54 protein-coding genes (1 of these 54 only partly in view) are annotated in these 51,939 nt (G+C 55.9%); 14 read left to right on the forward strand and 40 right to left on the reverse strand.

Annotated elements, in window-relative coordinates; all coding sequences use genetic code 11:
• From IEX40_RS09535 to pqqA, 7 genes are all read right to left on the reverse strand, one after another.
• Window positions 1–124: the start of a GFA family protein gene (locus IEX40_RS09535; RefSeq protein ID WP_188747599.1), read on the reverse strand. Its footprint begins 272 nt before the window's first position; 124 of the gene's 396 nt are visible here — the first part of the coding sequence; its start codon is at window positions 122–124; the stop codon falls past the left edge of the window.
• A gap of 120 nt (window positions 125–244) precedes the next feature.
• A complete protein-coding gene (locus tag IEX40_RS09540; protein WP_188747601.1) occupies window positions 245–2,119 on the reverse strand; it encodes a S9 family peptidase in 1,875 nt (624 codons plus the stop codon).
• Window positions 2,097–3,365, reverse strand: coding sequence for a pyrroloquinoline quinone biosynthesis protein PqqE (pqqE, locus tag IEX40_RS09545; RefSeq protein WP_188747603.1), 1,269 nt, complete (start codon window positions 3,363–3,365; stop codon window positions 2,097–2,099). The genes IEX40_RS09540 and pqqE overlap by 23 nt, the downstream gene beginning before the upstream one ends.
• Complete coding sequence (gene pqqD / locus IEX40_RS09550; RefSeq protein WP_188747605.1) at window positions 3,337–3,621, reverse strand: pyrroloquinoline quinone biosynthesis peptide chaperone PqqD; 285 nt, start codon at window positions 3,619–3,621, stop codon at window positions 3,337–3,339. Before pqqD ends, pqqE begins: the two co-directional genes overlap by 29 nt.
• Window positions 3,618–4,373, reverse strand: coding sequence for a pyrroloquinoline-quinone synthase PqqC (pqqC, locus tag IEX40_RS09555; protein WP_188747607.1), 756 nt, complete (start codon window positions 4,371–4,373; stop codon window positions 3,618–3,620). The genes pqqD and pqqC overlap by 4 nt, the downstream gene beginning before the upstream one ends.
• Window positions 4,374–4,382: 9 nt before the next feature.
• The gene (gene pqqB, locus IEX40_RS09560; RefSeq protein WP_188747608.1) at window positions 4,383–5,303 is read right to left on the reverse strand and encodes a pyrroloquinoline quinone biosynthesis protein PqqB; all 921 of its coding nucleotides are present in this window, start codon (window positions 5,301–5,303) and stop codon (window positions 4,383–4,385) included.
• Between the two features lie 123 nt (window positions 5,304–5,426).
• The gene (gene pqqA, locus IEX40_RS09565; RefSeq protein WP_003253598.1) at window positions 5,427–5,498 is read right to left on the reverse strand and encodes a pyrroloquinoline quinone precursor peptide PqqA; all 72 of its coding nucleotides are present in this window, start codon (window positions 5,496–5,498) and stop codon (window positions 5,427–5,429) included.
• A 206-nt stretch (window positions 5,499–5,704) separates the two neighbouring features.
• On the opposite strand from pqqA, the gene IEX40_RS09570 reads away from it, so the two are divergent.
• Window positions 5,705–5,950: a DUF6455 family protein gene (locus tag IEX40_RS09570; RefSeq protein WP_188747610.1), complete on the forward strand. Its 246-nt coding sequence runs from the start codon at window positions 5,705–5,707 to the stop codon at window positions 5,948–5,950.
• 235 nt (window positions 5,951–6,185) lie between these two features.
• Here the strand turns inward: IEX40_RS09570 and exaC are convergent, their stop codons facing one another.
• Window positions 6,186–7,703: an acetaldehyde dehydrogenase ExaC gene (gene exaC, locus IEX40_RS09575; protein ID WP_188747612.1), complete on the reverse strand. Its 1,518-nt coding sequence runs from the start codon at window positions 7,701–7,703 to the stop codon at window positions 6,186–6,188.
• Between the two features lie 241 nt (window positions 7,704–7,944).
• On the opposite strand from exaC, the gene luxS reads away from it, so the two are divergent.
• Entirely contained in the window at window positions 7,945–8,457 is a 513-nt protein-coding gene (luxS, locus tag IEX40_RS09580) for an S-ribosylhomocysteine lyase (protein ID WP_188747614.1), read from the forward strand.
• A 77-nt stretch (window positions 8,458–8,534) separates the two neighbouring features.
• Here luxS and IEX40_RS09585 read toward each other — a convergent pair whose 3' ends face one another.
• The 5 genes from IEX40_RS09585 to IEX40_RS09605 all read right to left on the reverse strand — a co-directional run bounded on the left by IEX40_RS09585 (window position 8,535) and on the right by IEX40_RS09605 (window position 10,910).
• Window positions 8,535–8,858, reverse strand: a complete 324-nt coding sequence (locus tag IEX40_RS09585; RefSeq protein WP_188747616.1) for a 4a-hydroxytetrahydrobiopterin dehydratase — start codon at window positions 8,856–8,858, stop codon at window positions 8,535–8,537.
• 102 nt (window positions 8,859–8,960) lie between these two features.
• On the reverse strand, window positions 8,961–9,683 hold the full coding sequence (locus IEX40_RS09590) for a dinitrogenase iron-molybdenum cofactor biosynthesis protein (protein WP_188747618.1): 723 nt from the start codon (window positions 9,681–9,683) through the stop codon (window positions 8,961–8,963).
• Window positions 9,684–9,697: 14 nt separating this feature from the next.
• Window positions 9,698–10,132 carry an ankyrin repeat domain-containing protein gene (locus IEX40_RS09595; protein ID WP_188747620.1) on the reverse strand — a complete coding sequence of 145 codons (435 nt, stop codon included), beginning with the start codon at window positions 10,130–10,132 and terminating at the stop codon, window positions 9,698–9,700.
• A 14-nt stretch (window positions 10,133–10,146) separates the two neighbouring features.
• Complete coding sequence (locus tag IEX40_RS09600) at window positions 10,147–10,440, reverse strand: rhodanese-like domain-containing protein (RefSeq protein ID WP_188747621.1); 294 nt, start codon at window positions 10,438–10,440, stop codon at window positions 10,147–10,149.
• 47 nt (window positions 10,441–10,487) lie between these two features.
• Complete coding sequence (locus IEX40_RS09605; protein ID WP_188747623.1) at window positions 10,488–10,910, reverse strand: hypothetical protein; 423 nt, start codon at window positions 10,908–10,910, stop codon at window positions 10,488–10,490.
• A gap of 280 nt (window positions 10,911–11,190) precedes the next feature.
• Here IEX40_RS09605 and IEX40_RS09610 point away from each other — a divergent pair, with 280 nt between their 5' ends.
• The 3 genes from IEX40_RS09610 to IEX40_RS09620 all read left to right on the forward strand — a co-directional run bounded on the left by IEX40_RS09610 (window position 11,191) and on the right by IEX40_RS09620 (window position 13,302).
• Entirely contained in the window at window positions 11,191–11,508 is a 318-nt protein-coding gene (locus IEX40_RS09610) for a DUF3301 domain-containing protein (protein ID WP_188747625.1), read from the forward strand.
• A 68-nt stretch (window positions 11,509–11,576) separates the two neighbouring features.
• Window positions 11,577–12,314 (forward strand): lytic transglycosylase domain-containing protein, encoded by a 738-nt coding sequence (locus IEX40_RS09615; protein WP_188747627.1) that lies wholly within the window; start codon window positions 11,577–11,579, stop codon window positions 12,312–12,314.
• A 46-nt stretch (window positions 12,315–12,360) separates the two neighbouring features.
• Entirely contained in the window at window positions 12,361–13,302 is a 942-nt protein-coding gene (locus tag IEX40_RS09620; RefSeq protein ID WP_188747629.1) for an exo-alpha-sialidase, read from the forward strand.
• Between the two features lie 129 nt (window positions 13,303–13,431).
• Here the strand turns inward: IEX40_RS09620 and IEX40_RS09625 are convergent, their stop codons facing one another.
• The 8 genes from IEX40_RS09625 to IEX40_RS09660 all read right to left on the reverse strand — a co-directional run bounded on the left by IEX40_RS09625 (window position 13,432) and on the right by IEX40_RS09660 (window position 20,775).
• A complete protein-coding gene (locus tag IEX40_RS09625) occupies window positions 13,432–14,211 on the reverse strand; it encodes a hypothetical protein (RefSeq protein ID WP_188747631.1) in 780 nt (259 codons plus the stop codon).
• 225 nt (window positions 14,212–14,436) lie between these two features.
• On the reverse strand, window positions 14,437–16,215 hold the full coding sequence (locus IEX40_RS09630) for a PQQ-dependent methanol/ethanol family dehydrogenase (protein WP_188747635.1): 1,779 nt from the start codon (window positions 16,213–16,215) through the stop codon (window positions 14,437–14,439).
• Between the two features lie 109 nt (window positions 16,216–16,324).
• Window positions 16,325–16,951: an ATP-binding cassette domain-containing protein gene (locus IEX40_RS09635; protein WP_188747636.1), complete on the reverse strand. Its 627-nt coding sequence runs from the start codon at window positions 16,949–16,951 to the stop codon at window positions 16,325–16,327.
• Window positions 16,944–17,708, reverse strand: coding sequence for an ABC transporter permease (locus IEX40_RS09640; RefSeq protein WP_229680672.1), 765 nt, complete (start codon window positions 17,706–17,708; stop codon window positions 16,944–16,946). The genes IEX40_RS09635 and IEX40_RS09640 overlap by 8 nt, the downstream gene beginning before the upstream one ends.
• A complete protein-coding gene (locus IEX40_RS09645; RefSeq protein WP_188747638.1) occupies window positions 17,705–18,673 on the reverse strand; it encodes an ABC transporter substrate-binding protein in 969 nt (322 codons plus the stop codon). Before IEX40_RS09645 ends, IEX40_RS09640 begins: the two co-directional genes overlap by 4 nt.
• Window positions 18,674–18,836: 163 nt before the next feature.
• A complete protein-coding gene (locus IEX40_RS09650; RefSeq protein WP_188747640.1) occupies window positions 18,837–19,751 on the reverse strand; it encodes a substrate-binding periplasmic protein in 915 nt (304 codons plus the stop codon).
• Entirely contained in the window at window positions 19,735–20,181 is a 447-nt protein-coding gene (pedF, locus tag IEX40_RS09655; RefSeq protein ID WP_188747641.1) for a cytochrome c-550 PedF, read from the reverse strand. Before pedF ends, IEX40_RS09650 begins: the two co-directional genes overlap by 17 nt.
• Before the next feature lie 165 nt (window positions 20,182–20,346).
• Window positions 20,347–20,775, reverse strand: a complete 429-nt coding sequence (locus IEX40_RS09660) for a cupredoxin domain-containing protein (protein ID WP_229680673.1) — start codon at window positions 20,773–20,775, stop codon at window positions 20,347–20,349.
• Window positions 20,776–20,947: 172 nt separating this feature from the next.
• Here IEX40_RS09660 and pedA1 point away from each other — a divergent pair, with 172 nt between their 5' ends.
• From pedA1 to pedC, 4 genes are all read left to right on the forward strand, one after another.
• The gene (gene pedA1 / locus IEX40_RS09665; RefSeq protein WP_188747642.1) at window positions 20,948–22,135 is read left to right on the forward strand and encodes a lanthanide ABC transporter ABC transporter substrate-binding protein PedA1; all 1,188 of its coding nucleotides are present in this window, start codon (window positions 20,948–20,950) and stop codon (window positions 22,133–22,135) included.
• A gap of 26 nt (window positions 22,136–22,161) precedes the next feature.
• Window positions 22,162–23,133, forward strand: coding sequence for a YVTN family beta-propeller repeat protein (locus IEX40_RS09670; RefSeq protein ID WP_188747643.1), 972 nt, complete (start codon window positions 22,162–22,164; stop codon window positions 23,131–23,133).
• 83 nt (window positions 23,134–23,216) lie between these two features.
• The gene (gene pedB / locus IEX40_RS09675) at window positions 23,217–23,960 is read left to right on the forward strand and encodes a lanthanide ABC transporter ATP-binding protein PedB/LutE (protein WP_229680674.1); all 744 of its coding nucleotides are present in this window, start codon (window positions 23,217–23,219) and stop codon (window positions 23,958–23,960) included.
• Complete coding sequence (gene pedC / locus IEX40_RS09680; RefSeq protein ID WP_188747645.1) at window positions 23,957–24,760, forward strand: lanthanide ABC transporter permease protein PedC; 804 nt, start codon at window positions 23,957–23,959, stop codon at window positions 24,758–24,760. The genes pedB and pedC overlap by 4 nt, the downstream gene beginning before the upstream one ends.
• Here the strand turns inward: pedC and IEX40_RS09685 are convergent, their stop codons facing one another.
• Window positions 24,761–26,158, reverse strand: coding sequence for an MFS transporter (locus IEX40_RS09685; protein WP_188747647.1), 1,398 nt, complete (start codon window positions 26,156–26,158; stop codon window positions 24,761–24,763).
• Between the two features lie 343 nt (window positions 26,159–26,501).
• Between IEX40_RS09685 and IEX40_RS09690 the strand changes: the two genes are divergently transcribed.
• Complete coding sequence (locus IEX40_RS09690; protein ID WP_188747648.1) at window positions 26,502–27,833, forward strand: sigma-54-dependent Fis family transcriptional regulator; 1,332 nt, start codon at window positions 26,502–26,504, stop codon at window positions 27,831–27,833.
• A gap of 19 nt (window positions 27,834–27,852) precedes the next feature.
• On the opposite strand, the gene IEX40_RS09695 is transcribed toward IEX40_RS09690, so the two are convergent.
• From IEX40_RS09695 to IEX40_RS09705, 3 genes are all read right to left on the reverse strand, one after another.
• On the reverse strand, window positions 27,853–28,434 hold the full coding sequence (locus IEX40_RS09695; RefSeq protein WP_188747650.1) for a GNAT family N-acetyltransferase: 582 nt from the start codon (window positions 28,432–28,434) through the stop codon (window positions 27,853–27,855).
• A gap of 81 nt (window positions 28,435–28,515) precedes the next feature.
• Window positions 28,516–29,040, reverse strand: coding sequence for a disulfide bond formation protein B (locus tag IEX40_RS09700; RefSeq protein ID WP_188747652.1), 525 nt, complete (start codon window positions 29,038–29,040; stop codon window positions 28,516–28,518).
• 149 nt (window positions 29,041–29,189) lie between these two features.
• Window positions 29,190–29,654, reverse strand: coding sequence for an aminoacyl-tRNA deacylase (locus IEX40_RS09705; RefSeq protein ID WP_188747654.1), 465 nt, complete (start codon window positions 29,652–29,654; stop codon window positions 29,190–29,192).
• 220 nt (window positions 29,655–29,874) lie between these two features.
• On the opposite strand from IEX40_RS09705, the gene IEX40_RS09710 reads away from it, so the two are divergent.
• Both IEX40_RS09710 and IEX40_RS09715 read left to right on the forward strand, forming a co-directional pair.
• Window positions 29,875–31,623 carry an ABC transporter ATP-binding protein gene (locus IEX40_RS09710; protein ID WP_188747655.1) on the forward strand — a complete coding sequence of 583 codons (1,749 nt, stop codon included), beginning with the start codon at window positions 29,875–29,877 and terminating at the stop codon, window positions 31,621–31,623.
• Window positions 31,610–33,388, forward strand: coding sequence for an ABC transporter ATP-binding protein (locus IEX40_RS09715; protein ID WP_188747657.1), 1,779 nt, complete (start codon window positions 31,610–31,612; stop codon window positions 33,386–33,388). The genes IEX40_RS09710 and IEX40_RS09715 overlap by 14 nt, the downstream gene beginning before the upstream one ends.
• Here IEX40_RS09715 and IEX40_RS09720 read toward each other — a convergent pair.
• Window positions 33,382–33,732 (reverse strand): PilZ domain-containing protein, encoded by a 351-nt coding sequence (locus IEX40_RS09720; protein ID WP_188747659.1) that lies wholly within the window; start codon window positions 33,730–33,732, stop codon window positions 33,382–33,384. The two genes, IEX40_RS09715 and IEX40_RS09720, sit on opposite strands and share 7 nt — an antisense overlap.
• Before the next feature lie 221 nt (window positions 33,733–33,953).
• Here IEX40_RS09720 and IEX40_RS09725 point away from each other — a divergent pair, with 221 nt between their 5' ends.
• Entirely contained in the window at window positions 33,954–34,622 is a 669-nt protein-coding gene (locus IEX40_RS09725) for a response regulator (RefSeq protein ID WP_188747661.1), read from the forward strand.
• A 145-nt stretch (window positions 34,623–34,767) separates the two neighbouring features.
• Here IEX40_RS09725 and IEX40_RS09730 read toward each other — a convergent pair whose 3' ends face one another.
• The 5 genes from IEX40_RS09730 to ydiJ form a co-directional block, all read right to left on the reverse strand.
• Entirely contained in the window at window positions 34,768–37,368 is a 2,601-nt protein-coding gene (locus tag IEX40_RS09730) for a hybrid sensor histidine kinase/response regulator (protein ID WP_308421599.1), read from the reverse strand.
• Window positions 37,343–38,503 (reverse strand): nitric oxide-sensing protein NosP, encoded by a 1,161-nt coding sequence (gene nosP / locus IEX40_RS09735; protein WP_188747665.1) that lies wholly within the window; start codon window positions 38,501–38,503, stop codon window positions 37,343–37,345. The genes IEX40_RS09730 and nosP overlap by 26 nt, the downstream gene beginning before the upstream one ends.
• A 197-nt stretch (window positions 38,504–38,700) precedes the next feature.
• The gene (locus IEX40_RS09740) at window positions 38,701–39,780 is read right to left on the reverse strand and encodes a porin (protein WP_188747667.1); all 1,080 of its coding nucleotides are present in this window, start codon (window positions 39,778–39,780) and stop codon (window positions 38,701–38,703) included.
• Between the two features lie 369 nt (window positions 39,781–40,149).
• Window positions 40,150–40,635, reverse strand: a complete 486-nt coding sequence (gene rraA / locus IEX40_RS09745; RefSeq protein WP_188747669.1) for a ribonuclease E activity regulator RraA — start codon at window positions 40,633–40,635, stop codon at window positions 40,150–40,152.
• Window positions 40,636–40,779: 144 nt separating this feature from the next.
• Complete coding sequence (gene ydiJ, locus IEX40_RS09750; RefSeq protein ID WP_188747671.1) at window positions 40,780–43,836, reverse strand: D-2-hydroxyglutarate dehydrogenase YdiJ; 3,057 nt, start codon at window positions 43,834–43,836, stop codon at window positions 40,780–40,782.
• 102 nt (window positions 43,837–43,938) lie between these two features.
• On the opposite strand from ydiJ, the gene IEX40_RS09755 reads away from it, so the two are divergent.
• Window positions 43,939–44,877 carry a LysR family transcriptional regulator gene (locus IEX40_RS09755; RefSeq protein WP_229680675.1) on the forward strand — a complete coding sequence of 313 codons (939 nt, stop codon included), beginning with the start codon at window positions 43,939–43,941 and terminating at the stop codon, window positions 44,875–44,877.
• 33 nt (window positions 44,878–44,910) lie between these two features.
• On the opposite strand, the gene IEX40_RS09760 is transcribed toward IEX40_RS09755, so the two are convergent.
• The 9 genes from IEX40_RS09760 to IEX40_RS09800 form a co-directional block, all read right to left on the reverse strand.
• Window positions 44,911–45,525, reverse strand: a complete 615-nt coding sequence (locus IEX40_RS09760) for a class I SAM-dependent methyltransferase (RefSeq protein ID WP_188747673.1) — start codon at window positions 45,523–45,525, stop codon at window positions 44,911–44,913.
• A 270-nt stretch (window positions 45,526–45,795) separates the two neighbouring features.
• Window positions 45,796–46,209, reverse strand: a complete 414-nt coding sequence (locus IEX40_RS09765; protein WP_188747675.1) for a hypothetical protein — start codon at window positions 46,207–46,209, stop codon at window positions 45,796–45,798.
• Window positions 46,210–46,262: 53 nt separating this feature from the next.
• The gene (locus tag IEX40_RS09770; protein ID WP_188747677.1) at window positions 46,263–46,760 is read right to left on the reverse strand and encodes a DoxX family protein; all 498 of its coding nucleotides are present in this window, start codon (window positions 46,758–46,760) and stop codon (window positions 46,263–46,265) included.
• 102 nt (window positions 46,761–46,862) lie between these two features.
• Entirely contained in the window at window positions 46,863–47,261 is a 399-nt protein-coding gene (locus IEX40_RS09775) for a GFA family protein (protein ID WP_188747679.1), read from the reverse strand.
• Window positions 47,262–47,597: 336 nt separating this feature from the next.
• Window positions 47,598–48,125, reverse strand: coding sequence for a GNAT family N-acetyltransferase (locus IEX40_RS09780; protein WP_188747681.1), 528 nt, complete (start codon window positions 48,123–48,125; stop codon window positions 47,598–47,600).
• A 117-nt stretch (window positions 48,126–48,242) separates the two neighbouring features.
• Window positions 48,243–48,731: a GNAT family N-acetyltransferase gene (locus tag IEX40_RS09785; RefSeq protein WP_229680676.1), complete on the reverse strand. Its 489-nt coding sequence runs from the start codon at window positions 48,729–48,731 to the stop codon at window positions 48,243–48,245.
• Window positions 48,732–49,721: 990 nt separating this feature from the next.
• A complete protein-coding gene (locus IEX40_RS09790; RefSeq protein WP_188747683.1) occupies window positions 49,722–50,579 on the reverse strand; it encodes a toll/interleukin-1 receptor domain-containing protein in 858 nt (285 codons plus the stop codon).
• 66 nt (window positions 50,580–50,645) lie between these two features.
• Window positions 50,646–51,368 carry a hypothetical protein gene (locus IEX40_RS09795; protein ID WP_188747685.1) on the reverse strand — a complete coding sequence of 241 codons (723 nt, stop codon included), beginning with the start codon at window positions 51,366–51,368 and terminating at the stop codon, window positions 50,646–50,648.
• A gap of 118 nt (window positions 51,369–51,486) precedes the next feature.
• Window positions 51,487–51,801 carry a hypothetical protein gene (locus IEX40_RS09800; protein ID WP_188747686.1) on the reverse strand — a complete coding sequence of 105 codons (315 nt, stop codon included), beginning with the start codon at window positions 51,799–51,801 and terminating at the stop codon, window positions 51,487–51,489.
• Window positions 51,802–51,939: the final 138 nt, after the last annotated feature.

Raw genomic sequence — 51,939 nt, forward strand, 5'->3', positions numbered from 1 at the left:
CTGCGGTGGTGGCAAACGCAGCCGCATGCGCCTTACGACAGGTCCTGCAATGACAATGGCCTATCGGCATATCGATACTGTCTATCTCGTAGACCACCGCGCCACATAAACAGCTCCCTTTCATTCCACCTCTCCTTTAGCAACATTTCAGCATAGAACGAAGCAGGTTATCACTGTCCGGGGAGTAGATCTCGATCGGCCGAACGGCCGCGCGCACATGATTAAGCCACGGGCTTCACGTTAGTCACTTATTTCTCACGGATTGGCGCAATAGCTGTAGATAGAATGCCAACTCCTGCTCCAGCACCTGGGCCTGATTTTCAGCCTTTCTGAAACCGTGAGCCTCATCGTCGAAGAAGTGGCTTTCCACCGACAGCCCTTTGGCTGATAGCCGTTCGGCCATCAGGCGTGTCTGTTCAGGTAGCACGACCCTGTCCCGCTCACCCTGAAAAAAGATCACGGGGGCGCTAATACGCTCGGCATTGTTCAGTGGGGAGCGCTGGTCGTAGCGCATAGCGTGCACGATAGGATCCCCTATCAGCCAGTGCAGGTAGTGCGATTCGAACTTATGTGTAACTTCGTTGAGGCGCGCGGGGTCGGATACGCCGTATAGACTCGCCCCGCCGGTGAACAGCTTACTTTTCGTCAGCGCACTGAGTGTCGTAAAGCCACCGGCACTGTTGCCGCGGATGAAGATCGCCGCGGGGTCGGCCAACTGTCGCTCTATCAGGTCAAGTGCTACCGCTATAACATCCTCAACGTCGGCAACCCCCCACTGCCCTTCCAGTTGCATACGGTAGTCCCGGCCATAGCCGGTGCTGCCGCGATAGTTGATGTCAGCAATCATGAACCCCCGCTGGGTCCAGAACTGTATCCCGGGCTTGAATGTGGGCGCGGTGGCAGCGGTCGGCCCGCCGTGGGTATAGATCACCAGGGGCAAAGGGGTAACACCAGATGCATCTGGGCGGTACAGAAAGTACGGCACCGCACCGCTCGGTTGTAGCGGCGTCGCCCCTGGTTCTGGATTGGTTACCGGATAGTCCGGCACAGCGCCACCATACAATGCATCGCTGAATAAGGTCGCAGAACCGACCTCTCCATACAGGCACAGAACTGCCGGACAGCGGCTGCTGTATTCGGCGATGCAGCAGATCTTGTCATCCGCCAGTGTCAGCGAGTGTAGCCTCGTGGCCGGAACATCCAGGTGCAGTCTCTGCCACCTGTCGCCGGCATGCCGGAAGAGTCCCGAGTAACCTTGATGCTGCCCGATAGCATAGAGCTGGCCGGCGTCGTCCCAACCGTAGGTGGCGATACCAAACTGCCAGGGCGCAGTCGTAAACTCCGTGTCAGCGGGCTCATCGCCCGGCAAAGGGGTAAAACTGACGCCGTTGAAACGCTCTATCCGCCACCAATTCTGACGGTCTATCACCACATGAAGCTCACCCTCAGGGGAAAACCTGGGCTGCGCCCAGGCGCCCACGCAATCGGAAACCTCTCGACAGTCCATTGAGTGGCCGTTTTCAGTGAGTGCCGCTAGATATAGCCGGGTATAGGTCCAGGGCTGATTTGGATGGTTCCACTCCACCCAGGCAAGTTGCGAGCCATCGGGACTTAAGGTCGGAGAGGCGTAAAAATCAGCACCCTCGGCCAGTACACGCAGCCTGCCGTCACCGCCGATACTGACCAAACGATTCACCGGCTTTTCAGCGTCGGATTGATGAGTTTCGCAGATCGCAATCAGTCGCTGGCGGCAGGCATCGAATACCAGGTCGGCAAACCGACTGTCCGGCAGGTCGGTTAGCCTGCGAACAACACCTTCCTCCAGGCTCAAACACCAGACCTGTTGGTCGCTGTCGTTGACGAAGAAGGCGTTAGAGTTCGAAAGGCACCAACCGCCGCCGCCATACTCGTGCACGCGGCTGCGCACACTGAACGCCGATGGCAGCAGGGATATCGCCTCACCCTGTCTGAATAGGCAGAGCCGATTCTGCCCGCTGCGGCTATCGAAACTGATACCGTATACCCGACCGCCCTGAGTGCGCAGTGCGGCATACTCCTGTATCGCTTTGACTGCATCCGTTGCTGAAATCGGTTGTTCAACCTGAGCGGGCGAAAACACGGGAGCCGTCAGCTAAATTTTGAGAGCCGTCAGCTAAGGAATGAGAGCCGTCAGCTGATTTTTGAGAGCCATCAGCGCGTGGACGAGAACCAGCCGCGTACTGTCGAGAGTTACGCTCGTTTCTGAAGCTGATCGGCCTGCCGGAACTGTCTAACTCAGCCGCCTCGCGCGCGGCCAGTATCTTGCCGTGATCAGGTGACTTGCCGCACACAGGATCCGCCGCATGCATATCGCCGGTCATCATGTAGGCCTGACAGCGGCAGCCGCCATGGTCCTGCTCTTTCTCGTCACAGGATCTGCACGGCTCCTGCATCCATTCGTCGCCACGGAAGTAGTTGAATCCGTTTGATTCATTCCAGATATCGTGGATCGTTTGATCCTTCACGTTGGGAAACTCGATCGGCAGCATCCGCGCGCTGTGGCAGGGCAAGGCGGTGCCGTCCGGTGTCACGGTCAGAAAGATCTCGCCCCAGCCGTTCATGCACTTCTTCGGTCGCTCCTCGTAATAGTCGGGGGTCACAAAAATCAGCCTGATCGGGTTGCCTTCCGCCTTCAGCTTCTCACGGTACTCGTTGGTGATTCGCTCGGCACGCTCCAGCTGCGCCTTGGTCGGCAGCAGCTGCTCCCGGTTCTCGTAGGCCCAGCCGTAGTATTGGCAGGTGGCGAGCTCCACGTAATCGGCTTCCAGCTCGACGCAGAGTTCGATAATGCGGCCGATCTGGTCGATGTTGTGCTTGTGGGTGACGAAGTTGAGCACCATCGGGTAGCCCTGCGCCTTCACTTCGCGGGCGATCTTCAGCTTCTGCTGGAATGCCTTTTTCGAGCCGGCCAGCATGTTGTTGACCTCCTCGTCGGAGGCCTGGAAGCTGACCTGGATATGGTCCAGCCCCGCGTCGCGAAATGCGGCGATACGCTCGCCGCTAAGGCCGATACCGGAGGTGATCAGATTGGTGTAGTAACCGAGCTTGCGCGCCTCGGCGATCAGCTGTTCCAGGTCCTGGCGCACCAGCGGTTCGCCGCCGGAAAAGCCGAGCTGCGCCGCGCCCATCTCGCGTGCCTGGCGGAATACACTGATCCACTCTTCGGTACTCAGCTCGCCGCCAGCACCGGCGAAGTCGAGTGGGTTACTGCAGTAGGGACACTGCAGCGGGCACTTGTAGGTCAGTTCGGCGAGCAGCCAGAGCGGCTGCCCGTGGGTCTTGGTGCGAGCAAGCGCGTTAGCGGTAGTCGATCCAGCGTTGTTCACGGGCCACCTCCAGAAACTCCAGGATATCGCCGCTCAGGTCTCCGGCTTCGGGAAACTTCTCCATCAGCGCCGCACTGATCGCGGTGACGTTGCGCTGGCCATCCACCAGCGCCAAAATTTCGCCGGCGCTCTGATTGAGCTTGACCATCCCCTCCGGGTACAGCAGCACATACGCCTGCTGGGCCGGTTCCCACTGAAAACGAAACAGGGTGCCCAATACCGGCACGCGGAAATCGGTTTTGACGGCAGCGTTCATCGGAACAGTCCTCGGTGGTAGACCTTCTCCCTGGTAACGGTGTGATACGGCGGGCGTTCCAGCTCGTACGCCATGCTCATGGCATCGAGCATGCTCCAGAGCACATCCAGTTTGAACTGCAGAATCTCCAGCATCCGCTCCTGCTGTTCGCGGGTGTCGTAGAAATCCAGCGTGATCTCCAGCCCGTGCTTCACGTCGCGCCGCGCTTCTGTCAGGCGGTTACGGAAGTACTGATAACCCTCGGCCTTGATCCAGGGATAATGGCTGGGCCAGGTATCCAACCGCGACTGATGGATGGTGGGCGCAAACAGCTCGGTGAGCGATGAGCTGGCAGCCTCCTCCCAACCGGCACGGCGGGCGAAGTTGACGTAGGCATCGACGGCAAAACGCACGCCCGGCAGTACATGCTCCTGGGACAGGATCTCTTCCCGGGTCAGGCCTACCGCCTCGCCGAGACGCAGCCAGGCTTCGATACCACCCTCGGCATCGCCGTAGCCGTCGTGGTCAAGAATGCGCTGTACCCACTTGCGGCGCACATCGCGGTCCGGGCAGTTGGCCAGAATTGCGGCATCCTTGAGCGGGATATTGATCTGGTAGTAGAAACGGTTCGCCACCCAACCACGGATCTGCTCCGGCGTGGAGCGCCCCTCGTACATATCGACGTGGTACGGGTGGAAAATGTGGTACAGCTCGCCCTTGGCGCGCAGCGCCTGTTCGAACTCGTCGCGGCTCATCGGTGCTTGTGTGCTCATGCGAATCTCCTACAGTTCTATGCTCATACCGTCATACGAGACCTCGATGCCGTGGCGTGTCAGCTCGGCACGCTCCGGGGAGTCCTCGATCAGGATCGGATTGGTGTTGTTGATATGAATCAGCACCTTGCGCGGCTTGGTCAGGGTATCGAGGAAAGCGATCATGCCCTCCTCTCCTGACTGAGCCAGGTGACCCATATGGACGCCAAGCTTGTCGCCGACGCCGTTATGAGCCATCTCGTCATCACGCCACAGGGTGCCGTCCACCAGCAGGCAATCGGCCTCGGCCATCATCGCCGGCAGGTGGGGTTCGATCCGGCCAAGGCCGGGAGCATAGAACAGGGATTTGCCGCTCTGGGTATCGCGGATCAGTACGCCAATGTTGTCGCCCGGATGCGGGTCATTGCGGTGCGGCGAGTATGGCGGTGCGCTGGAGATCAGCGGCACGGCGATAAACTCCAGCCCCGGCGCACAATCGATGGTGAAACGGTTCACCGCCTCATCGACCGGGATCCGCTTGCGATTCAGACCGCCATTCCAGTGCTCAAGCATGTTGAACACCGGGAAACCAGTGGTCAGATCCTGGTGGACCATGTCGGTGCACCAGACATCGAGTGGGCAGCCTTCGCGCAGCAACAGCAAACCGGTGGTGTGATCGATCTGGCTGTCCATCAGTACGATGGCACCGATACCGGTGTCGCGCTTGGCGCGAGCCGGTTGCATCGGCGCAAAATCGGCCAGTTGAGCACGGATATCCGGGGATGCATTGAACAGCACCCAGTCGACACCGTTGCTGGAGACCGCGATGGAGGATTGCGTACGGGGCTTGGCGTTGAGGGTGCCGTTTCTGACGCCTGCGCAGTTGGCACAGTTGCAGTTCCATTGCGGAAAACCACCGCCGGCGGCTGAACCCAGAATCTGTATTTTCATTGTTATTCTTCTTTGCCCAGAGTGGATTGAGGGGATACAGCCAATCGGCTGCGAATCCGGGCTGGGAGGAAGGCTACCGACGAAAAGTCGGCAGCTTCACTCGGAGCGCATAACTTACATAAGTTAACGGTTAGCGAAGTACATGGTGACTTCGAAGCCGATACGCAGATCAGTGAAAGCGGGTTTGGTCCACATAGCTGTTTCCTCGATTGTTATTGTTGAACACACCTTGATCTTAGGAGTCGCACAGCCTGCGCCATATCGTACTTTGGAACTAAATCGGACCGGAAATAGTACTCCCTCCGAGGTGGCTCATGATCTCTAGCACTTGACCTTGGTCATGTGCCCCCAACCGTTGTTGGCGCATGATGCGGTTAAATATGAGCGATGAGGTGCACATTATGGGTTTGATGCAATTTCTCGAAAACCGTATGGATATGATGAGCGGCATGCTGGCGGCGTCAGGCGCGGACCTGTCTCGCCTCCCCCACAGCTCGTTTGAACAACAGTTTCGTACCGCCACCTTCCGCTGCCTCAACTGTAAAAATTGTCAGGACTGCGAACGCTGGCTCAGCGAGGGCCACTTGCAGCAGAAAGTACCGGGATTCTGTCCCAACGCCGAACTGATGAATAGCGTGCGCGATTGAGCCAAATCACCGCACTCGACTACGACACACCCCGATCCACACGCTTGCGCCGCACCTGCGCACCCCCTGCGCCCGCGGCATACCGTACATCCTGTACATAAAAAATCGGCTCCCGAAGGAGCCGAAGAATGCGCTTAGTGACGGCGGCCTCGTGGGGGACGAGGCCTTAGAAACCGGGAGCCTCTGCTCAGCCCCCGGCCACTTCCCTGTGCAAGCACAACGGACAGAGAAGGGTTTAGAAGAAGCCCAGCGGATCGGTGCTGTAGCTGACCAGCAGGTTCTTGGTCTGCTGATAGTGATCCAGCATCATCTTGTGGGTTTCGCGGCCCACACCGGACTTCTTGTAGCCACCGAAAGCGGCGTGAGCCGGGTAAGCGTGGTAGCAGTTGGTCCAGACACGACCCGCTTCGATGCCGCGACCCATGCGATATGCACGGTTCATGTCGCGCGACCATACACCGGCACCCAGACCGAATTCGGTATCGTTGGCGATTGCCAGCGCTTCCGCTTCGTCTTTAAAGGTAGTGACGGCAACGACCGGCCCGAAGATCTCTTCCTGGAACACACGCATGGTGTTGTTGCCCTTGAGCAGGGTCGGCTGGATGTAGAAGCCGTTGTCGAAGCCAGAGAGCTGCTCTGCAGCACCGCCGATCAGGCACTCGGCGCCTTCGTTACGGCCGATCTCCAGGTAACCCAGGATCTTGTCGTACTGCTCCTGGGACGCCTGGGCGCCAACCATGGTTTCGGTATCCAGCGGGTTACCGCGCTTGATCAGCTTGGTACGCTCGACCACCATGCTGATGAACTTGTCATAGATGGTTTCCTGCACCAGCAGACGGGACGGACAGGTGCACACCTCACCCTGGTTGAAGAACGCCAGCACGGTACCTTCAACGCACTTGCTCAGGTAGCTGTCTTCATGATCCATCACATCTTCGAAGTAGATGTTCGGAGACTTGCCGCCCAGTTCAACGGTAGACGGAATGATGTTCTCGGCCGCGCACTTGAGGATGTGCGAACCAACCGGGGTAGAACCGGTGAAGGCGATCTTGGCGATACGCTTGCTGGTAGCCAGCGCCTGACCCGCTTCGGCACCGAAGCCGTTAACCACGTTCAGCACGCCCGGTGGCAGCAGGTCGCCGATCACTTCCATCAACACCAGGATAGAGGCCGGAGTCTGCTCGGCAGGCTTGAGCACGATGCAGTTACCTGCGGCCAGTGCCGGCGCCAGTTTCCAGGCTGCCATCAGCAGCGGGAAGTTCCAAGGAATGATCTGACCAACGACACCCAGCGGCTCGTGGAAGTGGTAGGCAACAGTGTTCTCGTCGATCTCGCCGATAGAGCCTTCCTGCGCACGCACGCAGCCGGCGAAGTAACGGAAGTGATCGGATGAAAGCGGCACGTCGGCAGCCAGGGTTTCGCGGACAGCTTTACCGTTATCCCAGGTTTCTGCAACAGCCAGCTTTTCCAGGTTGGCGTCGATGCGATCGGCGATTTTCAGCAGGAGATTGGAGCGTTCGGTAACGGAGGTTTTACCCCAGGCGGCTTTTGCCTTGTGCGCCGCATCCAGCGCCAGCTCGATATCTTCTGCGGTAGAACGGGGAATTTCGCAGATAGCGCCACCAGTACACGGAGAGATGTTGGTGAAGTACTGCCCTTTGACCGGCGCCACCCATTCACCACCGATGTAGTTACCGTAGCGCTGCTGGAAAGTTACTACTGAACCTTCTGTACCTGGCTGTGCGTAGATCATTGTCGTAAGCCTCTTTGTTTTTATGTCCAGAGACTGCGCCCAGCGGGCGAAGCCATGTGTTATTCGACACTCGCATCTTAGTAAGACCACCGCCCTTCCCGGTATCGTCCCTTGGCAGCGAAAAACCGGTACTTTGGTATTGCGCAACTTGCATGCTTGTCATGTCATGACCGAGCAAAACGGTCGGATAGGCGATATACTCAGGTTTTATGTTTTTCACCCGCGTCTGAAAGGAAGATCTATGCCACTCCTGGACAGTTTTAGAGTCGACCACACCCGCATGCATGCCCCCGCCGTGCGCATCGCCAAAACGATGAACACACCGAAAGGCGACCCTATCACCGTGTTCGATCTGCGCTTCTGCCTCCCCAATCAGGAGATCCTGTCCGAGAAAGGGATCCATACTCTCGAGCACCTGTTCGCCGGATTCATGCGTGATCACCTCAACGGTGACAGCGTCGAGATCATCGACATTTCACCCATGGGTTGCCGTACCGGCTTCTACATGAGCCTGATCGGCACACCGAGCGAGCAGGACGTGGTCAACGCCTGGCGCGCGTCGATGAAGGATGTGTTGAATGTGGCGAGCGAGGGCGATATCCCGGAGCTGAACCAGTATCAGTGCGGAACCTACAGCATGCACTCCCTGAATGAGGCCAAGCAGATCGCCCAGAACATTCTTGATCGCGGCATCGACGTCAACAGCAACACCGAGCTCTACCTGAGCGAAGAGTACTTGCGCGAGCACAGCTGAGCGGACCCTGCTCAATAGCAGAACGCCCGCACATGCGGGCGTTCTGGTCGCTACTGGCCACTGGAAAGGCCGTTGAGCTAAAGCCGATCGATCTTGGCCGCCAAGATGAAGTCGTTTTCGTGCAGTCCATCGATCTTATGGGTCCAGATCTCAATCCGGGCATATCCCCAGCCAAATGTGATTTCGGGGTGATGGCCCTGCTCCTCGGCCAACTCCCCTACCCGGTTAACAAACCTAAGCGCGTCGCGAAAGTTATCGAAACTGAAGGCACGACCGATCCGCTTGCCATCCGCGGAGAGCGTCCATTTCGGTACCTGCTCCATGTAGCCCTTCGCCTGCTCCCCCGTCAGCGGCGGTGTACCACCTCGGCAGGGCGCACAACTCTGTTGATCTAACGCCATATCGCACCTCCGGTCTAAGCGTTGCCTGCTTTACCCTTGACTCACTATTCCCATGAGTCAAGTGTAGCCCGCAACCGCAACGGTTAAGGTGCGAAATACACGCTAAGCATCCTCCAGTTCTTGAGTTTCTGAACGGAACCGCTTGCGCTCCTCAGCCGACAAGCCAAGTATCTTGGCAAACCAGGGCGGAGGCGCTGCAAATACGGCCTGGAACTCGGTCAGCTTTTCGCTGGCATCAACCACCTCAGGTACCTTGATCGGGTAGATGTCCGCTCGGATCACCTTCGCCGCGGCGGGACCGCCCATGGTCTGCACGAATAGCACCTGACAGTCGCGGATCAGGTCGACACGGAACTGGTTCTTATCCGGCGCACTATCCGCCTCCAGCGCCGAGCGGATATCCACGAGTCTCATGTTTGTGGCTGAAAGTTGGTAGACCAGAAATCGCAAACAGGAGCCAAAGTGTCCGTTGAGCAGCGTACCGGCATTGGAGGCCACGGCGACACGCACCGAACCGGGAATATCTCCGTCTCGGTATGTCTCGATGGTTGGCAGCCCCTCATCGGACTCCTCCCCCCAGAGGTAGCGGACCGCAAGCTTGATGTTTTCGAGGCCGATTCCGATATCCTCACCGTCCTCCTCGCCATCGAGGCTGCCGATACCGGTTTTCAGGTTGGTAACCGTCACCGTTTTAAGCTTCTCATCATCCAACGGCGCACCAACACGGTCGTGCAGAATTTCGATAAGTTCGCCAATCTCGACACCCGGCAACACGCGGGTAGCAAGAGCGATACGCAAAGCCAGTTCTCGATCCAGTGGTTCCATGGAGACGCTCCGAATCAGGCGCGGACCGCGCGCAGAAGTTTAAAACTGGTCAGGCTCGCTGCCAGATCAAGGGGTGACATATCATCATCGTTACGGATGTTGGGGTCCGCACCGAGTTCCAGCAACAGGTGTACAACGGCGTCCTTACCGCTCGATGCGGCGTACGCCATGACGGTATTGCCAGAGGGGTTTCGATAATCCAGGTCACAGCCGGATTTAATCAGTTCGCGGATGGTCGCTTCCGACTCCGCATAACAGGCTGCCCATACCGCGTTATTTCCATACTGGTCGACGACACCCGTGTCAGTACCCAGCGCGATGAGCTCGCTGACCAGCTTGTCCTTACCCTGACGCGCGGCGAGGATTAGCGCATATTCACCATCGGCGTTGGGTGTATCGAGCGCCCCCATGTCGAATCGATGCTCGGTAAACCATTCGGGATCAGCCATTGTTTACCCTCCTCTTATTTCCACGCTTCGAAGCCACCTTTCAGGCTGTACACTTCCTTGAAACCAAAGTCAGTGAACATCTCGGCCACATGCTCACTGGCATGCCCGTGGTAACAGTAGATGATCATCGGACGCTGCTTGTCCCCTTTGAGCAGCAACGACTCTCTAAGCCCTTCATGCAGATGCATGGCGTTGTCGATATGGGCGACCTTGTAATCACGTACATCACGGCAGTCGAGCAGCATCGCATCCGTCGTCGACAACATCGGCTTCATCTCGTCAACGCTAAGTGTCTTGAACTTACCCATCCCTACTCTCCACTTTCACAGCCCACGCACCACAGCTGGGACTTTGCTTAATTGAGGATCCTGTTTATCGGCTGAATCCCACCAATGCGGTCGATTAACGCGAAGTATTCGTCACTGCTGAACTCGGTACTGCGACTATCGAAAAACTCTCGGGCGTTATCGACCGCGTCCTGCATCGCCGCGATAACGAAAGCCTCGGCATGGGAAGAGCCGATCATCCGACTGGGTACGGACGACTCGATACGCAGGGTATTGGAGCGGCTATCAAAGGAGTGAAAACGCATACCGTCGAACGGCGGCGCCTCCTCCCGTCCGGGCATCAGAAAGTGCAGGTCAAGATTGGGTGCCCTGGTCTGCAGCGGGTCCGTGCGCTGTTGCGCCAGTCCGGCAGCCACCCTGACGAGCGCTTTGTGAAAAGGGCTTTCATCCAGTTGCCGATCAGGCAGGTATGCACCTATATACAGAGCCATCCGCTCACCTCGCTATGCTGTTACAGCTTCGTTGGTCTGCACCAGCTAGTGCAGCAAAACGCCTGCCAAGCGCATTCGGTGATAGATAAATCCTCAGTTATTTATAAAAAAATCAATTTATTACAAATCCTTTATCGCGTGATTTCTATCTATCATTGCAACCGGTGATAACCGACAGTGTCGTGATACCTACAACAATTTGGAGCTGAAACGCCGACAGCACTAAAAACACCTCGCCATATCCGTTATGATCGCGGCGAGCCTCTGATAAGGATCCTCAATGTTCGAGCTGAAAGATCTGTTCTGGCTGGCACTGACAGGTGCAATCTGCCTGTTCTGGTGGCGAGGACAGAAAGTACGGGAGATCGCGCTGAAACAGGCGCGCAAGAGCTGCAACGAAATGGAGCTTCAACTGCTCGACGAGAGTGTCGCGCTGCGGGCGATCTGGCTGAAGCGGGATGAGGATGGTCAACTCCATATCTGGCGCCGTTACAACTTCGAGTTTACCTCCACCGGTGACGAACGTTATGCCGGACAAGTGGTAATGCTTGGCTATCGTGTGACAGGCATCGATCTGCCTCCTCACCGAATCGGCTAGGGTTCACAACGCAATTAATTGATCGAAGCGGTTATTCAACCGTCGAAAGCCGTAGTATCCTCGCCGTTATGCGATTCAAATCCGAATTTTTGCGACAGACAACGCTAGTACTGGCCATCTGGCTGGGGTTTTCCGCCCTTCAGCCGGGTATTGTCAGCGCCGGCGAGATCCGCCGTATTGTCCACCCGGACGGACGGGTTGAATTCACCAACCTGTCCTCAGGGCAATCGGGGCAGCGACTCTCTGGCAGCGGCTCAGTCGAAACCGTCTACAAATATCGCCGCCCCGATGGCACCCTCAGCTTCACCGATCAACGACCGCTGCATATCCGCGATGTCGAGGTGCTTAGATTCGATTGCTACGCCTGCAGGGTTGGCTCCACCGTCGACTGGCATAAAACTCCTCTGAACAATGACGCCTACAAGAGCGATATCGCCTCTGCTGCCAAGCAATACGGCGTCAACCCCGCGCTGGTCAGAGCCGTAATCCACGCCGAATCCGCATTCAACCCTCAGGCGCGCTCAAGCAAGGGCGCAATGGGACTTATGCAGCTGATGCCGGCAACCGCTCAGGATCTCGAGGTCAAAAACGCTCTTGACCCCCGGGAGAACATCTATGGCGGCGTACGCTACCTGTCGGCGCTACTGGAGCGCTACAAAGGCGATGTGAAGCTCGCAACCGCCGCCTACAACGCGGGACCCGGCGCAGTGGCCAAATATGCGGGTATTCCGCCCTACTCCGAAACACGGGCCTACGTGGAGCGGGTTGGCATACTGCTGAGCCGATACGCCGCTCTGACTCCCTAATCGACTAAATGCCAGCTCTGCTGCACACAACGATGGCGAGGTCAGCATGCAGTTATTGAGCAGTCAAAGGCTCTGGAACAGAGCCGCACATAACGCCTTTACCGATCTGGCGCGTTTCAACGGTCGACTCTACGTCGTCTTTCGAGAGGGCCTGCAGCACATTTCGGATGCAGGTGTCATCAGGGTATTGAGCTCCGCAGATGCTCAGCTGGAGTGGCAGGACACAGCACGGATAGCCTTGGATGGCGCGGATCTACGTGATGCCAAGCTCAGTATCACACCCGACAACCGGTTGATGCTGCTGAGCGCTGCAGCGAAGTCCGATGGCCCGGTTTCCCATCAAACCAAGGCCTGGTTCAGCGATGACGGCGAACAGTGGAGCGATCCCGTCGATATCTCCGAGCCAAATCACTGGCTCTGGCGGCTGACCTGGCACCAAAAGTTCGCCTATGGCCTGGCTTACGGCACCGCCGGCACGGGCGGACTGTACTGGTACCGGGTGGGCATGGACGGACAGTGGCATCAGCACCGTCTGACGGAGTTCGACGGCCAGTATGTCAATGAACACGACCTCTGTTTCGATCTGGATGGCACCGCCTGGTGCCTGCTCAGGCGTGACAATGCCGAAACTGTGAACAGCACCGGCCTTCTGGGTTACGCAGCGCCGCCCTATCGGGAGTGGACGTGGAAAGATATAGGGGTTCGCATTGGCGGCCCCTGCCTGATATGGGATGAGCAGCACTCCGGCTTCCTGGCCGCCTACCGGCGCTACCAACACCCGGCGCAGTGGCTACCGCAATGGACAGAGATCAGCCGGCTGAGCAAGGAGGCGGAGTTGGGTGAGTCGGTCGCACTGACTTCAGGAGGCGACTGCAGTTATCCGGGTTTACTACTCGAGGAAAACCATCTGACGGCGGTTTACTACTCCAGTCACGAGGAGGATCAGGGTACCGCTATCTATCTAGCGGATTTAAACCTGAGCTCGTAGTCTCCCACCGATACCGCTTAATAACCGGCAATATCAACTGAGGCGCCACAACAAAACCCCGGTCAAAATGACCGGGGTTTTCAGCAACTTGCAAGACCGCTTTAATCAGTGCTGCCTACTTGGCAAGTATCAGCTCGGTGATGCGGAGCTACCGTTTCCGCCATTCGCGTCGGGGGTGCTAATCGTCTGGATTGTTTGCGCCTGGGCGGTATCCGTTGTACCTGTGTTGGTAGTCGTAGACGACGCTACCTGCACAGACGAAGTAGCCTGCGCTACGACAACGCTTGAATTGGCCGCCGCCTCAGCAGCGTCTACGGCCCCCAGAGCGGCCTCACCAGCCACATCCGCAAGCGACTTCCCGGTTGCCGTCGACACTGCCACAATGGCTTGGGCTGTGCTGGTCCCTGAGGCAGCCGCGACGGTGGCCGCAATGGTACCGGCGTTAGCCGAAGATCCGGCCTGAGCGGCAGCAACCGCCACCTGAGCGGCGATCTGACTCGCAACAGACGGAATGGCCCTGGCCACTGATGCAGCAACCTGCAGTGCAGAGTTGGGCGCCGCACGTGTGACTGCGGCAGCTACCTGGGGTGCGGCACTCGGCACCGCCAGTGATACGGAGGTCGCTACAACGGCGGCGGACGCCGGTACTACACTCGTTACGGCGGCCGCAATACTGGCAGCCGCAGCCGGGTTCAACGACGCGGCTCTCACCGCAATCGCAGCGGCCAGCTCCGGGTTACTCTGCGCCAATGCAGCCGCTTTAGAAGCCAAGGTCGCAGGACTGGCCGCAACATCGGACAACTGAGTGGCGACAGTCTGCGGCAATCCTGCGCTTTGGGCCTGAGCGGCCATTGGCATCAGTGAGGCAGACGCTACAAGACACGCGATCGCCAGGAATTTTCTGTTCATATCGTCCCCTTGATATACAGTGAATAGCACCCCTGAGCAGACGCCTCAGTTCGCGACCAGCGCTCAGTCAGTGATACACCCGGCCAATCCCTTCGTACACTTAAGATAAGTATTACATATGGATGGAGCTTGAGATAATTTCCCAACTAATGCAATAGCTTAGGCGCAGTGTCGCGATTGCGAAACAAAAAAAGGGCCCGAAGGCCCTTTATTAACACCAGTTAATTAGTTACCGGCCATCGCCGCCTTGGCCGGCAGCTTGAAGGTCCAGACGGAGCCACCCTGGTTCAGGTGCTTGACGCGCTTGGCCACTTCGCCACCCCAGAGCGGTACCGCACCACCCCAGCCGGAGACGACGGAGACGTACTGCTCGCCATCCATTTCCCAGGTGATCGGTGAGCCGACAATACCGGAGCCGGTGTTGAACTTGTACACCATCTCACCGGTCTTGGCGTCGAACGCCAGCAGGTAACCTTCCGGGTTGCCGGTGAAGACCAGGTTACCGGCGGTTGCCAGAACACCACCCCAGAGCGGAGCGTAGTTCTCGTAGCGCCAAACCTCTTTACCGCTCTTCGGATCGATAGCGCGCAGGACGCCGATGTACTCATCGTTGGTCGGATGGATGGTGAAACCAGCCCCCAGGTAGGCAGCACCTTTTTTGTAGTTGACCGGTTCGTTCCAGATATCCATCGCCCACTCGTTGGAGGGAACATAGAAGTATCCGGTATCCTGGCTGTACGCCATCGGCATCCAGTTCTTGCCACCGAGGAACGAAGGCTGAGCAACAACAGTGCTACCCTTCTCTGCCGCTGCCGGGTTACCCGGACGGTTCTCGTCGATGAAGATCGGACGACCCTTGTCATCCAGGCCCTTGGCCCAGCTCACCTTGTCGACAAATGGGAAACCGCGGATAAACTCGCCGTTTTCACGGTTCAGCACGTAGAAGAAGCCGTTACGGTCAGCAGTAGCTGCCGCTTTAACGGTCTTGCCGCCGTCCTTGTAGTCGAAGGAGATCAGCTCGTTCACGCCATCGAAATCCCAGCCATCGTGCGGCGTGGTCTGGAAGTGCCACTTGATTTTGCCGGTATCAGGATCGATCGCCAGGCGAGAGGATGAGAACAGGTTGTCGCCAGGACGCATGTGGGAGTTCCACGGCGCCGGGTTACCGGTACCGATGAAGATGCTATCGGTATCAGGATCGTAGTAGCCGCCCAGCCAGGTTGCCGCGCCACCAGTCTTCCACAGATCGCCCGGCCAGGTTTTGCCCGGCTTGTCGCCGGAGATACCGTTTTCGACCTTTTTGCCGTCCTTGTAGATGTAGCCCATATGGCCCTCTACAGTCGGGCGGGTCCAAACCAGATCACCGGTCTTGGCGTCGTAGGCTTCAACCTTACCCACCACACCGAACTCACCACCGGAAACACCGGTGATCACCTTGCCTTTGACGATCATCGGCGCAGCGGTCAGAGAGTATCCTTCCTGATAGTCGGAAACGGTCTTTTTCCAAACGGTCTTACCGGTATCCTTGTTCAGGGCAACCAGCTTGGCGTCCAGGGTACCGAAGATCACCAGATCGTCGTACAGTGCCACACCACGGTTGATAACGTCACAGCAGGGCATGATGCCGTCCGGCAGACGCGCGTTGTACTCCCAGAGCTCTTCGCCGGTTTTCACGTCGATCGCGAACACACGCGAGTAGGAGCCGGTAACGTACATGACGCCATCTTTTACCAGCGGCTGAGATTCCTGACCGCGCTGTTTCTCACCACCGAAGGAAAAGGACCAAACCGGGCGCAGCTCCTGGACGTTTTTGGTGTTAAGTTTGGTCAGTGGGCTGAAACGCTGCCCCTGAGGACCGAGACCGTTGGAGACAACATCCTCAGTCGTCATCTGGTCGTTCAAAATATCTTTGTCGGTTACACCAGCCTGTGCAACGCTGGCCGTGGACATCGCTGCAACGAGGGCAGTAACTGCAAAGCCTGTACTGAGCCCGAGTCGTTTCATTGTCGTCTCCTTTACGGAATCATTCTTATTGGTTTGGGAAAGCCCCTGACAATCGGGTATTGCTCCCGATGCTGTAGCTAATTCTTGTGGTACCCCAGCTTTTCAACAATTAACCGGCAGAAGCAGTTTTCTCCTCACTTGGTAGTAATACCCGCTCATTTTTGAAGTCCAGCGACAACCAGGAATCGGCCAGTTCACGTGCATCGACCGGATCGTGAGACACCAGCACCATGCTCAACCAAGGGCGCTCTGCCAGCAGCTTTTTCAACAGCTGTCGCAGCTGACTGGCCATTTGCGGATCCAATGACACCAGGGGCTCATCCAGCAGAAGCAGGTCCGGCTTAATCGCCAAAGCTCGAGCCAGAGCGACCCGGCGCGCCATACCCAATGAAAGTTGCCGAGGATATAACCCAGCCACATCATGAAGCCCGACCTCCGACAAAGCTGAATCGACGGCGTCCGGCGATACTCCCGCCAGTACCAGGTTCTGCGCCACCGTGCGCCAGGGCAGCAGGCGGGGCTCCTGAAACATGTAAGCGATGAGCAGATCATCGCGCTGGACATATCGCACTCCGATGTAGTCGCTATCCAGCCCTGAGAGAATATTGAGCAGCGTGGTTTTACCGCAGCCAGAAGGCCCGATCAGGGCCAGCCGCTGGCCGGGCTCGATCTTGATCGTGAGAGGTCCGAGCAGACTTCGGTCGTAGGCTTTCGATTCCAACCTCAGTTCAAGCATGGCAGCGCGCTCCTTCGCCCTGCCAACGGCGTGCCCGTCGCTCCAGCGGTTGTAACAGCGTCCACTCGATCAGCTGCACCACCAGAATAAAGCTGAAGCTGTAGGCCAGGATCATCGCCACATCGAACATTTGAAACGCAAGGTGTAGCTGAAACCCTATACCGTCCGAGCGCCCCAGCAGCTCGACCACCAGCACGATTTTCCAAATCAGTGCCAGGCCGCTGCGCATCGCCCCCATCAGATAGGGAAAGAGCTGCGGTAACCAAAGATCAAAGACACGTTGCGACAGGGAGAAGTGATAGGCCTGGGCCATCTGCTCCAGTTGAGGATCGAGACTGCGCGCACCCTCGCGGATCGTCACCGCCACATTCGGTACTTTATTGAGAATCACGGCAAGAACGGCTGCCGACTCCACCAGCCCCATCCAGACATACAGCAGGATGATCAACACCAACGCCGGCAGGTTCAGAAGCAGAACGAGCACGGGATCCAGCCAGCGGTTGGATTGCCGATGTCGCCCCATGCACCAACCAAGCAGAATGCCAAACAGCATCGCGAAGACAAACGCGATCACGACCCGGCGTAGGGTCACCAACAGGTGGTGCAGCAGATTCCCCCTACTGACCTCCGCCCAGAGTAGATTCAGCACCTCGCTAGGAGACGGCAGCAGAGGTTCCTGCAACCAGAACGCAAACAGCTGCCACACCAATCCCAGGACAAGGATCACCATCAGGTAATCCCGCAGACGGCTGATCATCTGCGCTCCACACCGGCAAAAATTGAGATTGGTAAGGCCCCCTGCTCGTCGAGACCGGTTGCGTCAAACAGGGGCCAGGCGGCACGCGCGGACTCGATGAGCGTGCTATCCACATCGGACAACGGCTCCCCCTCTCGGAAGCCACGCTTTAAGGCTTCGAACACCGGATCGGTGTCAGCCCGCATCAGGGAACGGAGTTTCAGCCAGGGCGTATCACTGCGCAGATCTTGTTTGGAAGCGTAGACTGAGCGTTTAAAAGCCCGTGCAAGCGATTGATTTTTCTCGACCCATAACTCGTTCGCCAGGTACCCCAGGGTCGGAAGCCGAGGATCGATCCCAAGCGATGTCATAATCGTCTGGGCGCTGAACGCCGGCTTGAACTGCCCGCTGGCTTCCAGCCTTGCGGCGAAATGCCAGAATGTCAGCAACGCGTCGAGCCGGCCGGCTTCCAGTTCGCGGCTCAACAGTGGCGGTGAACCAAAACTGATCTGGGCACTCTGCTCCAGATCCATACCCTGCTGCCTCGCCGCCGCATTGAGCAGTTGCCAGCTTTTACCCTGGGGCCCGCCGGCAACGCCGATGCGTTTTCCGGCCAGCGAACCGATGGAGTCGATATCACTCTGCACTGGCACCATCAGCTGACCAATCTGGGTCGAGAATGGCAGGAAACGCAGGGGCTCACCATCACGGGTGCGTTTCGCGGCCCACACCCAGTCGCCGATGATCCAGTCGACACTGCCGCTGGTCAGCGCCAGCAAGCCGGCTGACGAGTTGGCCAGCGGCGTCAGCACCAGCTCATACCCCTCGGCCCGATCGAGCCCCGCTTCCTGGATATGGGCGAGCTCCCAGTGCCCGGTACCGAACTGCAGCATACCGACCCGCACCTGCGGGAGTGACTCGGCATGTAGCAGAGCCGGTAGATAGAGTGCAATCAGAAATAGAGTTCGAAGCAGTGTGGCGTTCATGGCGACTCTTATCGTTGTTGAAGTGACCAGGATGCTCATACCCTTCAACCTAGCGCCCCTGTAAGGCGGACGACATACTACTTTCGCGCCGCTGCCGGGCGTATTTGGTCTTAGTCTGATAGACAGCAACCCGGAGAATATCCGGGCTGTGGGATGTCCGCTTTCAGGGGGTTGTGACGTAGAGACTGGGTTTCTCGTAGGTCAGGCCGTATTTGGAAAAGAGGCCTGCCATCGAACCATCGCTGATCATCCTCTCGAACACGCCATCCACGGCGTAACCAAGATCTCGATCACCTTCGCGCACCGCGATACCGATATCCCAGGCCTGCTTGCCCATTGAAGGGAAGCCATTTTCGGCGCGGCGATAGCGGACGCTGCCATCCTCATGCAGTAACCAGTCAATTTCGCTACGCATGGCCATCACGGCACTGACCTGTCCACTTTTCATCGCATCGAATGCGACTCGGGGGTTGGCGAAGTGGCGAGTGTTTTCGCGCATCCGCCCCTGCAGCGCAGTGGTCAGATAGAAGGCGGGCAGGCTGTCGACCTCGACACCGATGGGGTGGTACTGGAACTTGGCCAGCGTCTTTACCGATTCCAGCTTCTGGCTATCGAAAGCCAGTTGCCAGCGCTCCTGATGGTAGGGTGAAGTCATTACCACCTGCTCATTGATCAACAGCCCCTGGTCGTCACGCTTGTAGGCGTAATCCCGGTCATAGGGAACCCGCATCATCACATCGGCAACATCCTTGAGCGCCAAGGGGTTTTCGTCGCTCTTGTCGAACACGCTTCCCCTCCAGACGTTGTTGCGCAGATCGTCCTCAAGCGTTTCGTCCGGGGTGATCCAGTGAACCCTGAATTCAACGCCAAGGTCCTCGGCTATCGCCCTGCCCAGATCCACATCGATACCGGCGGGCTGATCATCTTTAAGGTAGGAGTATGGAGGAAAATCTCGATAGACACCGATCCTGATGTAGCCGGAGGCGACCACGTCATCGTAGAGGCGCGCCTGCGCCTGTCCGCCGAGCACCAGCGAACAGAGCGCAAGCAGAGCGGAGAATTTACTCCATCTCATCATGTCGCACATCCAGGTAGGTCTTGATCGCCCACAGCGCTTCCTGGCTCAGGTAATCCGCCATCTTCGGCATGTAAACCTTGCCGTCACGCACGGCACCGTTGATGACGCGGTACTTGTACCATTCGTCACCGTCAAAATCGGGAGCCAGCAGGCGCAGATCAGGCGCGATACCACCGGAGATCGCTTCCAGGCCATGGCAGCGCGCGCAGTTCTGGTTGTAAGCGGAGGAACCGACCTCGACCGCACGTTCGAAATCATCGTTCGGCTTGCGGTAGGGGTTGGTATCGACCCACTCTTCACCCAACGGCGTCAGGCCTTCGGTATTAACGCCCTGCGGAGTCACATCACCATGAGCCAACACCTGGGTGCTGATACCGGTAGCCATCAGAGCAGAAAGCGCCAGTGCAGGAATTGTAAGTTGCTTTGCCATAATTTGATCACCCGTTTTTGTTATAAGCCTGTTGTGCTCCGAGCGTCATACACGAAAACACAGAACTGACTTTATGATGACTCAGCGTCCTGCTGCGTTGGATTACACCTTGGCAGGCAAAATATGGTCCGTTGGTAGTAGTCGATTACGACCATCCCCAACCCCTTATTTCACCTTGAATTCGCCAACCATGCCCTTGTTTTCAAGCCCTTCCGCATAAAACTCAAAGGTGCCGGGCTTGATCGGCACAAAGAAAATTTCAGCCTCAGACTCCTCCTCGAACTCCAGCTCGGTGAGCGTCATAGCCTTGATCTCCATATCCCCGGCTTCCACCTTGCGCAGGAAGATGGAGGTGAAGAAATCCGGCGCCTGTATGGCGTACTCTTTCAGCCCGCTGGAGATTATCTTCAGGCTGTAAGCCTTACCGGTCTCCATCTCATAGCTTTTCTGCGACATGGCGTAGTCGCTCTGCTCGTTACCCAGCACCAGATCAGGCAACGCCTGTGGTCGGGTGGTGAGATCTCCCTCTGCGAATACGGGGAACGATATGGAGGCGACCAGCAGTGACATCGCCGCCCTGTATTTCATGGACATTGGGTTATCTCCATTAGCATTTTGTTGTTATCGAGATCCCTTTCCATGCTAGAGCCCCTGCCGGGACGCAAAATGCTACTTGAGTACTATTTGATTGCGACCTTTCGCATATTTTCCGCCATAGCCGCCCTGACTAAGCTGAAGTAGCCGATAACAAAAACAACCGGACACTATGCTGAAGAAGACAATGCTGGGGCTGTTAGTCACTGCCCTGCTACCCATTATTCCCGCTCCCGCCTTCGCCCAAGGCGAACAGGCACTCGATATCCGAGTGGCCTATATCGGCCAGATCATCGACCGCGGCCCGGTACTCTCCAACCTGATCCCCGAACCTGAGGATGCGGGCTTACAGGGGGCGCGCCTGGCGATCACGGATAGCAACAGCACCGGGCGGTTCCTCAAACACCATTACCGTCTGGACGAGATCGAGAGCGACGATCCTTCTACGCTTATCACCGATAGCCGAGCCCTCTATGACGAGGGCGCAAGGTTGTTCGTATTGAATACCTCGGCCGACACCCTGGCCGCGCTTAGTTCGTCCCTGCCGGAGGATGCCCTGTTGATCAATAGCGGCAGCTATGACGATGATCTGCGCAGCGAGCAGTGTCTGTCCGGCATGCTACACACCCTGCCCTCGCGCGCCATGCTGGCGGATGCTCTGGCGCAGTGGTTGATCATGCGGCGCTGGAATCGCTGGATGCTGATCAGCGGCAACACCGACGACGACAGGGCATTCGCGCAATCGATCAAACGCGCGGCAAAACGCTTCGGTGGCAAGATCGTGGCGGAGAAAGCCTGGAGCTTCGATACCGACCTGCGCCGCACAGCACAGAAGGAGCTCCCCCCGTTCACCTCCGGCACCGAATACGATGTGGTTGTGGTCGCGGACGAGCGCGGCGATTTCGGCGAGTACCTGCCCTACAACACCGGCCTGCCTCGCCCGGTGGTTGGCACCCAGGGGCTCATGCCAACAGCCTGGCACAAGATGATCGAGGCCTGGGGTGCTGCACAGCTGCACAGCCGCTTCGAGAAGCAGACCGGACGCTGGATGAACGAGAAGGATTACGCCAGCTGGGCCGGTGTCCGCGTCTTCGCCGAAGCGGTCACCCGTACCGGCAGTACCGATGCTGCCGCCCTGCGCGACTTCATCCTCTCCGACCAGTTCGAACTGGCGGCTTTCAAGGGCCGCAAGCTGAACTTCAGGAGCTGGAGCGGCCAGTTGCGCCAGCCCATCGCACTGGTCCATCCCCGTGCCCTGGTCTCCAGTTCGCCCCAGGAGGGGTTCCTCCACCCCGTCACCGACCTCGACACACTAGGCTTCGATGCGCCGGAAAGCCGGTGCCGCGTCATCGCGCAATAGCCGCCGAATAATCGAAGGATAATGCCATGAAGTACGTTAAGCTGATCCCAACCCTCCTGGTATCCGCCCTCGCCGTTGCTGGCACCACTCAGGCCGCCACGGCTTACATCTCCAATGAGAAGGACGACACTCTCTCGGTGCTGGATCTGGATACCTGGAAGGTGACCGAGACCATCGACGTGGGCGAGCGTCCCCGCGGTATTGCCCTGTCCAAGGACGGCAGCAAGCTGTACATCTGTGCCAGCGACTCCGACACCGTGCAGGTGATGGATCTGGCCACACGAAAAATCATCGCCAATCTGCCCTCCGGGGCCGATCCCGAACAGTTCTCGCTGCACCCGGACAACCGCAAGCTGTATATCTCCAACGAGGATGACGCCCTGGTCACCGTGGTCGATACCGAGTCGCACGAAGTACTGGCACAGATAGAGGTTGGTGTTGAGCCCGAGGGGATGGCGGTGAGCCCGGACGGTCGCTGGGTCGTCAACACCAGCGAAACCACCAATATGCTGCACTGGATCGACACCCAGACCCATGAACTGGTAGACAACACCCTGGTCGATCAGCGCCCCCGCCATGTGGAGTTCCGCGAGGATGGCAAGCTGCTCTGGGCCTCTGCCGAGATTGGCGGCACCGTCTCGGTGGTCGATGTGGAAACGCGGAAGATCATCAAGAAGCTGAGCTTCGAGATCAAGGGTATCCATCCCGACAAGATACAACCGGTGGGTATCAAGCTGTCCGCTGATGGCCGCTACGCCTTCGTTGCGCTGGGCCCGGCCAACCATGTGGCGGTAGTGGACGCGAAAACCTACGAGGTACTTGACTACCTGCTGGTGGGCCGTCGCGTCTGGCATATGGAGTTCACACCGGATAGACAGTACCTGTTAACCACCAACGGCATCAGCGGCGATGTATCGGTGATCGATGTCGCAGACCTCAAGGTCACGCGCTCGATCAAGGTCGGCCGCTACCCCTGGGGAGTGGTCACCACCCCCTGATGGCTGGCAACCTATTACAGACAGGGTCGGCTCAGGGCCCAGGCGCAGTGCCAAAGCCACAGTCCACTCAGATGGGAGGCGTCGTGTCGTCAACTACGCTGGAATTAGAGTCCGTTTCGCACAGCTACGGTAACCGGGTGGCGCTGGATAACGTCAGCATCAAACTGCGCCCGGGTCAGTTCAATGCACTGCTCGGCCCCAATGGCGCGGGCAAGTCCACGCTGTTCGCGCTGCTCACCCGGCTCTACCGGTTGCAGCAGGGGGAGATTCTGTTCGATGGCGCGTCGATCAACCGCCAGCCCCGGCAGTTTCTGTCCCGCATGGGGGTGGTGTTCCAGCAGAGCACGCTGGACCTGGACCTGACAGTACTGCAGAACCTGGAGTATCACGGCGCGCTGCACGGGCTATCCGGGCGTGCCATCCGCGCCCGAGCGGCGCAGGAACTCGAGTGGCTGGGGCTCGCGGACCGGCTCGGTGACAAGGTTCGCTCATTGAACGGGGGCCACCGGCGCCGGGTCGAGATCGCCAGAGCCCTGCTTCACCAACCGTCGATTCTGCTCCTCGACGAAGCCAGCGCCGGCCTTGACGTCGCTTCACGGCAGGCAATCAATCGCGCGGTTCGCGATCTGTGTCGCCAACGCGGACTGACTGTCCTCTGGGCGACCCACCTGCTTGAAGAGGTCAAGCCAGAAGATCCGGTAATCATTCTGCACAAGGGCAGGGTTTTGGCCGATGGCCAAGGCCAAGCACTCTGTACGGACACCGGAGACACCTCGCTGGGTGATCTGTTCGAGCGGCTTACCGAAAACGGGGTACCGGCGGTATGACAGCTATCCAATACCTGCACGCGTTCAATGGTGTCGTCAAACGAGAGTTCTGGCGCTTTATCCAGCAACGCAGCCGTTTTCTCAGTGCCCTGGTGCGCCCGCTACTCTGGCTGGTCGTGTTCGCCGCCGGTTTTCGCGCCGCATTGGGCGTGGCGATCATTCCGCCCTACGAGACCTACATCACCTATGAAACCTATATTGCACCGGGCCTGTGCTGCATGATCCTGCTGTTCAACGGCATGCAGAGTTCGCTGTCGATGGTTTACGATCGCGAGATGGGCAGTATGAAGGTGCTGTTGATGAGCCCGGTACCACGCAGCTGGCTGCTGATCAGCAAACTGCTGGCGATTGCACTGATCTCGCTGCTGCAGGTCTATGCGTTTCTCGGCATCGCCTGGATCGCCGGAGTAGAACCGCCGCTACTGGGTATGATCACGGTACTGCCGGCTCTGGTGCTGGTCGCCCTGCTACTCGGTGCCATCGGGCTGTTCCTCTCCGCCCGTATCCGTCAGTTGGAAAATTTCGCCGGGGTAATGAATTTTGTCATCTTTCCGATGTTTTTCCTCTCCTCCGCGCTCTATCCCCTATGGAAGATGCGTGAGTCCAGCGAATGGCTGTACTGGATCTGCCAGTACAACCCGTTCACCCATGCGGTAGAGCTGGTCAGGTTCGCGCTCTACCAACAGGTCAACCTGGAAGCACTGGCAATCACCCTTGGCTGCACCACCCTGTTCACGCTGCTGGCGATCCTCAGCTTCAACCCGGAGCGCAATACGCGCACAGTACCGGCACGCGGCTGATCAGCGCGCGATTTTGCCTCTGCTCCAGGAGGTAATGGCGGCCACAAACGCATATCCGGCGCAGATGATAAACGCGATCTGCAGCGCCTTCATCAGCGCCGGATACTGTTCAGGTGCTATCTGCGCATTTCCGATCAACAGGTTGAATAGGAACACGACCACCGTCATCCCCAACATATTGCCAAGGCTGCGGGATATATTGAGTATGGCCGATGCTATGCCCAGGCGTTCAGGCGCCACCGACGACAATGCGGCGTTATTGTTCGGCGACGAGAACAAGCCAAAGCCCAGTCCCATCAGCAGCAGTGTAGCGCCCACCCAAAGCAGAGAACTGTCAGTATCCAACAGTGATAGGCTGACGAAACCGGCGCCGAACAGAATACAGCCGATGGTGGCCGAGATCCGTGGGTCTGACCTATCGGATACCCGCCCGGCTAACGGGGCCACAACTACCATCACCAGTGCCTGCAGCAGCATCAGCTGCCCCGCCTCGGCAGGAGACAGCGCTTGAATGTACTGCAAGTAAAGACTGAGCATGAACTGCAACGGATAGTTCGCGCTGTACATCAGGAAACTGGACTGGATAGAGCGAAAGAATACCCGGTTGGCCACCATGCGCCGTATCCGGATCAACGGCCAGGGCGAGCGCTCCTGCTGGTATATGAACAGCACCAACATCACGCCCCCCCCTAATGCCAGCAGCATACCGGTAGCACTCGGCAGCTCCGATATTCCGATGAACAGCGAACTCGCGGCCAGTGCAAATATGATGCTACCGACCCAGTCCAGCCTTTCTTCGGCGTTGCGTGACGACTCCCGAACGAAGCCTCCCACCATTGCTACGGTAACCACCGTCAATGGCAATGGGGCGATAAAAACGGCACGCCAGCCCCATAACTCTGTCAGCCACCCCCCGATCAACGGGCCACAGGTCAGGCCCAGATAGACGGAGCTGGAAGTAATCCCAAGTGCAGTACCCCGCCCGCTGTCCGCAAATGTTTTACTGACGATCGCCATCGCCGGGCCGAAAATCATCGCGCCGGAGATCCCCTGGGCGAGCCGTATCGCCAGCAAAGGCCGTATATCGTCGATCATCAGCACCAGCAGCGAGCTGATGGCATAAAGCAGCACGCCGGCGATGAAGATCCGCTTGTGGCCCAGAATATCGGCGATCCGACCGGATGGCAGTTGCAGCGCGATCGCCCCGAGCAGATTCATCGTCGGTACCCAGCTGACCAGTACGGCATCGGCCTCCAGTTCCGATGCGATAGCGGGTAGAGCCACATTGACCGCTGACAGGCTCATCGGCATCAAGAAGGTCGCCACGCAGATGCTGAGCAGAGTAAGCCAGCGCAGCGACTCCGGCACAGATGCAGCGTCAGCGTATTGGTTGGTCATGACCTGAGGGCTCCACGGAATGAGGTCCGTATTCTATCGCTAATCAGACAAAAACTGTAATCGTCATTACCAAACCATCTACACTGCTGCCTCACCGGCACGAGCACGATGAAAGTGAAAGAGGGAGCGTTATATATCCGGGTAAAAGAGAATTATTCATTCGCCGCTCATGTTCCACGATCGTCTGTTAACGAAGACTATACTCAGCTTAGACAGATCGATAACCTGAGCGGTTGAGATCGACGCGTTGTGATCCAAGATCGCTAAGCAGGCAACCACGGCATCCCGGTACTCGTTTAAGCATTTGAAGCTGCATACCGGGGTCCGCTGCCGGGAGTGCGCAATGAATGCCAAAAGCCCCAACCACATAGACTCCCTGCCGACTGATAACGGATTGAAGGCACCAAGATTGACGTTATCGGAACTAAGAGAGCAAAACAGACTCTTCAGCGGCAGTGGCGGCGTAAGCGAAGAAAACCGTGCCCTTGGCTTTCGCCCGGCCTTCTACGATTTTGAAACGGGCGAGATCCACCTCTCCCGCTTCGCCAATGGTAAAGAGGCACCGATGCACCTGCTCGACGGGTTACCCGATCAGCTTGTTGCCGCGCGGCAGAAAAGTGGCCGAGTCACCGAGGTCAAACCCGGCGTCATCACCGGTTTCGTTCTGCACGGTCAGTTCTACACGCGGGAACAGGCCGCGCGCGCCACCCAGCAGATGCTCAATCGAGCCGATCTGCTCAGTCACCCGGAACAGCACAATCAACTACTGGATATTTGGGAGCAGTTCGTCGTCGCGCAAAGCTATCCGCCAAACCTGATGAGGCCCGTGGTGGAAGAGTCCTGGCGTCGCTGTCAGGAGGCAAACGTCGACCCGCTGATCCATCATGCGCCATTGAGCGACCAGGGGCAGTTCGAACGCAGACAGATCGAAAACCGTGAACTGCTGGATGCCGCCCAGCCCGTCCTCAAACGTGCCGGCGAGCTGCTATACAAGAGCGATAGCCTGCTTCTGCTCGCGGATCGTGACGGCTTGGTGCTTCACACTGAAGCGGATGCCGAAGTGCTGAACAGTGCCGCCAAGGTGAATCTGATCGCCGGCGGTTTATGGGGTGAAGGCACGGTGGGAACCAACTCCATCGGCACCGCGCTTCAAGCCCGGGAGCCGGTTCAGCTCTACGGTGCGGAACACTTCTGCTACGGCATTAAACACTGGACCTGTTCCGCTGATGTCGTCCGCGATCCACACGATGGCAGCGTAATTGGTGCAGTTGATCTATCGGGATTGACCGACACCTACCAGCACGATGCGCTCGAGTTCGCCATTACCGTCGCCCGCATGATTGAATCGAATCTGGTTAAGGGTTATTTCCAGGTCCGCCAGGCGGTTCTCGATGCAACCCGTTCCATGTTCAATCAATGGCAGTCTGAAGGGTTATTGGCGTTCGATCGCCGCGGCCGGCTGGTCAAGGCGAACCGTATGGCATTCCAACATGTCCGTGATATGGATCCCGGATTTCAGCTGACACCGCAGACCCGTATCGATGCACTGGATATGGATGCCCCGGCCCAGAGTCGCGACTCGTTACCGAGCTGGCTGAGTAGCAATATCCACTACCCGATACAAGTACGCGGCGAAACTATCGGCACGCTCGTGGTACTCGCGGCAGCACACTGAGGAGGTCAGACCCATTGCCCTAGCCGGCCAGGTCCTTTTTCATCAACACCCAGTCCCCGCCATAGGGGCATCCGGGATACTCAATGATAGGCCGTGAGTCTATATCCTGATAACCCAGCTGCAGATACAGATGACGTGCCCGTTTATTGGCGGATGCCACAATAAGCGATGCCTCGGTACAACCCTGCAACTGCCCCATCTCCTGAGCCTCCAGCATCAGCATCCGCGCGACACCCTGCCCCCTGGCAGCGTCGTAGGTTGCGACCGCGTTGATATACAAGGTACCCGGCGCCAATGCTTCCAGTTGGATCAATGGGCGGACGATCTCGGGATACTCATTCAGTTCGCCGACCACATAAGGGTTGGGTAGTCGATACGCGACGATCATGCCGAGGACACTGCCTCGATCACGGCAGACAAGCGCATTACGGTAGCTGAAGCCGCCCTCCTCCCGGCCAGCCCGCGACGCACCAATCTCCAGCGCTGCCTGTCCGGGCTCAGCTAACTGGCTCCAAAGATATTGCGGCATCCCCTCGCCGGCAATATCGATCAGATAGGCCAGATCATCAGCATCGCTCTTAAGGGCACGTTCTACCTCCATACCACCTCCTGTTTCATAGCCCGGACACGCCCCGTGTCTCGAGCAAAACGTAACGCAGTGTTGGAAGTATAGATGCAAGCGTCAGAGGAACAGGTCCCGACGCCGTTTGGGGTTTTTGAAGCTGGCCAGCAGCAGGATGAAAGAGACAGTCACCCAAGCCAGCGCGATAACGACAAGCGCCTCCGCCATGGTGACGCCAAAAGGCAGTACCGGTGTATAGCCGCAGGGTTCCCAGGGCTCGAATACACTGGGCAACCATTGGTCCAGCGGCAACCAGGCGGGATATTGCGGGTCCATGGTGCAGCTGTCGATCACGGTGCCTCGCTCAACACCGAGTGTTATCCAGCTGCTTCGCAACAGTCCGAATGACAGTCCCAAGGATGCCAGGTGAGCCAGGATTGCGATCGGCCCGCCCAACACCATCATCAGCAGGGCAACGGCACCGAGCCCCGCTATCCAGGCTCGAATATGCACGCACAATACGCAAGGCCCGTAATCGAGCACATATTGATAGTAGAGGGCCGTTCCCTCCAACAACAAACACGCGATCAATACGAGAAACCAATAAACACGGCTGCGAGCGATGGCGGCGAGTGCGTTCAACATATATTTTCCCAACTGATTCAATGGGGTGCAGTTCGTCGTTAACGCATCCGATTATTGCGCGATATGAATAATCTGCAACCCCAAATGCAAAATCAGGGAAAAATAGTGTTACCCCTCCGGCAGCGGCGGTCTACCGGAAGAATACGGGATCAATTGGCGATCATGCCATGAGACTCATGCTCCATCAGGCGCATGAAGGTCGTCTTATCGATCTCTAACAGCTCCGAGTGATCGCCACTCTCCATGTAACAGACCTGCTCGTCAGCAAGTCGGTCATCCCAAATCATTTTCATGTTGTAGGCGATCCCAAGAGAGGGAACGGCCCCGGCTTCGCAATCGCGAAACAGCAGGCGCACATCCCGCTGCGTTGCCGGCTCAAGCAGGCGATTCATGGTATGGTTGACCGCCGCCACATTAACCTGACGATCGGAGGGTACCAGCGCCATGACAAAGCCCTCCTCATCCTTCAACACCACCCCCTTGGCCACTCGCTGAGCGGGCACCCTGGCTGCAAACGCCGAGGTCATTGCCGTCTCCGTATAGGGGTGATGCCGCAGGTGATACGGGATATGCTGCCGCTCGAGATAGTTCTGCACAGTTGATGAAATAGACATTTTTCCGTCCTCCATCCCGCGTTAATCGATGCACTCCTGATAATCCAGTTCAGTACTTTGCACGCTCAGTCATAGCGTGACATCCTTAGTCTCTCCAGTAGATATGCGCACACTCCCTGAGCGGCAAACTCTCTGGCGACACCTATCTAAGGATAGATGGTGATTCAGCAGCCCGCATTTGCCGAACGATTGATCTTTATTAAGCTGGACGCTCACCCGGATGAGACTTTTTCTACGCCTTGGATGGTTCTTTCGCGATCATAAAGCGACCTACACCGCCGCACTGCTGATGCTGACCGTGGTGGCAGCGTTGAATATGATCATCCCCTGGCTGGTGGCCCAGGCCGTCGACCGGCTGGTCGCCACACCCGATCAACCCGAGCGTACCTACACCCTGCTGATCCTGCTTGCGGCAGGAGCACTGATCATCTACCTGATGCGTGTAGGCTGGCGCCTCATGCTGTTCGGCACCTCCTACCGTTTGGGCCATCATTTACGCAAGGCGTTTTACGCCCGTCTAGCGGCCCAGGGACAGGCGTTCTATTCTCGCCACAACACCGGCGATCTGATGGCCCGTGCGACCAACGATATCGATGCCATCGAGGTGGCCGCCGGTGAGGGGATTCTGTCCGGCTTCGATGGTGCACTGACCTTCGTGCTGGTGCTGGTGATGATGTTCGCCGTGATCGACTGGCGCCTGACGCTGGTCGCGTTGATCCCTTTCCCGTTGATGGGCTACTACTTTTATCGGATTTCCAATCGCATCCATCATCAATTTCACGATGCCCTTGAAGCCTTTTCCGGCCTCAATGACATGACTCAGGAGTCGATGACCGGTATCCGCCTGATCCGCTCCATGGGGCTTGAGGAGGTGCAGAGCAACGAGTTCAACCTGCTGTCCAACCGCGCCGCCGACATCAACTACCAGGTCGCACGAAGCGAGGCGATGTATGAGCCAGTGGTATTCCTCAGCCTTGCGGGTGCCATGCTGCTAACCCTGAGCTACGGCGCCTGGCTGATCGTTCACACAGAACTCAGTGTCGGTGAGCTAACCGGCTTTACCCTCTACCTGGTGCAACTGATCTGGCCCATGTTCGCCTTTGGCTGGCTGCTCAATATTGTAGAGCGCGGCAGCGCCGCACTGAAAAGAGTTGAGAACCTGCTCGAAACCCCTGACAGCGTGCCGGATAACGGCAGTCTTACACCACAGTCGGTGCAGATAAGCGTGGACAATCTCAGTTTTCACCACCTTGAGGAGCAGACAGAGACGCTCAGCCAGATCGGTTTCGACCTTGGCGCCGGGCAGCGCCTGGGGATAGCGGGACCGACGGGCGCTGGGAAAACCACGCTGATCCAACTGCTGATGCGATACTGGGAGTTGGACGATACACAGATGATCCTGCTCGACGGCCAGCCACTCCGTGCCTATCGACTCGAGATGTTACGTCGCGCCTTTGCCTATGTACCTCAGGATCCGTTCCTGTTCAGCCTCAGCGTCGGCGAGAATATTGCGCTGTACCGACCCGACGCGACAATGGATGAGATCCGCCGAGCAGCATCTCTCGCCGCTATCGGCGACGAGATCGAGCACTTCCCGGAGGGCTATGACACCCCGGTCGGTGAGCGCGGCATTGCGCTTTCCGGCGGGCAGCGCCAGCGACTGGCGATCGCCCGCGCGATCCTGACCCAGGCACCGGTACTGATTCTCGACGACGCCCTGTCCGCCGTCGATTCACGTACCGAGCAGCAGATCCTGCAGCGGCTGCAGCAGGAGATGCGCAACCGAACCACCATCATCATCAGTCACCGCCTCTCCACGCTGCGTCAGTGCGACAACATCCTCGTGCTGGCCCACGGCGAACTGATCGAGTCCGGCCCGCATGATGCGTTGCTATCCAGAGATGGTTGGTACGCGAGGATGTGGACCTATCAGCAGCTGGAGGCGGACTTCGACGATGCAGCAGGATAAGCAGTCAATACAAAGCTCCAGTGCCTTCGGCCTGCTGTTTAGCTACATTGGCCGGGACAAGCCGCTATTGGTGCGTGCAGCCGTGCTACTGATGCTGGCCACCGGTGCCGACGTCGCTGGCCCACTATTAGCCAAGCTGTTTATCGACGACTACCTGATGCAGTCGCGTTTTGCGCCAATGCCTCTGGCGATGATACTGGCGGCTTACCTGTTCACCCAGATCGGATCTGCATGGCTACGCTATCAACAAACGCTGAGGTTTACTGATATCGCCCTCGCCGCCGTGAAGGAGATCCGCCAGCGCGTCTTCAGCCACGTGCTGAAGCTGCCGATCGCCTGGTACGATCGTGCGGCGACCGGACAGTTGGTCAGCCGGATCACTAACGACACCGAAGCGATCAAGGATCTCTATGTCCAGTTTCTGTCCACGGTGTTGACCAACGCCGTGCTGCTGATCGGTATCATCATCGCCATGGCGCTGCTCGACCTCAGGCTGATGGCGATATCCCTGCTGTTGATCCCCGGTGTGATTGGCTTGATCTACCTGTATCAGCGCTTGAGCGGCGCGGCGGTTGCCGCATCACGCCAGCACCGCTCAGAGATCAACAACCTGATCAGTGAGTCCATCGCCGGTATGCCGGTGATCCAGGCTGGCGGTCAGCAGGGTCGGTTTAGCGACTATTTCGAGCAGCTGAACACGCGCTACTATGCCAGCCGAATGCGTACCATCAGGGTGAGCGCCCTGCTGCTGCGGCCGGCAATCGACCTGCTCAGCATCAGCGTATTGATTGCCGTGATCTGGGGATTTGGCCAGGTTCAGGTAGAGGGGGCGATCGAGATCGGCGTACTCTACGCCTACCTCAACTTTCTGGGCCGATTTACCGAGCCCCTTGCCGAGATCACCCAGCGATTCAACCTCTATCAACAGGCGATGGTGGCGGGAGCCAGAGTACAGGCGCTGCTGCAGCAGCCACTGCCCGCTACGGAAGGCGCCGAGCCTTGTATCCCCAGGGGCGGCGTCAGGTTCAGTAACGTCAGCTTCGCTTACCGCGCTGATAAGCCGGTACTCAAGCAGCTCAGCCTGGAGATACCCGCCGGCAGTTTCATCGGCATTGTCGGTCACACCGGCAGCGGCAAAAGCACCCTGCTAAACCTGCTGCTGAACTTTTACCCGGTCAGCGCAGGGACCCTGACGCTCGATGACAGGACGATCGACCAGTACAGCCAGCAAGCGTTGCGGGACGGGATAGCATTGATACCCCAGGAGCCGTTCATCAAGTCGGCATCGCTCAGGGAAAATATCGATATGGGACGCAACCTCCCGCAGCTCCAGATCGAGAAGGCGTTACACGAGGCCGGTCTCGGCGCATTTGTCAGCCAACTGCCGCAGGGACTGGAAACACTGTTGGGCGAACGTGGCACCCGCCTCTCCACCGGACAGAGGCAGCAGCTGGTCATCGCACGGGCATTGGCCGCTACGCCCCGAATTCTGCTGCTGGACGAGGCAACAGCCAACGTGGACAGCGAGACCGAGTCGGTCGTGCAGCAGGCATTGAACAAACTTCATGGCCAGACCACACTGATCGTGGTTGCCCACCGTCTTTCGACCATCCGGCGGGCCGATCGCATCCTGGTGATGCGTCAGGGTGAAGTGGTTGAGCGTGGCACCCATGCTGAACTGATGCAGTCAGAGCACGGCATCTACCGCGGACTGTACCGGCTGCAGTATCAGGCGCAGCAGGTGGAGATGGCCGAGCATCAATAGCTCAGATTCTTTTTCACGTAGGTATCGATCACACGTTGCGTCGATTCGTCCATATTGATGATCTTAAGTCCCAGCGCGGCCTTATCGGCCGAGAGACGGCGCTTGTAGACCACACGGCACTGACTGGTCACTGTATGGTTCTCAAGTTCGAAACTGAGCCCGAACTCTATCGCACCCGTTACCGGAGACTTGGGGAGGTTCACCAGTCGACCACAGCCCTCGATCAGGAAACCGCCCAGGCTCAGGTTCACCATCTCGACCGCGAAACTCTCCTGCTCAAACTGAACTTGCGCCCCCAGGTTTGTTACCACACGGGGATACAGACGTCTTTCATCATGTACCAATGGAGCACCTTCTATACCGAGAACCTTTGCAGATCCGTCTATTATCGCAGATCGGTTGCCACGAAACAGTAATAAATACCATACTGATATCAATGCCCTGTAGAAAAACCAATACTTTGGTACTATATCGCTGCAACGATGGTTCAATTTCGCCGTGACGTGCATAAAGGTGTAATACGGACTATAGCCCCGATAATAAACACCATAAGAGGGATAAAGACGTGTATCGCATATTGATTGCCGATGATCACCCGCTGTTCCGTGAGGCGATCACCAACGTTATCCAGTCAGGCTTCCCAGGCTCGGAGACTATTGAGACCGAGGATCTGGAAACCGCCCTCAAACTGGCCACCGAAGACGAGGATCTCGATCTCGTACTTCTCGACCTGAATATGCCGGGCATGCATGGCCTCAACGGCCTCATCTCGCTGCGTAACGAGTCCCCTACCGTACCGGTCGTCATCGTATCCGCTGAAGACGATAAGCAGATCGTGCTGCAGGCGATCACCTGTGGCGCCGTGGGTTTCATCTCCAAGTCGGCTCCGCGCAAAGAGATGACCGATGCGCTGCAGCAGATCCTCAATGGCAACGTTTACCTGCCCAGCGACATCATCCGCTCCAGTGGCGGTGACAACCGTCGCAACCGGCGTCTTGGCGAGCCACAGATCCCACCCGAGCTGCTCAACTCGCTTACCCGCCGTCAGTTGCTGGTACTGGAGCGCATGGCGCAGGGCGAATCCAACAAACAGATCGCCTACAACCTCAATATTGCCGAAACCACTGTGAAAGCGCATGTCTCGGCGATCCTGCGTAAACTTGGCGTGCACAACCGCGTGCAGGCGATCCTGTCCGCCAGCGATATAGACTTTGCTCACTACCTGAGACGCTAACGCCCCTCCCCGGCTCTCGGCTTAGGCCGGGGGCTACGTCATGCAATCTTCACTCGCTGGATAAGCACTGGTTACGCGCATCGATTGCGCGCGGTAATAACATACCGATATCGTGGCACTGCGCCAGAATCTGCCGTTAACCGCATCACCCCTTCATCAGGTGACTGAGCATGGTCTTGAGTTTCAGTGGACGGATAGGCTTATGCATCAGCTGGTAGCCGAGCTCACGCATCTGCTGCTTCAGTTCGTTGCTGTAGTTTGCCGTAATCATCAACACGGGCGGTTCGTCCGGGCGCTGCTGCATAATCTCGCGCACCACATCGACACCAATCACGTTGTTATCCAAATGGTAGTCAGCGATCAATAGATCCAGCGGTGCGGTTCCAACCGCAACCTGTTCGCGAAGTTGCTCCAGGCTTACCGCCGTGGTTACCCTGCAACCCCAACCGTTAAGCAGCGTGGCCATGCCGTCGCAGATCGACTGGTCGTTGTCGATCATCCATATACTGCAACCCCGTAGACGCTCGCCAACATCGGCAATCTGTAGCTGCGGCACGGTGTGCTGAGGTGCCAGTTCGCCATAGGGGATCAATACCGAGAAGATGGAGCCCTTGCCCGGCTCCGAACGCACCTCGATGCTATGACCCAGCATCCTGACGATCTTTTCGACGATGGCGAGCCCCAGCCCCAGCCCCTTGTCCTGGCTGACGTTGTTCCCCCGTTTGAACTCCTGGAAGATCGTCTTCAACTGATCGGCGGGGATACCACTACCGGTATCACACACCTGCACCTCGAGACCGTCGGCACGGCGGCGACAGCCGAGCAGGATATGGCCGCCCGGAGCGGTGTAACGCACCGCATTGGAGAGCAGGTTACGCAGTATACGCGCCAGCAGTGCCGGATCGGTCTGCACCACCGCGGTGGATGATACCGAATTGAAGTGGATCCCCTCGCTTTTCGCGATATGCGTGTATTCGGGTGCGATGTTGTCCAGCAACTCGTTCACCCGGAATGCCGATACGTCAGGCTGAATCACCCCCGCATCCAGCTTCGAGATATCGACCAAGGTACTGAGTAGGCGCTCTACATCCTCCAGCGAGTTGCTCACCGAGCCGATCAGATGCGCGATGCGCTCCGGCATCGGCTGCTCCAGCAGCGCACCGGTGAACAGGCGCGCCGCATTGAGCGGCTGCAGCAGATCGTGACTGACCGCTGCCAGGAACTTGGTCTTGGACAGGTTAGCCTGCTCCGCTTCCTGCTTGGCCTCACGCAGACGTGATTCGATCGCCTTACGCTCGCCGATCTCCTGGCGCAGCTGCTGGTTAAGTTCGGTCAGTTCCGAGGTACGCTCGCGTACCCGCTGCTCCAGGTTCTGATAAGCCTGCTGCAGCGCCATGGCCGTGCGTCGACGTTCGGTGATATCGCGAATCATGACGAAGAAGCCGACCGGCTTGCCCTGCGAATCCATGTTGGGCACATAGGCCTTGAGCAGGTAGCGGTTCTCGCCGGCGGCGTTGGCCTCTTCGATCTCGAAGGTAACGCTCTCCCCTGCCAGCGCGCGCTCAACATAGGGTTTCAGACGCTCGAACTGGGCATCGCCATGCACTCGACCGATGGTCTCGCCGAGCAGCGATCCCCGCGGCCAGCCGTACCAGTCGTCGTACACCTTGTTGGTGAACTGGTAGCGCATATCCTCGCCGACGTAGGCGATCAACGCCGGCACATGGTCGGTGATCAGGCGGATCCAGCGTTCGCTCTCGCGCAGGGTTTCTGCGTAACGGGAGTGCTCGGTGATATCGGTATAGGTGTTGACGTACCCGCCGGTCGGCAAGGCATGGGTACGGATCTCAACCACCCGGCCGTCGCTAAGCTCCTGGGTCAACTCGTCCAACGGCTGTCCACTCTCGTCTTTCGAGCGCGGCGTCAGCAGCAACACTCCGGAGCTGTCCATCAAGCGTTCGAACTGCGGCGCATCCTCCATCTGTACTCGATCAAGCCCACACAGGGTCAGGAACAGGTCGTTCCAGATCTCTACCCGGCCCTCGGCGTTGATCAGCACCACCCCTTGCGACAGGTTGTCCACGGTACTCTTGAGCAGGCGTGATTTCTGTTCCAGCGCCTGCTCCCGCTGCGCGGCCTCGGACGCTTTAAGCTCGGTAATATCGGTATACAGCGCCACCAGGCCACCATCGCCCGTGGTGCGGCTGTTCATCTGCAGCCAGCGGCCATCACACAGACGGTAGATATTCGCGTCCTCGTTGCCGACCTGGGTCTCCACGATCAGCTTACGCTCCACGGCAAGCTCGAGGCAGCGTGCCAGGGTGGTACCGCGCTGGATATCGACACCGCACAGCGCCCAGATCTGGCGATACTGGTTGTTGCACAGCACCAACTGCTTGTCGGCGTCGAACAGGGCAAAGGCGTCGGAGATGCTTTCGATCGCATCGATCAGGCGCTGGTGGGCAGTCGCCGCCTCCTCGTTAGCCAGTTTCAGCGCTTGGTGAGAGTGTTTCAGGTCATGCAGTGCAGCGTTGAGGGCCTCGGTACGCTCGCGGACCTGCTCGGCGAGAATGACCGAGTGCTCAAACGCGGCATAGGGGGCAGCTCGTAGCGCACTACTGGCTTCGACACGCTCAACCAACGCGTTTCGAATCTTGTTTAGACGGGCGTTTTCGGATTCCAGCTCCGCTATGCGTGCACGCAGCTGCTCAGGTGTTGCATCATCCATGCCGGCTGTTTCGGCCAATGACAACTCCTGTGAAGGTCTGGTTGATGTGCATACCGTCATACTGTTCACCATAGGTATTAAAACCAACAACGCGGTGTTGTTGCAGGAAGCGGGACATCTCTTCGGCCTGGTCGCAGTACTCGAGCTCCAGGCGGCGCAGGAAACAGTCGCATCCGATGGTGATCAGCGGATCGCCCATTTCGCTTTCGATATTATCGAAGCGTGCCCCAAGGTTCTCGATCATCGACCCCGGCTCCATCGCCGTCAGCACAATGCCATTCTCGACCGCACAGTAAAACGTCAGGCTGCCATCCTCATTAACCCGTTGAATCGAACGCACGTAGTGTTCATTGCCGATACGTACCGCAAGCGGTTTAAAAGCGAACACCCGGTTATCGAGCTGCTCAACCGGTAGACCGACGATACGGGCGTACTCCTCGGCGGCGGGCACTGCATTGAGTTCGTACACGGTTCTGCTACCCGGGTCCGCCGCGGTGACCACCAGCTTTTCATCACGCGCGTGCATGTGATGGGTGGTAAACACCTCGAAATCCAACGGCGTGCTGATCATGATCACCACCGCAGCCTGGGTATAGAACCGACCGTTGTAATAGACATGGGTATTGGTCAGGTGGATATCGTCCCCGGCCGACCCGCCGAACTGAGGGATGCTGCCTAGCGCTGCATTTAGCGTCATCAGCACCATCTCCTCCTGACTGGAGAGACCATCAAGCAGCGTCAGCGCAAAACTGTGGCCCTTGATCGGGGCAACCCGGTCTTCACGACAGGCATTCACCAGACCATCCACCAGCTTCTGTGCATCGGCCAAAGCGAAACCTTCCAGCGACTCGATCAGCGCAACTTCAGCTGCAAACAGGTTGCGGTCAAATCCTATGGCGGTGATGCTGCCGCGTTCGTACCCCTGAGGCGTCACTTCACCCGCCGTGGTACAGCCAGTGATCTGGATGCCTTCGAAAGCTTTATCCAGCTCGGCACTGAGCTGTTCAAGCGGATATTCGGCCGAACAGAAAAAGAGCACGAAGCCAAGCTCCGGGTGCAGCAGACCTTCGGCCAACTCCCGCGCGGCAAGCTTTGGATTTTGCTCACGCGACACTGCGGTCACGACAGGCTCTTTTATCAGGGGCGCATTCATCCCGGGTACTCCCGTGGTTACTTCTATAGCAAAGAGATTATTTTGATTGTAGGCACAGCGGCCAATAGGGGGTAATGCTACTTGAGTACTGAATATACGCTGCGCAGGGCGTAGAGGGGAAAAAATAAAAGCCGCAGACCGGATGAAGGGGGAGCTCCAGTCTGCGGCCAGCTAATACGCTGAAAGGATGACGATTATTACCAGGTCAGTACTGCGCCGAGTGCGATGGTATCCATATCAGTACCGCCTTCCGGTTCATAGACACTGTATTCGGCAACAAGTTTCAAATTGTCGTTAACAGAGTAGAACAACGCACCTCCTGTCAGTTCACTGGTCGAACCGCCTGCGTCCACGTTGCCGTAGGAAAGCACGCCCCGGACCGCCTGATAAGTGTAGGAGGTCTGAACCAGATATCCATCCGAATCCGTTTCAGCAGCCAAAACGTCGCTGGTGAAGGTGGTCGGTATGCCCTGTTGGTCGAAACCGGACGCGGTCAGCTTGAAGCCGCCGACACCCACTTGAGCACCGTAGGCCACGCCCTGCGCGTCAACGCTGGAGGAACCGGTGGTCGCTTCGCCCGATGCACCACTCAACCAGGCATTGAAGCTGACACCGTCAAAGTCAGTACCATAGGTCAGCTCGGCTTCGAGGCGCGGCTCTTCACTGTACGTACTCAGGCTTGAGGTGTAGCTCGGATCGAGCATTCCGACGGCCAACTGGAAGCCGTTGGTTTTCGGCGTACGGTAGGTGATCTGCGCGTTGGGGTTGGCGTAGGGGTAACCGGTAGTGATGTTGCCGAAGGTGGTGCGGGAAGTAGACTGGGGCGCAAAGCCGACACCCAGCAGCAGCTCGTCATTGAAGATATTGCTGCGTGCGTACAGGCCGAAATCCTTACCGAACAATACCTGACCGAAGTCACCGTCGACCGTGGCATAGAACTGACGCACGTCGATCGCCGAGTCGGTCTCGCTGTCGCCATTGCTATCGTCATTATTGACGTCGTTGATGGTCACCCAGAATGAAGAACGGCCACCCAGCTTCAGGTCGCCCTGCTGCTTGGTCACGTTGAAGCCGATGTAGTTCGGCAGGAAACCCATACGGACGCGGGATACATTGGTATCGCCCTGGTCCTGATAGGTGTAGAAAGCGTTGAGCAGGCCATCTGCCGAGAAGGTTGTACCTTCCTTATCGTACAGCATGATCTCCGCCTGCGCGGTCGCCGCTGATGCAGCGACAGCCAATGCCAGCAGAGAACGGGTCAGTTTGTTCTTTTTCATATCATCCCCTTGTTTGTAGTCATGACGATCAGGCGGTTGGAGGCTCCTTCCTACCTGACGGGGAGTGATTATTGAGACAGGCGCTGAGTGTCGATATCAGGCTATGGGCGCGTTTTCGCCCTGCTTTGCATTCGATTCATAAGGCGATGAAACAGGTTGAGACAATAGTAACAGGCGAATGACAACCGAAGACTCTGGCCCGAAGGCCGAGGAGATTCGCGCCTTGGACAGGGAAAGAAGCACTACGAGGGGATGGAGCCATAGACAGTACCTAACGTACTGTTTCTAAAGTCGTAAATTAATACGCAAATATAGAAAAAAGAGAGCGCCTGAAGCGGCGCTCATCATGTCATGTTGCGGGGAAGTAGATCAGGCGAGTGCCAACTTCTGAGGAGACACCAGAATGCCGTTGTTGTCGGCGTAGAGGTATTCGCCGGGACGGAAAGTTACGCCGCCGAAGGTCACCTCAACATTGAGATCGCCAAGGCCGCGTTTATCGGTTTTCATCGGATGGGTACCGAGTGCCTGAACGCCGATCTCGGTCTCCCCGATCGCATTCACATCGCGAATGCAGCCGTAGATCACGATCCCTTCCCAGCCGTTGACACAGGCCTTCTCCGCCAGCATGTCGCCCAGCATGGCGCGGCGCATGGAGCCGCCGCCGTCGACCACCAGCACCTTGCCGGCCCCCGGTTGCGCGACCTGCTCCCTTACCAGGGAGTTGTCCTCAAACGCCTTGATGGTGACGATCTCACCACCGAAATTTTCCCGGCCACCGTAGTTGATGAACATTGGCTCGACCACGGTCACGAGTTCGGGGAACTGATCACAGAGTTCAGGGAGAAGGTCTTCCACAGCAGGCTCCTTTAACTGAATAGCAAAAAGTAACTGAATGGTAAAAGCCAATACTGGCCCAAGCGTTGTGCAATTGCACTACCACTTATGGCCAGTTTTCACCATCCGAACACGAAGCCTGCTGTGCAGCGCACAAAAACCCGATTAGGCGGGCGTGACCACGTCCAGCAACACCTGCACCGGGTGCGGCAAAGCCTGGTTATCCATCCGCTTAACCTGGGAACGGCAGGAGTATCCGGTCGCCATCAATTGGCCACGGTGCTCCTGCGTATTGACGATATTACGCCAGCTCAGATCGTAAATATCCTTGGAGCGCTCGTAGTTCGCTGTTTCGTGACCGAAGGTCCCGGACATGCCACAGCATCCGGAGGAGATGATATCCAGCTTCTGGCCGAGGGCGGCAAAGATCGCCTGCCACTGTTTCAGCGACGGCGCCGCCGAGGTCTTCTCCGTACAGTGCGCGAGCAGTTTGAACTCCCCGCTCGGCATATCCCGCTCCAGCTTAATACGGCCGAGCTCGCCGCTGAGCCACTCCTGGATCAGCGCCACCTTGGGTAGATCGCCCTCCACCGCGTCGGCGTACTCCTGGCGATAGGTCAGCGTCATCGACGGATCGATGCCGATCAGCGCTACCCCGGTATCCTCCAGCGCGGAGAGCATCCGGCTATTACGCTGTGCCGCCTTCTCGAACGCCGTCATAAAGCCGTGAACGTGCAACGGCTTACCGTTGGGCATGAACGGCGCCACCATCACGTAGTAGCCGAGATGGCCCAGCAGATCGACCAGATCCAGCACCAGCTGGGTTTCGAAGTAACTGGTAAACGCATCCTGCACGATCACCACGGCGCGCTCACGCTGGCCCGCGCTCAATGAGCCAATCAACTCCGGCGTTGCCCATTCGATACCACGCTGATCCAGCCCCTGACGCAGGCTATGGGTACAGATTACCGGGCTGTCCACCATCCCCCCGAATCGACGCATCACCGCACGCACCAGCGCATTGTTCATAGCCCAGTTGTACGGCGCCGGGAATCGGGCCAGGGTCGGGATCATGAATTCCAGGCTGCCGACCAGATAGTCCTTCACCGGCCGCAGGTAGCGACTGTAGTACAGCTCCAGGAAGCGGGCGCGGAAATCGGGCACATTGACCTTGATCGGACACTGCCCGACACAGGACTTACAGGCCAGACAGCCCATCATCGCCTCGTGCACCTCGTTGGAAAAATCGTACTCGCCCCGGTCACGACGCCAGGTATTTCGCAGCTTCATCGGCAGCGACAGCAGCGCATTGGTGCGGCGAGTCTCCCGCGCCTCAGCCACAGGGTCTACCCCCTGGCGTGCCATCAACCGCAGCCATTCACGGATCAACGACGCACGCCCCTTCGGTGAGTGGATGCGCTGGCGTGTGCCCTTCCACGATGGGCACATGGCATCGTTGGGATCGAAGTTATAGCAGGCGCCGTTGCCGTTGCAGTTCATCGCCGAGTCGTACTGCTCGCGCACGATCTCCGGTACCTCACGGTCGTACTGGCCGCGGGTCGCCACTGCATCGATCTTCAGCAGCTCGACCCCTTCGATCGCCGGTGTCGCGATCTTGCCCGGGTTCATCTGATTACGCGGATCGAAGACACCCTTGATCCGCTGCAGTTGCGGATAGAGCGGACCAAAGAACTCCGGTGCATACTCCGAGCGTACACCCTTGCCATGTTCACCCCAGAGCAGTCCCTTGTACTTCTTGGTCAGCGCGGCCACACCGTCAGTGATGGTGCGAATCAGACGCTCCTGCACAGGGTCCTTCATATCGATGGCGGGACGTACATGCAATACACCGCAGTCCACATGACCGAACATGCCGTAGGCGAGGCCGTGATCATCCAGCAGTTTGCGGAACTCCATGATGTAGTCGGCCAGGTTTTCCGGCGGTACCGCGGTATCCTCGACGAACGGGATCGGCCGCTTCTGCCCCTTGGCGTTGCCCAGCAGCCCCACGGACTTCTTGCGCATGCCCCAGATCTTGTTGATCTCACCTGCGCCGTAGGCCACGGTGTAACCGAAACTGGCGCCGGGCTGGCCGCTGACGCTATCCAGATGGCGGCACAGCGCCTCCACCTCTTCGCGCAGCTTGTCCTCATCGTCGCCGGTGTACTCCACCAGGTTGATACCGCGAATCTCCGGCTCCCCCGCCGACTGCGGGAAATAACTGGCCACGCTGTCCCAGACGATATCCTCCATCGCCAGGTTCAGCACCTTGGAGTCCACCGTTTCGATCGAAGTCGGACCCCACTCCATCAGCGCCTGCGCATCACGCAGCGACGCCTCGAAACCGTCGTATTTGATATTGACCAGTGCCGAATGCTTGGGGATCGCCAGCACGTTGAGTTTGGCTTCGGCAATGAACGCCAGCGAGCCCTCACCGCCGCAGAGGATGGAGTTCAGGTTGAACCGCCCCTGCTCGTCGCGGATATGAGCCAGATCGTAACCGGTCAGGCAACGGTTCAGCTTGGGGAAGGTGCTGTCGATCAGTTCCCGGTTATCGCCGAACACCTGATCGATCACCCGATGGGCTTCGCCGATGCGGTCGTCACGCGCCTTGACCTTGTCCAGCTCCGCCTCATCCATCGGCTTGGAGCTCCACACCTCACCGCCCAGCCAGACGCTGGTCAGCTCCAGCACATGGTCGCGGGTCTTGCCGTACATCACAGAACCCTGACCACTGGCATCGGTATTGATCATGCCGCCCACCGTAGCGCGGTTGCTGGTCGACAGTTCCGGCGCAAAGAACAGACCGTAGGGTTTCAGCGCGGCATTGAGCTGATCCTTGACCACCCCCGCCTGCACCCTGACCCAGCGCTCGTCGGGGTTGATCTCGAGGATACGGTTCATATGTTTGGAGATATCGACCACCAGACCGTCGGTCAACGACTGACCATTGGTGCCGGTGCCACCGCCCCGGGCGCTCAGCACCACTTCACGAAAACGGGGCTGCTCGGCCAGCTCGGCGATCCGCACCAGATCCTGGGTATTGCGCGGATAGAGCACCGCCTGCGGCAGTATCTGGTAAATACTGTTGTCGGTGGCGAGCACAACCCGGTTGGCGTAATCGGGGTTCAGATCCCCCTCGAATCCGGCGTGCTTGAGCGCCTCGATAAACTCAAGATAGAGATCCTTGATGGTATCGGTCTCGGCGATGCGTGGGATCATGCGGCTACCCGTTCAAACATAAGATGGAAACTGGTCATAATGATCGCAATGATGCAGAATCATCATTTATCAATCAAACGATAAAATTTGATAGATTAATTGATGATTCCGAATAATATATCGATTCGCCAGTTACAGGCCTTCGTTGAGGTCGCCAGCTGTGGCAGTTTCACCCGCGCCGCCGAAGGTCTGCATCTAACCCAATCGACCCTGACCGCCCAGATTCAGCAACTGGAAACCCAGGCCGGGCTTAAACTGTTAGACCGTACCACCCGACGCGTGCTGCTGACCGACGAAGGCCAGCGTTTCCTGCCAGTGGCCGAACGACTGCTGTCCGATTTCTCCACTGCCATGGCCGACCTGCAATCCCGTGCCGAACTGAAACAGGGCCACGTCAACCTGGCCGGATCGCCCTCCATCGTCACCCGTTTCCTACCCAGTGCGCTGGCGCGTTTTCGTACGCAGCACCCAACCATCAGCGTCCATATCCGCGACGACAGTGCCGGCAGTCTTGAACAACGGGTGCTGAATAACGAGGTCGACTTCGCCATCGCCGGAAACCACTCGGATCAACCGGATCTGGAGTACCAACCACTATTGCGCGACCGTTACGGTCTGGTCGTCCCACACCAGCATCCGTTGGCACAATCATCAAGCCTTGACTGGCTGTCCATCCCCGGCGATCAACTTATTCTGCTAAGCCAAGAAAACGGCATCAGGGCGCAGTTAGAGCGTTTTTCCGAAAGCGGACAGCTGCCGATAACGCTGGGCACGCCACCGATCGAAGCTAACAACCCGGCGGGACTGGCCGCGCTGATTGCACAAAACCTCGGCATATCGGTATTGCCGGCATTGGCAGCCGATACTCACTCATTCGCCCAGCTACGCTTTATCCCTCTCGAGCACCCAAAGCTTGAGCGTGAGATCTGCATCATTACCCGCCGCGGCCGCGCGCTGAGCCCCGCCGCCGCCGCGATGCTGGATTGCGTGCATGAGCATCTGGCCAGTATGACGCTACCTGAGGGGGTTCAAGGTACGTGATCGATTGCGAGCAGCTACAACTCCCACACCGGCCTATTTTTTGGCAACGATAAAGATCGAATCCTTGCCAGGCTGCCACTCCTTATCGATTTTAAAGCCGGCTTCCGTCAGTCTGGACAGTAGATCGTCCCGCCCTAGGCGGTTTACATAGGGCGCCAAACCAACAGACTGCATTAGTGGAATCACCAGGCGCCACACAACATTCATATCACTGACCAAAGCCGTGCTGGATACAAAAACGCCGCCCGGCTTCAACAACCGATACACGCGGGAGAGCGCGCCCTCTACATTCTCCAACAGATGCAAAATATTAAGCCCCAGGACCGCATCAAAGGACGCATCTTCAAATTCCAGGCTATCCAGAGTCCCTTGTCTGAAGGTGATATTCTCGACACCAGCGTCTTTCGCCTTACGCCTGGCTATATCCAGCATCTTGTCCGAGATATCGGTTGCTACCATCTGGCCAACAAACGGTGCATGGATGATAGCGGTACCACCGCTGCCGCACCCGAACTCCAATACCTTCCAGTCCGGATGAAAATACTCCTGGGTGATCGCCAGTTTCTTCTCATAACTGGCCATATCGCGAATAGAACTCTTCGCATAGCGTGCCGCGGTTCTATCCCAGAACTGTTTAGCGTCCTTCACTCTCTGCTCCTCTGGTTTCCCTTACGTTAGATTCATCGCCAGGCCATTGTGCGAACTGGGGTAACCCATCGGTGATCTCATCCCATGACGCTCTGGAGCCTACAAACATATTGGCCACAGGCTTTCACACCACACCCAATATCTCATACTTCACGCCTTTACAAAGACACATTCCTTTGATGTTCTCCATCATTCCCTCTCATTCATAAGGCTGCGTTAAATAATCGACTATGGCATCGAAAAGTGAAACAACCGAATTTTAACGTTTCACTAAATGCAGTCTTCCTCTTCCTTGAAAGACAGTTCATAGATCAAATTAACCAAGCCCACATACATGTAGCCAAAAATCAATATAAAGACGGATATTGGGAATATAGACTCAAACTCTGCGTGCTGGAACCAAAGCAGTTTTGCAAGAATAGCAATCAACAATAAGATGCCAATAAAAATAAAAGGAGCGAAATAAGACACCCTACGTATTTGACTCACGCTCATATTTCTTGTGAAAAACAGAACTGCCAATCCAAAAACCAGATATGCAGGCCCGGCATAAATTAAAGAAAAAAACAATACTGCAGCCAGCGTCTCAAGCAAACCAATGCCAGTATAAAAAAGCACAGGAGCACACAAAGGTACGATTAGAGGTGCTAAAAGTGATATCTGAAAGTAACGTTTCCCTGTCACAATTTCTCCATACGTTCTTATGAAAAATGTCTACTATTCGTATTCCTAGAGCCTCAATCTGACGACGCGTTGGTGGTTGACTGCATTGATCTATTATGATTTTCCAGGCATAAATAATACGCCCATGCAATTAATAGTATTTGAAGAGGAGCACGTATCCATAAATAAACAGGGCCCCACTGATGACCGCCAAGACCAACACCGTTTAAGGCGGCGTACACATTTGCTGGGAAAAACACAACAAATACCAAAATAGCTGATTTTGCTGCAATCGTCTGATACCTGGGGATGAAAAGCGCAACCCCTATTGCGAGTTCAAGGACACCGGTTGCATAGATAAGCTGCAAACGCAGCGGCACCCATGCGGGCAACATCTCAATCATCCCATCGGTCTTAACAATGTGGCCGACAAAGAAGTAGATAAAGGCTACTCCCAGCCCCCAACAGGCATACTTGCGAGTAGCTAATTTCCGGCCATTAGCCGTTGATATTATAAAAGCCACTAACAAAGGAGATGACAATAAACACAAAATAATGACTGGCGTTATCATAAAAACCTCATAGCGTCATAACATCGTTCGCACGGGTACAATTTTACGAGCACCCCACCGCCGCTAGCGGGGCGGGGGTGCTGTACTTTGCTACGCATATACCTATGACGCAAATGGATGCTCGTCGAATTGCTTTGCTTTATCGCCAATCTCAAGCCAGGTCGGTTTTTCCGAAACGAATTCGTGAAATTTGTTTTTGAGTCCAATATCTCCATCTATGCAATTGGCAGCCAAAGGAAAAGTCTCATCTTTTGAAAAAACCTCACCAAGTGCTGAACCACATACCGAGCAAAAGCAACGATTGTATTTGTACGGGGGCTCAGCCTTGAAGGTCGATATCTTATCTCGACCTTCAACTATCCGAAAAGACTCTGACTTTACAAAGACAAGAGTGCTGGCGCCAACTTTTCGGCATCGGCTGCAATGGCATGTTCCCATCATACTCGGGGCTTCAGTCAACTCGAATTGAACGGCCCCGCAACAGCAGCTTCCCTTAATCATATATCACCTCTGAGCATTGAGCGTTTACTTCAACTCAGCACAATACATAACAACTGTATACATATCCAGTACTTTGTAACAACTTCTCGCGGGATCAGCCAGCACTCAGGGGAATACACGTATAACGCTGACAACAGCCGACGAGCGTCGCGAGATGCAGCGAACGTATGCACGATCGTGCTTGTACTTTCTATGATTTAATTGCCTTGGTATATCTTAGGCAATTTCGTGTTTTATCATTTAAAACATAACCATGGTGTTCATAAAATCCTTTAGCAGTAGCGGTACTCTCAAGGCTCAGCGAGTTCAGACCAAGATCAATAGCACTCTTCTCGACTACTGGTTATGCAGTGCCCAGTCTTCGCAAGTCATACGATATAGCCGCACCGGCCTATTATGAAATTCTTGAACGGTGTACTCGCCGAACCCGGCCTTCTCAGTTACGCGAACTGAAGCTACATGTTCTGGTTCTATAATAACCACCACCGACTCACACTTTTTTTGGTCGAAGGCATACCGCAGCACGCCTCTAACAGCTTCGGTTGCAAAACCCTGACCCCAGTACCTTCGCGCCAATCGATAACCCAGGTTGGTTTCTTCAACCTCTCTGACTATTTCAGGCCCAACACCACAGAAGCCAATAAGCTCGCTCGAACCTTTCTCCCTCAATGCCCAAGGGCCTAGTCCGTGGGACTCATAACATTTGAGACACCAGTCTATAAATAGTCGAGTAGCCTCCGCGTCGCAAACTCCGCGAATGGAATACTTCATAACTTCCGGGTCACTCAGAATCTCAGTGAGCGCTGCAACGTCCTGGAGGGATAGTGGCGTTGCGACTAACCTTTCGGTTTCAAATAATTGCACCGTACTCTCCCTGTGCGTAATGCCCCAATAACGGGCTGACGAAAAGCGTAGCTTTTAGGCAGTCCGAGCCAGCTTGCTGGAGGGCGATGATTGGCTTGTCATAAGTTTTTGTATGCACTATTTACCAACCGGAATATAGTAGGTTGTGAAACACCGCCCTAACTGCTCTGTTTTATGAACCTTGCTCGAGATTTTATTTAGCGACTTATACTCAGGCCTACTATCGAGCAGATGAAATAGTACTTCTTTGTGCCCTATCTCATTAGCCCAACCAATGAGCGATTTAAAAATGGATATGCCAAATCCCCAAAATTCCTGAGAGATAACAATAGCCAATTCAAAACCATTATCATCGGGTTGAATTCCACACCATCCCGCTAATTCTCCATCGATAAAAACTGCCCGGATGCGACAACCTTGTATCGAATCTATATTGATTTTTTCATCCATCCAGGCTTGAAGGCTCGCGCTATCAAAATATGGATGATCAATTAAATGCGTTCTCAGGGAATCTTCGTTGACAATTGCCATGAAGTCGTCTGGATTTACTTGCTTAAAACTCAAAAACTCGACTTCACTCATACCTTGATACTTCTTTCTAGCCATCATACACCTCCTCGTCAGGCGTAAACCTAACTATAGAAGGTGTCTACTGTTCGTGGGTAACTCGGGCGCATAACGCCTAATTTAGGGGCCGGAGCTGCGTAGCTGCGGAGGTCCCAGCAACACGCAGTGTTGCGGCAACAGTGCCTTGTTAGGGCTTTTTGAATTTAGTATATCCAATGCTTATCCCAATTGATAAAAGGCAAAGAACTATTGATAGAGGCCAATATAGCATCCATTGTGCGGGTAGGCCCGAAGGATCACGTGGCAGGAGCCAAAAACTTGCGACCAATAGTAAAGACAGTGTTATACCAACAAATCCAAAGTGTACTAGTAAGTTAGAAGCCTTAAGTAGCATGGATAGAATGCCAAAGACGAAAAAAGGTGCGCCGTAGAAGAGAATACTGGAAAATAATAAAATCACATACTGAGCCTGATTATTTGTTCCGGTAAGCATGACGTAAGTTACAGCCCCTAAACTGAAAAGTATTGGAATAACCGAATATCCTACTAATAGTTTCATGGCTATTACCTTTAACGCCGCATTAAAGGGCCGAAAAAGCGTAGCTTTTGAGGTCCCAGTGAGTGAAACGAACGATTTGAATGCTTTGTTAAGTGCACTACCATGGAATACCCAAATACGTTCCATATATTAATAGCACTCCCAGCACCAAAAATGGTAAAGCTGTAGTCAGTATAATTTTATTGCTCAGTTTCTTTCTTAGTATATATACACTTAAAATGTATGGAATTACCAGTACTATTGAATACAGCCCCATAAAACCAACAACCATCAGACCTTCAACTCTAGTGCTGCTTTCTGGTTCACTAATAAAATAGTAAATTCCATTTATCGAAAAAACACAAGGTATCAACATCAAAGTTGATAATAATCCCATCCATATGTTTATAAATGACGTACGCATAAGCACTTAACGCCTGTAACACTTGACCGAAAAAGCGTAGCTTTTTTGGGTCAAGTGCTTACGCTTGTTAGGCCCTTGATGCATATTCCACAAAGCTATCAGAACCAGATTTCTGTATCCAATAATCAAAAACCAACTCATCATATTCATCACCACGTGAGTCATCTTTGATTGATATGATCTTTAAGGCAGCATAAATACCGTTCGTATTTTGAAGAATTACATATCTACCAATTTCTGGTTTTCTAACCCGAGATGTGTAGTCAAATATCGAGACTGAATCAAGGTTTTCTAATTCTGAATCTTTTGGAGCCAAAGCTACGCCCCTGATGTTGGGGGTATCTGTATAGCAATGTATTGATGTATTGCTAGCTTTTGACCATCTACTTGAAAATTCGAATGCTCCGCTACCGATTCTGAATAGACCATTGTTGTTTGAGTAGTCAAATTTTGCTCTACCGATTAGAAGTTCATTTTTTGGTGGAGGAACAGAATGAGATTTAACTTCAAATGGGTTTACCCCAAGCTTCTTCCCAACCATGACTGCAACTTCAACTGGCGACTTTTTCCTCAAGTCAATGAAGCCTGTCGTAGATAAGACACCTGGGATTTCTGTATCATCAAATCTAGCTGGAAGAATATATTCTGAACTTTCTTCAAAGGCTCTCGATTGTGCAGCTTTCCTTTCTAAATTAGTCCACAATTTATTTGCATAATTCTTTGATATAAACATCAAAGTAAACTTTGCTTGCTTCCGATATAGATCAGTTAGATGTACATATAAATCTTTACCCCACAAGTTTTCTTCTTCATAAAAATCATAAAAGACGGAAATACCACGGGCCTTAAGCTGTTCAGCAACCATTTCTACATATGCCCTATCTTCACCTGCAAAAAACAAAGCTATATCATATTTTACTTGCATTGAATCTCCTATTTTTACCTAGCAGCCCAATTATGAGGTCTTCGGCCTCATAATAGTTTTTAGACATTATAAAATCGAAAGCAGAAGCGCTATAACTGCGTACGCAGCAATACTGTATATCAGTACTTCTTCGACTATTATTACTATATTAAGACCGCTTCCTGCTTTAGAGAGATTTTTGTTGTAAAAATTTATCGCTCGAAAAACATCTATAGCATCATGCTGCGAAGCAGCAGTCATTGAAGATCTGAAGTCAAAATACAAGTCAACAAAAGACGGTATATTATTCCTTTTCATAACATCTTCAATGGCTTTTACTGACTCCTTCAACACTTTAATATCTCTATTGATATGAGATATTTTCGCTCTTCTTACGCTAGAATCAATTCGTCTAGACATCTCATAAAATATACCACTAGACACTATTGATAAAAGTACAAATATAATTAGCTTTTCGTGATTTCCACTTGCTAGCTTTAGCCCAAACAAAGTTAAATCTGTGTAATCCACCCCTATCCATGTTGCTGCAGCAACTAAAAGCGATGTGGACAGAAAGACTCTTTTTGATGTTAATGTCTTTTTTGTTTGCCAGTCACTAAATATTTCAAAAAGTCCATCTGTATCCAAACTTGATTTATCGAGTTTAGCAATAGAGTTTTCTACAATAGACTCGTCATCATCGCTTAAATCAATTTCTCTACGCGGTGCATGTGGATCCGGAAACGATGGTGCAGAGATACTGGCAAGCTGAGGAAAAGAATTATTTGGAAAAATACCATCTAAGTCCATGATCTATACTCCTGGCTGAGATATGCCTAACGCGCAATTAAGGGGCCGAAAAAGCGTAGCTTTTGAGGTCCCAGCCCGCTCGCGGGCGACTTGAATTTTTTGTTAGAAGCAAGGGTACTCATAGCTTGCCCCCTAACCACAAGTGCAACTGGCCAACCGCCAGAAAGGCCATCAAGAACCATAAGGCACTATAGGCGACTCCCAATAAAGCACCGCCACTTGTCGGCCGACCATGCTTTACCGAATAACGGATATTCAAAACAACAAAGCAGACTGTTATCAGGAGTACATAGGCAAAGTCGACTGGCTCATACAGCAGCACCGAAAAACCTGTACCCGGAACATGATTCGGATTTGCTGTGGAGTATTCAGCTGCGAGTGGAACCACAAGCGCGATGAGTGCCAATACTCCATTTACTGAGAATCTTTCCATGACTTTTGCTTCTAACGAATGAAATGGACTCCCCCTCCCTGGGTTGAGGTGCCACGCTTACCTGCGGGCATAAGCAGCGATCAATCGGAGGTGTTCCATGTCTATTTCAACTATCGGCGTTGATCTCGCCAAAACTTC

The sequence above is a fragment of the Marinobacterium zhoushanense genome, assembly GCF_014641945.1.
Classification (GTDB): domain Bacteria; phylum Pseudomonadota; class Gammaproteobacteria; order Pseudomonadales; family Balneatricaceae; genus Marinobacterium_D; species Marinobacterium_D zhoushanense.

Bases quoted from the DNA above. Each gene is read 5' to 3' on its own strand.
- IEX40_RS09570 (WP_188747610.1), top strand. From the start codon at position 5,705: ATGGGTTTGATGCAATTTCTCGAAAACCGTATGGATATGATGAGCGGC.
- IEX40_RS09585 (WP_188747616.1), bottom strand. From the start codon at position 8,858: ATGGCGTTAGATCAACAGAGTTGTGCGCCCTGCCGAGGTGGTACACCG.
- IEX40_RS09660 (WP_229680673.1), bottom strand. From the start codon at position 20,775: ATGTCCATGAAATACAGGGCGGCGATGTCACTGCTGGTCGCCTCCATA.
- pedC (WP_188747645.1), top strand. From the start codon at position 23,957: ATGACAGCTATCCAATACCTGCACGCGTTCAATGGTGTCGTCAAACGA.
- exaC (WP_188747612.1), bottom strand. From the start codon at position 7,703: ATGATCTACGCACAGCCAGGTACAGAAGGTTCAGTAGTAACTTTCCAG.
- IEX40_RS09695 (WP_188747650.1), bottom strand. From the start codon at position 28,434: ATGGAGGTAGAACGTGCCCTTAAGAGCGATGCTGATGATCTGGCCTAT.
- IEX40_RS09755 (WP_229680675.1), top strand. From the start codon at position 43,939: ATGATTCCGAATAATATATCGATTCGCCAGTTACAGGCCTTCGTTGAG.
- IEX40_RS09635 (WP_188747636.1), bottom strand. From the start codon at position 16,951: ATGCTTGAACTGAGGTTGGAATCGAAAGCCTACGACCGAAGTCTGCTC.
- IEX40_RS09795 (WP_188747685.1), bottom strand. From the start codon at position 51,368: ATGGACTTAGATGGTATTTTTCCAAATAATTCTTTTCCTCAGCTTGCC.
- IEX40_RS09690 (WP_188747648.1), top strand. From the start codon at position 26,502: ATGAATGCCAAAAGCCCCAACCACATAGACTCCCTGCCGACTGATAAC.
- IEX40_RS09620 (WP_188747629.1), top strand. From the start codon at position 12,361: ATGCAGTTATTGAGCAGTCAAAGGCTCTGGAACAGAGCCGCACATAAC.
- IEX40_RS09740 (WP_188747667.1), bottom strand. From the start codon at position 39,780: ATGAAAAAGAACAAACTGACCCGTTCTCTGCTGGCATTGGCTGTCGCT.
- nosP (WP_188747665.1), bottom strand. From the start codon at position 38,503: ATGAATGCGCCCCTGATAAAAGAGCCTGTCGTGACCGCAGTGTCGCGT.
- IEX40_RS09685 (WP_188747647.1), bottom strand. From the start codon at position 26,158: ATGACCAACCAATACGCTGACGCTGCATCTGTGCCGGAGTCGCTGCGC.
- IEX40_RS09670 (WP_188747643.1), top strand. From the start codon at position 22,162: ATGAAGTACGTTAAGCTGATCCCAACCCTCCTGGTATCCGCCCTCGCC.
- IEX40_RS09705 (WP_188747654.1), bottom strand. From the start codon at position 29,654: ATGTCTATTTCATCAACTGTGCAGAACTATCTCGAGCGGCAGCATATC.
- IEX40_RS09605 (WP_188747623.1), bottom strand. From the start codon at position 10,910: ATGGCTCTGTATATAGGTGCATACCTGCCTGATCGGCAACTGGATGAA.
- IEX40_RS09640 (WP_229680672.1), bottom strand. From the start codon at position 17,708: ATGATCAGCCGTCTGCGGGATTACCTGATGGTGATCCTTGTCCTGGGA.
- IEX40_RS09630 (WP_188747635.1), bottom strand. From the start codon at position 16,215: ATGAAACGACTCGGGCTCAGTACAGGCTTTGCAGTTACTGCCCTCGTT.
- IEX40_RS09700 (WP_188747652.1), bottom strand. From the start codon at position 29,040: ATGTTGAACGCACTCGCCGCCATCGCTCGCAGCCGTGTTTATTGGTTT.
- IEX40_RS09800 (WP_188747686.1), bottom strand. From the start codon at position 51,801: ATGGAAAGATTCTCAGTAAATGGAGTATTGGCACTCATCGCGCTTGTG.
- pqqC (WP_188747607.1), bottom strand. From the start codon at position 4,373: ATGAGCACACAAGCACCGATGAGCCGCGACGAGTTCGAACAGGCGCTG.
- IEX40_RS09715 (WP_188747657.1), top strand. From the start codon at position 31,610: ATGCAGCAGGATAAGCAGTCAATACAAAGCTCCAGTGCCTTCGGCCTG.
- IEX40_RS09770 (WP_188747677.1), bottom strand. From the start codon at position 46,760: ATGATAACGCCAGTCATTATTTTGTGTTTATTGTCATCTCCTTTGTTA.
- ydiJ (WP_188747671.1), bottom strand. From the start codon at position 43,836: ATGATCCCACGCATCGCCGAGACCGATACCATCAAGGATCTCTATCTT.
- IEX40_RS09600 (WP_188747621.1), bottom strand. From the start codon at position 10,440: ATGGGTAAGTTCAAGACACTTAGCGTTGACGAGATGAAGCCGATGTTG.
- IEX40_RS09790 (WP_188747683.1), bottom strand. From the start codon at position 50,579: ATGCAAGTAAAATATGATATAGCTTTGTTTTTTGCAGGTGAAGATAGG.
- IEX40_RS09625 (WP_188747631.1), bottom strand. From the start codon at position 14,211: ATGAACAGAAAATTCCTGGCGATCGCGTGTCTTGTAGCGTCTGCCTCA.
- IEX40_RS09590 (WP_188747618.1), bottom strand. From the start codon at position 9,683: ATGGAACCACTGGATCGAGAACTGGCTTTGCGTATCGCTCTTGCTACC.
- IEX40_RS09615 (WP_188747627.1), top strand. From the start codon at position 11,577: ATGCGATTCAAATCCGAATTTTTGCGACAGACAACGCTAGTACTGGCC.
- IEX40_RS09775 (WP_188747679.1), bottom strand. From the start codon at position 47,261: ATGATTAAGGGAAGCTGCTGTTGCGGGGCCGTTCAATTCGAGTTGACT.
- pedF (WP_188747641.1), bottom strand. From the start codon at position 20,181: ATGGCAAAGCAACTTACAATTCCTGCACTGGCGCTTTCTGCTCTGATG.
- pqqD (WP_188747605.1), bottom strand. From the start codon at position 3,621: ATGAACGCTGCCGTCAAAACCGATTTCCGCGTGCCGGTATTGGGCACC.
- IEX40_RS09650 (WP_188747640.1), bottom strand. From the start codon at position 19,751: ATGATGAGATGGAGTAAATTCTCCGCTCTGCTTGCGCTCTGTTCGCTG.
- IEX40_RS09645 (WP_188747638.1), bottom strand. From the start codon at position 18,673: ATGAACGCCACACTGCTTCGAACTCTATTTCTGATTGCACTCTATCTA.
- pedA1 (WP_188747642.1), top strand. From the start codon at position 20,948: ATGCTGAAGAAGACAATGCTGGGGCTGTTAGTCACTGCCCTGCTACCC.
- pqqB (WP_188747608.1), bottom strand. From the start codon at position 5,303: ATGAAAATACAGATTCTGGGTTCAGCCGCCGGCGGTGGTTTTCCGCAA.
- IEX40_RS09595 (WP_188747620.1), bottom strand. From the start codon at position 10,132: ATGGCTGATCCCGAATGGTTTACCGAGCATCGATTCGACATGGGGGCG.
- IEX40_RS09610 (WP_188747625.1), top strand. From the start codon at position 11,191: ATGTTCGAGCTGAAAGATCTGTTCTGGCTGGCACTGACAGGTGCAATC.
- IEX40_RS09785 (WP_229680676.1), bottom strand. From the start codon at position 48,731: ATGGCTAGAAAGAAGTATCAAGGTATGAGTGAAGTCGAGTTTTTGAGT.
- IEX40_RS09710 (WP_188747655.1), top strand. From the start codon at position 29,875: ATGAGACTTTTTCTACGCCTTGGATGGTTCTTTCGCGATCATAAAGCG.
- luxS (WP_188747614.1), top strand. From the start codon at position 7,945: ATGCCACTCCTGGACAGTTTTAGAGTCGACCACACCCGCATGCATGCC.